This is a genomic window from Croceitalea sp. W27, from assembly GCF_055693185.1.
In genome coordinates this window covers 1,592,672-1,650,342 of the sequence record NZ_CM146327.1, presented here as the reverse complement: position 1 = coordinate 1,650,342, position 57,671 = coordinate 1,592,672, and the positions used below count along the sequence as shown (strand labels likewise).

Genomic DNA, 57,671 nt, shown 5'->3' with positions numbered 1-57,671 from the left:
AGAACTCATAGAAAAACTGAAAACTTTTCTAAAATGTGATTTTGAGGTGGTAGAACATGTAGCTGGGATCAGACCTACGGTAGCGGATAGAAGACCACTGGTTGGTAGGCACCCAGAGTACAACAATCTTTATGTTTTGAACGGTTTTGGTTCACGCGGGGTCATAATTGCCCCTTATGCTTCAAAACAACTATTTCAATTTATAGAACTTGGCGATAAGCTTAACATCGAAATGGATATTTCAAGATTTACCGCTAAGCATTATTTTGGTTAATTCACCAAGTCTTTATCGTACTTCATAAAAATATTTATCCAAATATTTCTAGAGAGCCGTATTATCACAGGTAACAAAAAGACCGAAGTGATTACAATGGTTATGTAAGTGTTTTTTAAAGACGTTCCTATAATCAAAAAAGCTATTGCAAAAGCTATTCCGGCAAATATTAGTCCGACACCGTAGCTGACATACATGGCGCCATAAAAGAAAGAAGGTTCTATTTTATATTTTGTTTGACAATGTGAGCACCTTTCGTGCATTTTAAATAGTTGTGAAACAATAAAAGGATTCCTGTTTACATACATACTTTCACTGTGGCACTTTGGGCAACTTCCTGTTAAAATGCTGTAGAGTTTGTTTCCTTTTTTTAACATTTGCAAAACTTTAAACAAAAATAAGTATTCAAGCAGTTTTGCGATGCTTGACCAATACTTAAAGTTGATTTAATAATAATGAAACTGTATAGCACTTATGCTTAATATCCATAACCTTTCCGTCGCTTTTGGTGGAGAATATTTATTTGAAGAAATCGCTTTTCGATTGAATGCCGGAGATAGGGTTGGATTAATTGGAAAAAACGGTGCTGGCAAGTCTACTTTGCTGAAATTGCTAAGTAAGGAGATGGTAGCCGATTCGGGAACTATTGCCTCCGATAAAGAAGTGAAAATTGGTTTTTTAAAACAGGATATTGATTTTGAGGAGGGCAGAACGGTTTTAGACGAAGCTTATCAAGCCTTTGATGAAATAAAAAAGCTAGAAACCAAACTTGAAGACATCAACACCCAACTAGCCGAACGAACCGATTATGAGAGCGAAGGCTACAATCAACTAATGATAGATTTAAATGATATCACGCATCATTACGAGATTTTAGGAGGTTACAACTACCAAGGAGAGACTGAAAAGGTATTACAAGGACTAGGATTTTTAAGAGATGATTTTGATAAAGCTACGGATACTTTTTCGGGTGGTTGGCGCATGCGTATCGAATTGGCAAAGCTATTACTGCAAAGTAATGATGTACTCTTATTAGACGAGCCAACAAACCATTTAGATATAGAATCTATTATTTGGTTAGAACAGTTTTTAAGAAACTACTCGGGCGCAGTGGTAATTGTATCCCACGATAAAATGTTTTTGGATAATGTTACCAATAGAACCATTGAAATTTCTTTGGGCAAGATCTATGATTACAATAAACCATACTCCCAATACCTCATACAACGTTCGGAAATAAAGGAGCAACAACTAAACGCCCAGAAGAACCAAGAAAAGCAGATTCAGCAAACGGAAAAGCTTATTGAAAAGTTTAGGGCAAAAGCCAGTAAGGCATCTATGGCGCAATCTCTGATCAAGAAATTAGACAAGATCGATAGAATAGAAGTTGATGCTGACGACAACAGCGTAATGAACGTGCGTTTTCCTATTTCCGTAACCCCAGGTAAAGTGGTCGCCGAAATTGAGCAGCTTTCTAAAAGTTACGGACCCAAAGAAGTTTTAAAGAATATCCAGCTGATGGTCGAGCGAGGGAGCAAAACAGCATTCGTAGGGCAAAACGGGCAGGGCAAAACGACACTGGCCAAAATAGTTGTCGGAGAGTTAGATTACCATGGACATTTAAAGTTGGGGCACAATGTGCAAATAGGGTACTTTGCCCAAAACCAAGCAGAATATTTAGATGGTAGCAAAACTATTTTAGATACCATGATCGATGCGGCAAATGAAAAAAACCGTAGTAAAGTGCGTGATATTCTAGGTTCATTTCTTTTTCAAGGTGATGAGGTCGAAAAATATGTTCGCGTGTTATCTGGTGGCGAAAGAAATAGATTGGCCTTGGCAAAAATGCTATTGCAACCATTTAATGTTTTGGTGATGGATGAGCCCACCAATCATTTAGATATTAAGTCAAAAAATGTATTAAAGCAAGCTTTACAAAGTTTTGAAGGTACTTTGATATTGGTTTCTCATGATCGTGATTTTCTGCAAGGGCTCACCGATAGGGTCTATGAATTTAAGAACGGAAGTATAAAAGAGTATTTGGGCGATATTGATTTTTACCTTGAACAACGTAAAGCAGAAGATTTTAGAAAGATTGAGAAAGGCGAGAAAAAATCAAAAGAGGCAAATAATAAGCCTAATCAGCAAAACGATTACAAGGTTCAAAAAAAAATAAAGTCCTTAAAGAATAAACTTAGTAGTGTTGAAAGTAAGATAGGTGAATTGGAAAAGGCAATCGCCGAGTTAGACCACCAACTTTTGATCAATTACGATGAAACTGCTAAGATTCCTAACTTCTTTGATGGCTATCATGGTAAGAAAGAAGATTTAGAGAAATTAATGAAGGAATGGGAGCGGATATCTTTAGAAATAGATTCAAAATAGAAGTAAATTCCTACAATAAAACAACCGTTTCACCACACTTTTTAGCACTTTCACAACAATATTTCAATTATTCACTGCATTTACTTGGCTGTAAACCACAAGTACATTTAATTTGTAGGGAAATTCCTATCAATGTAAATAAGAACATATGAAAAAATTTACCTTTTTAAGCCTTTCTTTTTTCTTTATAAGTACATTCATTTTCGCTTCCGTCGAGGAAATACCCTCAACCGAAAAAGCGGTATTGTTAGACTTATATAATAGTACACAGGGCGAAAAATGGAATACAGGGTGGGACCTTAATGAACCGGTCTCAACATGGAGAGGTATTGAAATCAAGGAAAATCATATTGTAAGTATCAATTTATTCCATAATAATTTAAATGGCTATTTACCAGAGAGTATAGGCAAACTTAAAAAGTTGGAACATCTTAATCTGGCATTTAATAGTATAACGGGGGTATTACCAAAAGATATTGTCGAATTAAAATGCTTAAAAGTGCTTAAGCTTGAAATGAATAGAATTAAAGGCAGTTTACCAGAAGGCATTGGCAGTATGCAAAATCTGGAAGAATTCTCGATGTTCAATAATTTTTTGAACGGACCAATACCAGAAAGCTTCGGTAGTATTTTAAACCTTAAAGTACTTAATCTATCAAGCAATAACCTTAAAGGAGCAATACCTAGGAGCCTTGGTAATCTTAAAAAACTTCAAACACTTGGTCTTTTTGAAAATGCCTTAGAAGGTGAGATTCCTAAAGAAATGGGCAACCTTCAAAATCTTGAAGAACTGGTACTGGCCAACAATCAACTAGGTGGTGAAATACCTGAAGAGTTAGATCAATTGGCGAGCCTAAAAGTGTTACAGATACAGAATAACAGAATCAAATCTTTCAGGGGAATACAAAAAATGAAATCAAAATCACTATTAGTTTTTGATACAGATGAAGAAAAATACAATTCAATATATAACGATAATGCCATAATCAATTCTAGAATGGCAGATACAAAATTTGAAGATGTAGACGATAATGAGTAGTTAGTTATACTTTAGTTTGTTTGGTTCGGGGATGCAGTGGTGCATCCCCTTTTTTTGTTTTGTAGTTTGTGCAAAACCTTAAACATTTATGAAATCTTTAACCAATAAGCTAGTATCTTGACACTAGTTTTGCAAACACTAATCAACTGCTTTAATGCGAAAAATTCTTATCTCTGTCTTGGCAGGAATCCTGATTATCGGGGGATCTATTTTTGCCGCTAAATACATCATTAACAGTAAGGAAAACAGAAGGCCAAGACCTAAGAAGGTTATAAAAACGGTATTTGTCGACACTGTCGAAAATGGTATGGTACCAATAGTGGTATCCGCAAATGGCAATCTAGTCGCCAAAAACAGGGTAGAGCTCTATGCTGAGGTTCAGGGCGTATTTAAAACTGGTAGCAAGCTCTTTAAACCAGGTCAAGAATACAAACAAGGACAAACCCTGATTCGAATAGATGCTTCGGAGTACTATGCAAGTGTTCAATCGGCAAAAAGCAATCTGTACAATTTGGTAACTTCAATTATGCCAGATCTACAACTTGATTATCCAGAGTATTTTCCAAAGTGGCAGAAGTATTTAGCTAATTTTGATTTAGAAAGAACCACACCGAAACTTCCAGAAATAAGTTCAGATAAAGAAAAATATTTTATTACAGGTCGCGGCATCTTTAGCAGTTACTATAATGTTAAAAATCTGGAGCAGCGACTTTCTAAATATAGTATTTCAGCTCCTTTTTCGGGCATCCTCACCGAGGCCTTGGTAACCGAAGGAACATTGGTAAGGGCAGGGCAAAAACTTGGGGAATTTATCAAAACAGGTGCCTACGAACTTGAGGTTGCGGTAAGTAAGACCTATGCTGATTTTTTAAAGGTCGGTGCAGAGGTTAAATTGGCCAACCTTAACAACACCCAATCATATACCGGAAAGGTCGTAAGACTGAACGGTAGGGTAGATCAGGCGTCACAGACGATAACCGCTTTTATCGAAGTAAATGGTGAGAATTTAAAAGCAGGGCAATATTTAGAGGCAAGACTCAATGCCAAAAGCGAGAAAGAAGCTATAGAGATCGACCGTTCACTCTTGGTCGATAATAGCAAAGTTTATGTAGTTAGAGATTCTATATTAGATTTAATAGACGTTTCCCCTGTTTACTTCACTGACAAAAAAGTGGTCTTAAAAGATGTGCCAAACGGTGAAATGATAATTTCTAAGCCAGTAGTTGGTGCCTATGCGGGAATGCTAGTGAAAGTCTATGGTGCGGAGACCGCTGAAAAAACCGAGAAATGAGAAAGATAATAGAATACTTTATCAAGTATCATGTTGCCGTTAATGTCATCATCATTGCCTTCTTTATATTTGGGATTGTCGGTGCATATTCTTTAAAATCCTCATTTTTTCCACTTACTGAGTCCCAAAATGTTTTAATAAGTATTACCTATCCCGGTGCTTCGCCCCAAGAAATCGAAGAGGGCATCGTGCTCAAGATTGAAGACAATTTAAAAGGACTTCAAGGTGTTGACAGGGTTACATCTACTTCAAGAGAGAATTCTGGTTCCATCAATGTAGAGATTGAAAAAGGACAGGATATCGATTTCATGTTGTTAGAGGTTAAAAACGCTGTCGATAGGGTACCAACTTTCCCTACAGGTATGGAACCCTTGGTAGTTTCTAAGCTAGAAGCGGTGAGGCAGACGATCAGTTTTGCTATAAGTGGCGATGCCATTTCTCTGGCTACCTTAAAACAAATCGGTAGACAGGTAGAAAATGATCTACGCGCTTTGGATGGTATCTCTCAAATTGCCATTTCTGGATATCCTGAAGAAGAAATAGAAATTGCCGTCAATGAAAATGACCTACTTGCTTTTAACCTATCCTTTAGTGATGTAGCTCAGGCCGTAACAAATGCGAATATTTTGGTAACTGGGGGTAATATCAAAACAAATGCTGAAGAATACTTGATTAGAGCCAATAATCGCTCATATTATGGTGATGAACTTTCTAATATTGTAGTAAGAGGCGATGCTTCAGGGCGTTCCATCAGATTAAAAGATGTTGCTGAAATACGTGACCGGTTTTCTGAAACACCAAATACATCTTACTTCAATGGAGATTTAGCGGTAAATATTTCAATAACCAGCACCAATACGGAAGATTTGATCGGTGCGGCCGAGAAGGTAAAAGAATATGTAAAAGATTTTAACCAAAAATATAATAATGTAAGGTTAAGCATTGTAGATGATCGGTCTATAACACTAACGCAGCGAACGGAATTACTGGCGGAAAATGCCATTGTGGGAATGATATTGGTCCTCATATTTCTATCCCTATTCCTAAATACAAGATTAGCATTTTGGGTGGCTTTTGGGCTTCCCGTAGCTTTTTTAGGGATGTTTGTTTTTGCTGGGTACTTTGATGTTACGATTAACGTGTTATCGTTATTTGGGATGATTATTGTAATAGGTATCTTGGTAGATGATGGTATTGTAATAGCAGAAAATATCTACCAACATTACGAAAAAGGTAAAAGTCCGATACAGGCTGCCGTAGATGGAACAATGGAGGTTATTCCGCCAATAGTTTCTGCAATTATCACCACGATTCTGGCATTTTCTATTTTCCTTTTTCTTGATGGTCGAATAGGTAACTTTTTTGGTGAGGTTTCTGTTATAGTAATTCTTACACTGGTGGTGTCTTTGATCGAGGCGCTTATCATTTTGCCTGCGCATTTGGCTCATTCCAAAGCACTAAAAAAACAGTCTGATGAACCTAAGAAGGGGATTGCAAAACTTTTTGCAAAACTTCGGATAATCAATAAAGCAGGAGACCGATTTATGGTCTGGATGCGCGATAAACTATATAGCCCTGCACTGCGATTTGCCATAAAATACAAGATACTGACCTTTGCCTTATTTCTAATGGCATTGATACTCACTTTTGGTTCGATAGGTGGCGGAATTATTAGAACCGCCTTTTTTCCTCGAATTGCGAGTGATCGAGTAGCCATTGAATTGTTGATGCCTAACGGAACCAACGAGAAAATTACGGATTCTATCATCAGCTTAATCGAAGAAAAAGCAGTTATCGTTAACCAAGAGCTGACAGAAAAATACTTAAAGGGTACTAATAAAATGCTCTTTGAGAATATGATTAAAAATGTAGGTCCTGGTGCATCAAGCGCAACGCTGACAATAAACTTATTACCAGGGGAAGAAAGACCGGATGCTATTAGGGCAGATTTGATTACGACTCGATTAGAAGAACTGGTGGGGCCTGTAATCGGCGTTGAAAGTCTAATTTATGGTTCGGGCGGTAATTTTGGTGGTTCGCCCGTGTCAGTTTCTTTGTTGGGCAACAACATTCAAGAGTTAAAGGCTGCCAAGGGCGAATTAAAATCCGCTTTACTCAATAACTCATTGCTCAAAGATGTAGCAGATAATGATCCGGCAGGTATAAAAGAAATACAATTAGAACTTAAAGAAAATGCCTATGCATTGGGTCTAGATCTCAGAATGGTGATGAGCCAAGTGCGGTCAGGATTCTTTGGTGTTCAGGCACAACGCTTTCAACGCGGACAAGATGAAATTCGGGTTTGGGTACGTTATGATAAAGAAAACAGATCTTCCATTACCGATTTGGATGAGATGCGTGTGGTTACCCCTGCGGGCTCTAGAGTACCCCTAAAAGAAATTGCAAATTATACAATTGCTCGAGGAGATGTGGCCATAAATCATTTGGCCGGGCAAAGAGAAATTCAAATCAATGCAGATTTAAAGAACGCCGAAACTACAAGTGCCCCTGATATCATGAGTTGGATCCAGAATGATATTATGCCAGAGATTCAGTCAAAATACCCTACGGTTACAGCATCTTATGAAGGGCAAAACAGAGAACGATTGAAACTGATGAACTCTTTGAATTTTGTTGGGTTATCAGTATTATTTCTAATCTATATCACTATAGCTTTCACCTTTAGAAGTTTCAGCCAGCCTTTACTTTTATTGCTTCTGGTGCCTTTTAGCCTTACTGCGGTATCTTGGGGGCATTGGATTCATGGTTTTCCGATAAACATTCTTTCGATGTTGGGTATTATTGCACTCATCGGTATTATGGTCAATGACGGATTGGTACTAATTGGCAAATTCAATGGCAACCTTAGAGAAGGTATGCGTTTTGATGATGCTATTTTTGAAGCCGGCCGCTCCAGATTTAGAGCGATTTTTCTAACCTCGATTACCACAATCGCCGGATTGGCACCGCTATTACTTGAGAAAAGTAGGCAGGCCCAATTCTTAAAACCTATGGCTATCTCCATTGCTTATGGAATTGGTTTCGCGACCATTTTAACTTTGTTATTATTACCGTTGTTTCTTTCGTTTAGTAACAGTGCAAAAGTTGGCGTAAAATGGTTGATTACGGGTAATAAAATCAGTAAAGAAGAAGTAGAACGCGCTATAAAGGAGCAGAAAGAAGAAGAACATATGGTGTTGACGGAAAAACCTCAAAATAATTAGAAGAAACGTGATGCGAACAACATACATTTTACTTCCGATATTTTTAATGGTTTTGATACTTCCATTACAAGGTCAAGAGGAAAAACTGACCAAAGAGGAGGCGGTAAAACTCACTTTAGAGAACAATTTTGGTATCGTTATTGCCAAAAACAATGTAAAGGTCGCCGAAAACAATAAAGGGGTATTGAATTCTGGTTTTTTACCTTCCCTAACTGCGAATAGTGGAGCTTCATATGACAATAACGATCAAGAGGCCACATTTCAAGATGGCTCGGTAAGGGCCATTGATGGTGCAGAAACAACCCGATACAATGCCTCCCTTAATCTTAACTATACCTTATTTGATGGTTTAGGTAGGTGGTACAATTACAAACGCCTTAAAGAAGAGTACAATTTAAGTGAGCTACAAGCCCGTGAAACTATCGAAACTACCATGTTGCAACTGTTTACCGTGTATTTTGAGGTAGCAAGAGTTACGGAAAATATAGGGGTTCTCAAAGACACTTACGAGAATACGGAAAATCGTTTAAAAAGAGCGGAGTACAGTTTTGAATATGGGCAGAATAACAAATTAGATGTTTTAAACGCCCAGGTCGATTTGGTAAATGATAGTATCAATTTGATGAACGAAAGACAGGCCTTAATGAATACCCAACGCGATTTGAACGTGTTGTTGAACAGAGATTTGAATGTTAACTTTAAGGTTGATACTACAATAACCTTTACAAATACGATTGTTTTAGAGGAGTTTTTAAATGAGGGTGAGTCAAATAATATTCGAATGTTACAGGCGGAAAAGAACATCATGATCAATGATTATAATTTAAAGGCCGGAAAATCGGTATTACTTCCTACCATAGGTCTTACGGGTTCTTATGGTTGGAACGAAGGTAATTTTCCCGCTACAAATTTCTTGGCCTCTAGTGCTTCAACAGGATTTTCTGCCGGAGTAAATTTATCATGGAATCTTTTTAATGGTGGAACAGGAATAACCCAAATCAAGAATGCGAAAATTTTACTGGATTCTCAAGAAACCTTGCAACAGCAGATAAAACAAGAGATACGTAGGGATATTGCGAATGCTAAAGGTAACTATGAAAATAGACTGCAGATTTATCGTTTGCAAGAACAGAATGTATCTACCGCTACGAATAATTTTGAACGTTCGAACGAGCGTTATAAACTTGGTCAGATCACTTCCGTAGAACTTCGCCAAGCACAGTTGAACCTATTAAATGCCAAGACTAGTAAAAACCTGGCAAAATATAACGCAAAACTCGCCGAACTGCAGCTATTACAGTTAACGGGGCAATTGTTGAATATAGCTTTGTAAGATGTTTGAGCACTTTTTTCAATGCCCATACTGTTGGGAAGAAATATCGATGCTTTTGGATACTTCCATTTCCAATCAAACCTATGTCGAAGATTGTGAGGTATGCTGCAACCCTATTGAAATTAATCCACAGTTTCAAGATAATGAACTGGTAGGTTTTGAGGCCAGGGACATTGAACAATAACTTTCCGGTTTTTATTGGCTCAGAGATTAATCATTTGTGTTAGTCTTTAGAACATGATGCTAAACCTTTGGCAGGTGCATTACCTAATTTTAACATTCATAGTAATTGGCACGCAAAGCCTTTGTTAAAATGGGTAATCAAATTGGTCTCGGTCTATTTTCGATAAAGAAAAAAACAATAGCGTTTGTTTTTCTTCTGTTAGGCATAAGCTTCTTTTTAAAGACCAACCTATACGCGAAAAATGGGGTCGATATAGATTTTGCTAAGCAACGGATAAATAGTGCGGTCGCAAACAATTCTGAAAAATTCACAGGTTATACTTTTCATTTTAAACTAGATTTTATAAATCTGGTTTCCCAGGCATTTAAAATTAGGGTCGATGGCAAACAAGTCAATATCTATGGAGGTGATGGTAAGGGCCTACTTTATGGTGGTTTAGAGGTTGCTGAACAAATAGAAATCTATAAAAGTATAACCGATAAAGAGTGTAAGCCCTTTCTTGAAAAAAGAGGTATCAAATTTAATATTCCACTAGATGCCCGCACACCAAGTTACGATGATTCCGGAGATGCTGCCCAGCGCAATATCTTAGAAATGTGGAGTTGGGAGTTTTGGGAGGAATTTATTGATGATATGGCCATCCACAGGTATAATACTTTATCGCTGTGGAACCCACATCCTTTTCCATCTATGATAAAACTGCCCGATTATCCTGATATCGCTTTAGATGATGTTAGGGTAACTACCCTAAAACCATTGGGTAGGGAAAATGAGTGGGGAGATCCTCAGTTGGTAACAACAAATGTGATGCAAAACCTTAAAACAGTCAAAAAAATAACTATTGATGAAAAGATTGCTTTTTGGAAAAAGGTAATGGCCCACGCAAAAAAGAGAGGTATTGATGTATACTGGATTACATGGAATATTTGCCCGAACAGTGTCGCAAATCCTGTTGAGCCCTATCATAAAACATTTGGCAGAAAGATTTGGGAAGAAAAACCAGGTAAGTACGGTATATCACACCAAATCAACAATAAGAAGACCATCGCTTATTACCGTGAAGCGGTCAAAACATTTTTGCTAACATATCCTGATGTAAAAGGAATAGGAGTAACTGCGGGGGAATACATGTCGCCCAGTTGGGAAGGATACAATAGGGAGCAATGGCTTTGGGAGACTTATGGTCTGGGCATAATAGATGCTAAAGCTATTCAGCCCAAAAGGGAAGTAACCTTTATTCATAGGGTGTGGTATTCCGATATGGACCAAATAATGAAATACTTCAAAAACTATCCAGATCCATTTGAAGTAAGTTTTAAATACGCTAAAGCTCGACTGTTTTCTATCACCAATCCTCCATTCGCAAATTCGCACCTAGAGACCATGAAATCTTATAATTTGAAGTCATGGTGGAACTTACGAAACGATGACATTTTTGTTTATCGTTGGGGAGACTCCGATTATGTGCGTGAATTTTTACGGCACCTTCCAAAAAAGGAAACAGCCGGTTATTATTATGGCTCCGACGGTTATGTATGGGGTAGGGAATTTATAAGTAAGAGCCAAGAACTTTCGGGTGAACTAGAAATAAAAAAACACTGGTACAATTTTATGCTGTGGGGGCGCTTGGGGTATGAGAATGATTTAAGCGATAACTTTTTTGAACTAAAAATAGAACAACATCATAAAGGTCTTACACCAAAAGCGTTAAAGTCTGTTTGGGAATCGGCGTCAAGAATTATTCCCAAGGTTAATAGTTTTCATTGGCGCGATTGGGATCATCTATGGTCTCCTGAAGCATGCCTTGCCAGACCGGTCGAGGGAGGCTTCAGACGGGTTACCGATTTTATGGATAATCCTACAGTTCCAGGTGGGGGTATGCTTAATCCAAATGATTATGTAAAGGCCAAAACGGAAGGTTTGAAAATCTCTGATAAGACCCCTTTAGATGTTTCCGAAGAATTAAGAGCATATGCAAAGGCGGCATTAATGGGTGGCGATAAGCTAGAGGGTACTGAAGGGCTATCTTCTGAAAATAAAACACTTTTAGATGATATAAAGGCTATGGGGCATTTGGGCAACTACTATGCAGATAAAATAGATGCAGCGGTAGCATTGGCCTTTTACATAAAAGAAGATAAGAAGTCATTTCATGAAGAAGCAATTTCGCTACTGGAAACTGCGGTGAAACATTGGAAAAAGTATGCTGAGGTTTCTAGCAAAAATTATAAACCCCAAATGTTGGCGCGCACTAATTTATTGGATTGGAATGCGCTCACCTTAGAAGTTGTAGAAGATCTAAATGAAGTAAAAGCAATGCGATAAGTACTCAGCCAATAGAATTTTAGAGGCATATTGTTTTAGAAAAGAAAGTAAAGAATGAGAAAAAACATCATAAAAATAGTCTTCGGTTGTTGTATTGTTCTGCTTTTTCTGCACTGCAAAAATGAGGGCGAGAAGGATAATTTCTCTAATTCTAATACAGAGAATGAAAAGTCTGATAAGTTTTATCATTATTCCATTTGGCATGCTTTTGTAAATAAGATTTTTGAAGGTGACATTACCGCGGCTGAAGTAAAGGCAAATGGAGACATTGGTTTGGGATCCTATAATTTATTGGATGGAGAACTCATAATGTTGGATGGAGAACTCTACCAGGCAAAAGAAGATGGCACTGTGGTTACCCCCAGTGACACCACAAAGGTGGTTTATGCCAATGCCACATTTTTTGATGTTGACGATTCTTTTGAATTAGAATCGGTCGCCGATTATGAAACTTTACGAAAACATATAAATCGCAAATTAGCTTCTAAGAATATGTTCTACGCTTTTAAAATTCATGGCGAGTTTAAAAGAATGAAATGCGGCGGTCTGCATAAACAGGCAAAACCATTTAATGACGGATTGGATATTTTGATTCCGAATAGACCAATTTTTGAAAGGGAAAATTTTTCAGGTACAATGGTGGGCTTCTTCTGTCCTGAATTTATAGGAGATATCAATGCATCAGGATATCATCTACATTTTATTTCTGACGATAAGGAATTCGCAGGTCATGTTATGGAGTTTGAGGCAAGAAACCTAAAAATCGAAATCGATGAGATTCATGAATATCAATTTGTGTTACCCCAAACAGAAGCATATAAGCAGGTAGGTTTCGAAAAAGAATTTCAATATAAAAAGCAATAAAAATTGAGCCATTAGCTCATAAAAAGAAAACTAAACCAACCAAATGCAAACCAAACCAACTACAAGAAAGCGGTATAATATTTTAGCAATGATTTTTTTTACCGTGGTAATTAATTATTTGGATAGAACCAATATGTCAGTGGCGGCCGCTGCCCTAAAAGAAGAATTAGGACTAAATGCGGTTCAGATGGGCTATATATTTTCGGCTTTTGGTTGGACATATTCTTTACTGCAAATTCCCGGCGGCATAGTCGCCGATAAGGTAAGGTCTAGAATTCTGTACCCCATTATCATGGCACTTTGGTCTATTGTAACCCTTCTTCAGGGGGTGGTCAATTCTTTTGCTTCATTAATAGGTTTAAGGGCAGGTATAGGTCTTTTTGAATCACCATCATACCCTATTAACAATCTGGTGGTTACAAGATGGTTTCCTGAAAATGAAAGGGCCTCTGCAATAGCCACATATACTTCAGGTCAGTTTTTAGGGCTGGCCGCATTGTTACCTATATTAACCTTCATACAAGATTCACTAGGGTGGAGGGGACTCTTTATAGTGTCTGGAGTTATTGGTATAGTTTGGGCGGGTGTTTGGTATATTTTTTATAGGGATCCACAGAATCATAAAACCATAGATCAATCAGAGCTTGACCATATTGAAGAAGGAGGAGGTATTGTTGGCAAGAAAGGTGAGTCTTCTACAAAACAAAACTTTGAATGGTCGGACCTGAAACAGGCATTTGTTTATAAGAAACTATGGGGTCTTTATATCGGTCAATTTTGTTTAGGAGGTACTACCGCATTCTTTTTAACGTGGTTTCCAACTTATTTGGTAGAGTACAGAGGGCTTGATTTTATTAAATCGGGGTTTTATGCCTCAATTCCTTATATAGCTGCCTTTTTTGGTGTTTTGTTGGCTGGTTTTACCTCAGATTATTTAATCAAAAAGGGGTATACCCCTGAGATAGCGCGAAAAGCCCCGATTATTACAGGCATGCTATTATCCATTACCATAATAGGTGCCAATTATACAGATGATACTTTCTTTATCATTCTGTTTTTGTCAATAGCATTCTTTGGTAATGGTTTGGCAAGTATCGCATGGGTATTTATATCACTTATTGCCCCAAAAAATAATATGGGGTTAATAGGTGGGGCTTTCAATTTCATTGGTGGTTTGGCCTATGTTATTGTTCCCGTGGTTATAGGCTATCTGGTTCAAGGTGGTGATTTTAGCCCTGCATTATTTTTTATTGGCGCTGTCGCTTTATTGGGCTTCTTTTCCTATACCCTTATAGTTGGTAAAGTAGAACGTATTGTTCCTAAAGAGAATTAAAAAAAATGATGCTATGGAGTTCGCCGGATTTAGAATAAAATATGGTCTATGAAAATTACTGATATAAAGTCTTATCCCATAAATATTAAAGGAGGTGGTGTGCAGTTGGTGGTAAAGGTCGAGACCAACTCGGGTATATATGGCTGGGGTTGTTCCGGGCTTTCGGGCAGGGAGATGGCGGTTGTTGGTCTTATAGAGCACTTTAAAGCCATTTTAATAGGAAAAGATCCAAAACAAATAGGTGCTATATGGCAAATTTTGTATCGAGGTCAGTATTTTGAAGGAGGCCGTGTTTTTACGGCGGCCATTTCAGCAATAGATATTGCTTTGTACGATATTAAGGGAAAAATATTTGAAGTACCCGTTTACGAATTATTGGGTGGCAAACAACGAGACTTTGTAGAGTGCTTTGCTTCGGTAAGATTTACTACAAAAGAAGAACTATTAGACTATTCTAAAATATGTATTAAGGAAGGATGGACGGTTTTACGTCTGGCTCCCGCAGAGTTCGAGTCACAAGAAGATAAAAGTAGGTTCGAACCCCGCGAATCTATCAATAAACTATCAAAATGGATAACCGAGCTGCGACATGAAGTAGGCCCAGATATCGTTATTGGCTTAGATTATCACACAAGGCTGAGCGCTGCAGAAACCTATTCCTTTATGAAGCGAATGCCGGCGGGAACCATTGATTTTTTAGAAGAACCTATTCGTGATGAAAACCCTGGAGCGTATAAAGCTTTGCGAAACATGATAGACGTGCCTTTTGCGATTGGGGAAGAATTTTCAAGCAAGTGGCAGTTTATGCCTTTTTTAGAGAATAACATTGCCCAATATGCCCGTATTGATGTTTGTAATGTAGGTGGTATAACAGAATCTATGAAAGTGGCTTCTATGGCAGAAACGCATTATGTTGAGCTTATGCCGCACAACCCTTTAGGGCCTATATGCACTGCTGCATCTATTCATGTGGCTGCAGCTTGTCCGAACTTTAGCTATTTGGAAGAAGTGAACACACCCGCCCAGTATATGGGAACAAATGCTCCTGATTTTTATCCGGTGCAACCCAAATTGGAAGGGCCGCGCTATAAAGTTCCGGATACCCCAGGACTTGGAGTTGATTTTAATGAAGAATTGGCAATAGCTCAAGATTTTAAATTGGTAGACATACCACGACTTTACAAAGATGATGGTTCATTAACTAACTGGTAATTCAATGGCTTTTGTAACTTTTGGTGAAATAATGCTCCGTTTAACCCCTGGTGATCATGCCACTAGAATAAACACGGCACAGAGTTTTGGAGTAAACTATGCTGGCTCAGAATCTAATGTGGCAAGTTCCCTTGCCATTTTAGGCAATGAGGTGCAGTTTGTGACCAAGCTGCCTTTGAATGCCCTTGGTGATGCTTGTTTAATGTCTTTGCAAGGTTTTGGTGTTAGAACAGAAGATATATTGAGAGGTGGAAAAAGAATAGGCGCTTATTTTATTGAAATCGGTTCATCAATAAGACCTTCTAGCGTGGTCTATGATAGAGCTGATTCTGCCATAAGCACCATAACATCCGATGAATTTGACTGGCAAAGTATTCTAAAGGGAAAACAATGGCTTTTTATTTCAGGCATTACTCCTGCTTTATCTAAAAATTGCGCCGAGGAAACCGTTAAAGCAGCCAGAATAGCTAAAGAAATAGGTGTAAAAGTCAGTTTTGATATGAATTTTAGGCGTACGCTTTGGAAGGATAAAAATGAAGCAAGAAATATTTTCGACTCTATTTTAGAACATACAGATTTACTTTTTGGAAATTCTGGGGTACTTCAAGATGTATATAATATGTCTTTTGAAGGTGAAAATGCTTATAGTAGAACGGAAAGAGCATTAGAAAAAGCCAAGGAAAAATTTGGCGTTAAAAATCTTGCGTTTACAGTTAGAGAACATAGTTCTGCCAGTGAGAATGGACTTTCTGGTATAAGTATGATAAATGGAAACCTAACCAAATCAACGGCCTACAAAGTAAATATTTTAGACCGCTTTGGAACAGGTGATGCCTTTGCTGCAGGGTTTTTGCATGGTTTGGGCAAGAAGTGGAGTTCACAGAAGTGTGTCGATTTTGCTACGGCCGCTTTTGCTTTAAAACATACTATTAAGGGAGACCAGCATACAAGTACCGAAAACGAAATACTTTCTATAATGGATGGTAACACATCAGGACACGTTTTAAGATGACAAGAAATGAGATAGTACAAATTATAAATAGCCAGAAACTGGTCGTTGTTATTCGATTGAATAAACAAGAATATATTCCTAGGGTGGTTGATGCCCTAATTACTGGGGGAATTAAGGTTTTAGAAATAACATCAAATACTCCTGGTTTTCTTGAAGAAATCGCTAAGGCCAGAACTAAATATCCAAATGTTTTGGTGGGTGCCGGAACGGTCATTAATTCAGAAATAGCAAATACAGCCATTACCGCAGGAGCTCAATTTTTAGTGACACCCAATACAAATACGAATGTTGTCGAAGTGGCCCATAAGAATAATGTCGCTGTATTAATGGGTGCACTGACCCCAACGGAAATTTGTCAGGCTATCGAGATTGGTGCCGATATCATAAAACTATTTCCTATTGCGAGTATGGGCGTGAAATATTTTAAAGCCGTAAAGGGACCATTGAGTGAAGTAAAATTTTTCGCCGTTGGCGGAATGACTCTTGATACCATTCCAGAATGGAAAGAGGCTGGTGTTGAAGGTTTCGGTCTCGGCGGAAACTTGGTAAAACCTATTCATAACCAATCAGATTTTGATAGCATTGTATTATTGGCAAAAGATGTGATAAAAACGATACACGAATGAGTGATGCATTAATAATTGAAAAAATAGACCTATTTAGGGTGCCTCCAAGATGGTTGTTCCTTAAAATAACTACTAAAGAGGGTATTATTGGTTGGGGAGAACCAGTAGTAGAAGGTAAGGCGGCTACAGTTGAGGCCTGTGTAAAAGAAATGGAGAAATATCTGATCGGTAAATCGGCTAAAAATATTGAAGACATTTGGCAGGTATTATACCGTGGTGGATTTTATCGAGGGGGCCCAGTGCTAATGAGCGCAATTTCGGGTATAGATCAAGCCCTTTGGGATATTAAAGGAAAAGCACTGGGCGTTCCGGTTCATGAACTTTTAGGCGGTGCTGTGAGGCATCAGATGAAAATGTACTGCTGGATCGGGGGCGATAACCCTGATGTTGTGCTAGAGCAAGCACATGAGAAGGTGAAGATGGGTTTTAAAGCGGTCAAAATGAATGCTACCGGAGGAATGGATTGGATTTCCTCCATGAAAGAGGTGAAAACGGTTTCTAATAACATAAAACTGCTCAGAGAAGAATTTGGATATGATTTAGACGTGGGGTTAGATTTTCATGGAAGAATTCACAAGGGTATGGTGAAACGTTTAATAGATGAACTAGCTCCCTTTGAGCCTTTGTTTATTGAAGAACCTGTATTAAGTGAAAATAATGAAGCGCTAGAGCATATTTACAATTATACGAGTATTCCCATAGCCACTGGCGAACGTATGTTTTCCCGTTGGGATTTTAAGCCCTTATTTGAACAAGGGACTGTAGATATTGTTCAGCCCGATTTAAGCCACGCCGGTGGAATTTCAGAAGTACGACGCATTGCTACTATGGCTGAAGCCTATGACGTAACCTTGGCACCGCATTGTCCTTTAGGGCCAATTTCATTGGCTTCTGCATTACATGTAGATTTTGTATCGGCAAATGCCATAATACAAGAGAACAGTATAGGTATCCATTACAATCAGGGCTTTGATTTGTTAGACTACGTTTTGAATCCCGAGGTTTTTGATATTGAAGATGGTCATGTCAAACTTTTTGATAAACCCGGTCTTGGGATAGTTGTAAATGAAGAAAAATTGATTGAAGGGGCTAAAATAGGCCATGATTGGAGCAATCCTATTTGGCGCGGTAAAGATGGAAATTTTAACGAATGGTAGATTATAGATTTAAAACAATGAAACAATTTTTAGGATTACTATTTTTTTGTTCAATACTTCTTTGCTCCTGTAAAGAAACTAAAAAACAAGAGGTCAAAACAGAAAATGATGAAGGCTATTCAATTACAGAATTAAAAACACAGAGAGCATTATGGGAGCCTAGATCGAGGGAAGAAATGGAGTCAATGTTTGGTGTAGAGATTTTTGATGATGAAGCATTAGGAATAATAAGCGCCGATACCAAAATTAATATTTTGGCTAGTGGTTTCACGTGGACGGAAGGTCCTCTATGGGTCAACGAAGGTGAATTTTTATTGTTTTCAGATATTCCTAACAATAAGGTCTATAAGTTGGATAAAGCTTTGGATACACTTACCTATCTGCACCCGTCAGGAATGTCGGGTGATGATTTTACGGGGGCAGAACCGGGATCTAACGGATTACTCTTAAATAACAAAGGAGAATTGATCTTAATGCAACACGGTAATAGGGCTGTGGGCAAAATGAAAGCACCTATAGAGCCCCCTAGAGCAGACTATGAGTTTTTAGCGGATAACTACAAGGGTCTAAGATTGAACAGCCCTAATGATGGTGCTTTTGATTCACAAGGAAACCTTTATTTTACAGATCCGCCTTATGGGCTACCTGGATTATTAGAGGACCCTAAAAAAGAGTTGGATTTTCAAGGGGTGTACTGCTTACTTGCAACCGGAGAGCTGATATTGTTGGATAAAGAACTGAAATACCCGAATGGCTTATGCCTTTCCCCTGATGGAAAAAAACTTATGGTCGCCGTTTCTAATATAGAGAAACCGGCGTATTATAGTTATGATATTGAATCACCTGGCAAAGTATCCAACAAAAAAACATTTTATACTGTGGGCCATATGTTGGCCAAAGAAGGTTACCAAGGTCTTCCGGATGGTATAAAGATTACAAAATCAGGTTATGTACTTGCAACTGGCCCACGGGGCTTATTGATTTTTAATATAGAAGGTAAATTGTTGGCAAGGGTATATACTGGTCAATTAACTGCAAATTGTGCTTTAAGAAGCGATGAGAAAAAGCTTTTTATGACTACCCACAATTACATTACGGCTATAGATCTTAAATAGATGTATTTATAGACCACATTATAAAGAAAAAAGCCTTTCATTTTTTAAAAGGCTTTTTTCTTTTGTAGCGGGGACTGGACTCGAACCAGCGACCTTCGGGTTATGAGCCCGACGAGCTACCTACTGCTCTACCCCGCGATGTATGTTTAAAAGTGCATCGCTACACTAAATCCCATTTTAAGTTCTCAGGTTGAGTAGGTGCCCTGTCCTGAGCGAAGTCGAAGAGTACTGCTCTACCCTAGATGAGATTTCTTTTCACTTGTTTTTAAAACTTCAGCTCATAACACCGACGAAAAGAACGCTACTATTTGTAACGGGCGTCAAATATACAACGCTTTTTTACTTAAATCAAAAAAGTAATGACTTTCCTTTTAAAATAGCTTCAATCTTTAACAATAGTTAAGAGTTTTCATTGAAATAAGTACCTTCGAAACCATGGAGCAACTCAATGACTTTTTAATCAAAGCGATTTCGGGAACGGAATGGCCCATGTTTATTTTGTTAATAGGCGGCGGGCTATTTCTCGTGGTTTATTCAAAATTCAAGCCTTATCGGTTTTTTAGGCATGCTATTGCCATTACTAGAGGAAAGTACGATGATGTAACTGCTAAGGGCGAAGTAAGTTCGTTACAGGCTTTGTCAGCTGCTGTTGCTGCCACTGTTGGTTTAGGAAATATTTCTGGTGTGGCAATCGCAATACATGACGGTGGACCTGGTGTAGTTTTCTGGATTTGGATGACGGCCATTATAGGTATGTGTATCAAGTTTTATTCCTGCAGTTTATCCATTATGTATCGGGGAGAAGATTCAGAAGGAAAGTTACAAGGCGGCCCCATGTTCTATATTACCAAAGGGCTCGGCGAAAAATATAGACCTTTGGCCATATTCTTTTGTGTAGCCGGTATCTTCGGTTTTTTAGGAGTGTTTACCGCGAACCAGTTTACAGAGACCTTTATGAGCGTTATTCAACCAGCCGAAACACTGTTTGAAATGAGTGACTACAATTGGAAACTGACAGTAGGTTTTGTTTTGGCAATCGCTACCTCATTTGTCATTTTTGGTGGACTTACAAAGATTGCGAAGGTTGCTACTACCATCGTGCCATTTATGGTAATGGTATACCTTATTGCCGTTATCGGTGTGATGATAATGAATGCTTCTCAGGTGTTACCATCATTAAGATTGATCATTGTGGAAGCTTGGAATTTTAAAACCGTTGTCACCGGGGGCTTTTGGGGTCTGGTCATTATAGGTGTTCGCAGGGCCATGTTTTCCAACGAAGCTGGTTTAGGTTCGGCCCCGATGTACCATGGGCAGTCTAAAAATGATGAGCCCATACGTGAAGGTTTAGTGGCTATGTTAGGTCCATTTATAGATACGATTCTCGTTTGTACGTTTACTGCAGTAGTTATCATATTGAGTGGGGCTTATCTTGAAGAGGGTAGTGGTATTGTAATGACCCTAAATGCATTTAATACCTCATTGGGCAGCTGGGGAGGTATTCTTTTAATGATAATAGTTGCCGCGTTTGCCATGTCTACTCTGTTCACCTATTCGTATTATGGGGTCAAATGCCTTTCTTTTTTAACCAATGCAAAAATTGGAAGATTCTACAATTGGTATTTTGTGATTATGATTGTTTTTGCGGCTGTCGCTTCTTTAGAGGTAGTTAAAAATTTAATCGATTTATCGTATGCCTTAATGGTAATTCCTAATATGATAGCAGTACTTTTATTGGCACCTAAAGTTAATAAGGCAGCTAAGGTGTATTTTGAAAAGATGAAGAATGAAAGAGCAAAAGCATAAATCAGGTTTTGTAAATATTATTGGTAACCCCAATGTGGGCAAGTCCACCTTGATGAATGCTTTTATAGGTGAGAAGTTGTCTATTATTACCTCAAAAGCACAGACAACACGCCATCGTATTTTAGGGATTGTAAATGGTGATGATTTTCAGGTAATTCTCTCTGATACTCCAGGAATCATAAAACCCGCCTATGAAATGCAAAATGCTATGATGGATTTTGTGAAATCGGCTTTTGAAGATGCTGATGTGCTTTTGTACATGGTAGAGATTGGCGAAAAGGCTTTAAAAGATGAGGCTTTCTTTAAGAAAATTGAAAATAGCCAAATTCCTGTTCTTTTATTATTGAATAAAATTGATACTACTGAACAAGAGGTTTTAGAAGAACAGATACAACATTGGCAACAAGTATTGCCAAAAGCAGAAATACATCCCATTTCGGCCTTGGAAAATTTTAACGTCAAAGAAGTTTTTAATAGAATTTTGGAATTATTGCCAGATGCACCGCCGTATTACCCAAAAGACCAACTGACGGATAAACCGGAGCGTTTCTTTGTAAACGAAACCATTCGCGAGAAAATCTTGATGCATTATAAAAAAGAAATTCCGTATTCGGTTGAGGTAGAAACGGAAGAATTTATAGAGGATGATGATATCATAAGAATCCGTTCAGTAATTATGGTTGAACGTGATACGCAAAAAGGCATCATCATAGGGCATAAGGGGAGTGCCCTAAAAAGGGTGGGGGTAGAATCACGAAGAGATTTAGAAAAATTCTTTGATAAGCAAGTGCATATAGAACTCTATGTAAAAGTGAATAAGAATTGGCGCAGTAATTCGAATCAACTGAAACGTTTTGGGTACCAATAAAAAGGGCCGGCAATACCGACCCTAAATAACTAACTAACTCAAAACTAACTTAAACTTATTGTGGAATAGGGTTGAACTTAAATTTTTGCCCTCCTACTGATGCGTCTGCCATTAAGCCTGCTTTGGGCAGTGCGAAAACGGCGACTCCATCTTTATATTTTGCATTGAACGCTATTCCTGATTTTACGGCAACTGCCGAAGCTTCGGCCCCGAATTGAAAATCACTTTGCTTAAAAGCATCCAAATCTGCTGCTGTTTCAAAAAAGATGACTTCTATAATAGCTTGTCCACCAGCTTGCAGTCCAATATTTAATTTTTTTAAATCTGCCATTCCGATAAGATTTCCATCTTCATAAACAACACCATTACCCGAAGCCCCACCAATAATAAATCCACCTTTGCCCACATTGGGGAAAATTACATAACCCGCAGAGTTTTCAAAGAAATTCTCCAGCCCGTTATCTTGTTTTAAAAGTGCTTGTTTGGCTTTCTTAGCGTCTGAAATAATCTTTTTTTGTTTGGCGTTTTGTCCGTAAGCAATTGACCCTAAAAGAAGGCTTAACACTAATGGAATAATTTTTATCGTTTTCATTTAGTTTATTTTTTATGAATTTACGTCTTAGAATGCTTGCTTAGTCGTTAAGGCCTTGTTATAAAAACTTAAAGTTTTGTTATAACTCAAATTTGACAATTATAAGGTCTCTTTATTTTTAATGTTCCAGAAGTACCTTGAGCTTTTTAGATTGTACTACCTTTGCCTATTAATTTATTGATATGGGCGCAATTGTAGCCATCGTAGGAAGACCGAATGTTGGAAAATCAACCTTTTTTAATCGACTGATTCAAAGAAGGGAAGCCATCGTGGATGCCGTAAGTGGTGTTACCCGTGACCGCCACTATGGAAAAAGTGATTGGAACGGAAGAGAGTTTTCACTTATCGATACAGGCGGTTATGTTGTTGGTAGCGATGATATTTTTGAAAAAGAAATTGACAAACAAGTAGAGCTTGCCATTGATGAGGCCGATGCCATCATATTTATGGTAGATGTAGAATCTGGCGTTACAGGAATGGACGAAGATGTGGCCAAATTACTCCGCAGAGTGGACAAGCCTGTTTTTCTGGCCATAAACAAGGTAGATAACGCCCAACGTGAGGCAGATGCTGTTGAGTTCTATTCTTTAGGATTAGGCGAATATTATACTTTGTCAAGCATTAATGGAAGCGGAACAGGGGAGCTTTTGGACGCATTGGTAAAAGTGTTGCCCGAAACCGTTGAAGACGATAGTGAATTACCTCGGTTCGCTGTTGTGGGCAGACCAAACGCAGGTAAATCTTCATTTATCAATGCCTTGATTGGCGAAGAAAGATATATCGTAACTGATATTGCAGGTACTACACGAGATAGTATAGATACGAAATACAACCGTTTCGGTTTTGAATTTAATTTGGTAGACACGGCAGGTATTCGTCGTAAAGCCAAAGTAAAGGAAGATTTAGAGTTTTATTCGGTTATGCGTTCCGTTAGGGCTATTGAACACGCCGATGTTTGTATTTTATTGTTGGATGCTACTAGAGGTTTTGATGGGCAAGTACAAAATATCTTTTGGTTGGCACAACGCAATAATAAAGGCATTGTTATTCTGGTGAATAAATGGGATTTGGTTGAGAAAGAAACCAATACGGTTCGCGATTTTGAGAAAAAAATAAGAGAAGCTATGGAACCTTTTGTTGATGTTCCTATTCTCTTTATTTCGGTATTGAACAAACAACGTATTTTTAAAGCCATAGAAACCGCTGTTGAGGTTTATAAAAATCGCTCTAAAAAAATAGTGACGCGTAAGTTGAACGATATTATGCTGCCCATTATTGAAAATAGACCACCACCAGCATATAAAGGAAAATTTGTTAAAATCAAGTTTTGCACGCAATTGCCAACACCTTATCCGCAGTTTGCATTTTTCTGTAATCTGCCTCAATATGTAAGAGAACCTTATAAACGATTTTTAGAAAATAAACTCCGTGAAAACTATGATTTCTCTGGGGTGCCGATAACAGTTTTTCTAAGGAAGAAGTAAAACTTATAACTTGTTTTTGTTGTAATTTTAAAACAAAACAAGTTTTATGAAGAAGATCCTTCTGTTTCTTTTTTTAACTCTCTGTGCATTACATTTTTGTCATTCACAAGTAAAAGATACGCTTGCAGACCCTCTTGAAAATATACATTTACATCTTAACAAAACTATTTTTATTGAAGGGGAGAGACTTTGGTTTAAGGCTTATGTTCAAAACCAAAAAACTCAATTACCTTCATTTAACACCAAAAACCTTCATGTAGCTATCTATGATGAAGATGGTAAGGAAATCAAACAGAAATTGCTGTATACTGAGAACGGAATGGCGAATGGTGATTTTGCCATAGACTCCACATTTACAGAAGAGAATTATAAGGTTCTTGCATGGACTAATTATCAGAGAAACTTTAAACAGCTCACACCTTTTCAACAACATATAAGAATAGTACAAGTAGCTACCCAGGTAGATGATGATATTGATGAAGAACTCAAAATTGAGGTCTATCCTGGAGGAGGACATTTAATAGAAGGTGCTTTTAACCAAATCGGTATTGTGCTTTCAAATAAAGAGGAGGAAAGGGTTTCTGTAAATAACTTAGAGCTTGTAGATGGCCTGGGTAATTTGGTTCGTTCCAATATTGCGACCAATTCGCTTGGATTAGGTAAGGCCGGTTTTATGGTTGAAGAAGGGAAGAAATATTTTTTGCAATGGGAAAATGCAACTAAAGGGTATTCAAAAAAGTTACTTCCGACGGCTAAACCTGATAGAATTGGGCTGAATATTGACAATAAAGGAAAGGATGATATTCTGGTAAAGCTGGTAGCCTCTAAAAGTACTTTTAAAGAGAAAGATGGCGAAAATTATTCCATCGCTTTTTATCAAGATGAATCTATTCTTTTTGAGGCTATTGAAATTATTGAAGAAGAATCTGTTATTGCCGTTCAAAGAAAATCTATGCCCTATGGTGTCAATACGGCTGTTCTTTTTGATGAGGAACTAAAACCGGTTTCTTATCGAATGTTCTTTAACCACCGAAAGGATAAAGAACGTCTAAAATCTGTAGCTATTGAATATTGCCTAAGCGATTTTGGTGATAGTATTCAAGTAGATATTATAGGTGGAAAAATTGATTTGGTGGATGCAAGTGTGAGTGTTTCTGTATTACCAAGTTCAACGAAAGCTTACGAGCCAGAAAATTCTATCGCATCTTCTTTTTTAGTGCGACCCTATTTAAATGGAACTTTAAAAGGCTTCTATTATTTTGATGATATAGATAGAAAAAAGCGTTTTGAGCTAGACAAAAGATTGTTAATTGAGGGATGGGGGAAATATGATTGGGATTCAAGAAAACTAGAGGAGTTGAAATTGAATTTTGCCTTGGAATCAGGAATTTCTTTGTCTGGAAAAGTATTAGATGCAGATTTAGCAGAAGAAAAACAAGTGTCCTTGGTTACAGATTTTTCTGGGGGGTACGCTTTTGAAGAATTAGCGAGTGATAAAAGCTTTAATAGTAAATTAAACTTATTTGCAGATGATTCTATAGGTATTTCATTAATTGGAAAAAAAGGAAAGCTAAGAAAACCAAAAGTCGAAATACAATTTCCTAAGCCAACTATTTTGTATTCAGAGATTAACAGGTGGTTAGAATTTGAAGAAGTTAGTGCTAAGGAGAAAGATGAAGAGCTTGTAGAAATTGACCAATTCTTGAGCCTTGGTAAAAGGACAATTGCTTTAGATGAGGTTGTAGTTACTGAGAAAGTAGCTCCCAAGAATAATAAGTTTCAGATTACAGCAGAAATAGAAGGAAGACTGATTTCAGATTTGGATATTAAACGAACTCCTGCAGTAGCCTCATATATAAGGAGGTTAGGTTTTTCCGTTTTAATAAGAGATGGAAAAGTAAGGGCGTTTTCAATGAGGCACCCATATCCTGAGGCGCCAATCATTATAGAAGGGATGTTAGCTTTACGCGGTGAGATTATTGGAATGCCTTTATCAAGTGTAAGAAACCTTACTTATAATAAAAGTGGGAATGGACCATTTATTTCAATTCAGCTAAATCGTAATTATGTCGCTCCAGAAAACCGAAATAAATTTATAAAGTTTGCTATAAAGAATGGCTACGTACGTCCGCAAACATATTTTACGGCAAATTACCCAGATTATACTACTTCGGTATTTAAAAATTTTGGTGCTTTAGACTGGCATGCCAATCTAAAAATAGGTTCAGAAATCCCAACTTCAATTATGATTCCTATTAAAGGGCAACGAACCATAAATTTATTTGTTGAAGGCATGAACAGTTATGGAGGTTTGTTTATGCAAAATGAAACTATAACGACCACTGAAGATTACTAATTTTCAGAAGCCATTTGAAGTTCTAAAGCCTGCTGAATTCTGTTGCCATTTTCATCAACCGCGGTTAAAAGATATTCGCCTGGTTTTGTAGTATAAATTAATTCATGAATGTTAGATGTAGAGCCGATATAGGTTTCATCTAAATACCAATGAACAGCAGTTTCTGGCCTTTGATGGGCCAATTTAAAAATAACTTCTGAAGATAAATTTCCTAAATCTCTAGGCAGCAAAACAGTTTCATTTTTTTTGGGATAAACAAATTCCATTAGGCTATTTTCTAGAGTAGAACAACCCTGTAAATAAGGAGGTAAACTTTTGTAAGTCGTGTTAGAAGAAGTATAATAGTATTCGATGCCGGTTGGCAAACTGAACCAATTTTTATAGACCATATTTTCTAAAGGATAACAAGAGGAATTTACCCTAAAGCGCTCAGATTTATCTAAAACTATCTGTTGGTGATATGGACACTGCTGCGTTTTTGAACCATTGATAGGCTGAAGTTTTTGTTCCGTTTCATCGCAAAATGAAGAAGCCAAGTAGCCACTTTTTTTACAGGTTTTTAAAGCTACCAAATCATCAAAGGGTTTTTGAAAAGAACCGCTTTTAGGTAGCGCATCCAGCATGTCGAATAATATGGGGGCGGCAGCGGTAATTCCCGTTAGGCCGGGTCGACCTTCGCCATCGGCATTACCGGCCCAAATACCGATAGCATATTTAGGAGTTACCCCCACTGCCCATGCATCTTTAAATCCAAAACTTGTTCCCGTTTTCCAAGCGATAGGTTGAGATTCGTTAAAAAACTGCCAGTTTTCACCACCTTCGGGGCGGTTAACTTCCTGTAGCGCTTTCGTCATATGGTAAATAGCGCCGGCATTAAAAACAGGGGCTTCAAATTGTTCTTTTCCAAAGGCTGGTTTATATCCCTTGATATAACTTGGTTCTACAAATTCATTTGAACGGTACGTACTGGAATTTTCCACAAAATAATTTAAAACCGAGGCACTTGACGCGTACGTTTTAGTGAGGTCCCAAAGTGAACTCTCCGCGCCTCCTAATATTAAAGCAAGGCCATAATGATTGGCAGATTTGTCGATGGATCTTAAATTGGCTTTTTGTAGTTTGTTATAGAATTTTTGAAGTCCGTAAGACCTTAATAAACGAACTGCAGGAACATTTAGAGAGCGCGATAAAGCCCTACTTGCGGGAACAACACCCGAATATTTTTTGTTGAAATTTTTCGGGTTGTAGCCGTTAATTATTGTTGGAATGTCCTTTACCAATGCATCTGGCAATAGCTGCCCCTCGTGCAGTAAAGAAGCAAAAAGAAAAGGTTTCAATGTGCTTCCGGTGCTCCGATTTTTGGTAATGATGTCCACGTAGTTGCCATGTGATTCGTCCGTTGGGGCGTTGCCCACATAAGTCAACACCTGCCGTGTTTCTACATCTAGAACTAAAATGGCAAGATTATGTATTTCATTGCTTTTTAATCGATTATGATGAATAGTGGCAATACTATTCGCTCGTAGTTGCAATGTTCTATTTATAGATGTTATAATGCGTTCTCCGGGATGTTCTTTTTTTATACGTTCGGTCAGATGCGGGGTATGGTTTGGAAGTTTAAGAGGTTTTTTAGGCAAGGGTTCTAAAAGAGCTAATTCGTGCGATGTCCGATCCAATATACCATTTACCAATAATTTATCTAGCAATCGATTACGCTTTTTTAATAACAGACCTTCATTACGTCCGGGAAATATAAGTGAAGGGGCATTAGGCAATACTGCCAGGGTTGCGGCTTGTCCCCAGCTTAGTTCATGTGCCGGAATGCCAAAGTACCGCCAAGAAGCGGTTTCCAGACCGACTACATTACCACCATAGGGTGTATGGGTTGCATATAGCTTTAAGATTTCATCTTTAGAATACTTGAATTCAAGTCGCGTAGCCATAAAAATTTCAATGGCCTTTTCTAAATAAGTCCGATTTTTATTCTTTCTGCTTAAACGAATTACCTGCTGGGTAATGGTGCTTCCACCACGTCGTGTTTTTTTACTGACATTATGTTTAACAGCGTTAAATATTGAAATTGGATTGAAGCCCGGATGTTCGTAAAAGTATTCATCTTCAAAAAGCAAAATACTTTGCTTAAATCGTTCTGGGACTGAATCCATTTTAGGGAAGCGCCATTGGCCATCATCGGCAATACGAGCTCCAAGCAAAACATTATCCGAACTAGTGACTACCGTTGAGGTAGGTGCTGTAAATAGCTTTTTAGGTAGGCAAAAAAGCCAAACCAGAAATACAACAGCAAAAACTGAAAATTTTATGCGATGTTTTTTATAGATTTTAATCAATAGCATCATACAAATTAACTGTCTGGTCGAGCGGAGCCGAGACCTAATTTCTAATGTAACATAAGCTCATATTTGGTATGTGTACATTCAAACGAACGACTTTGTTTTATCGAACCACCTTAATCCATTGTCCTTTATTTCTTGCGTAACTCGTATTATCATACATAGCCTCTACTTGGGTTCCAGGTAAATAGTAATTGCCTAAGAAGGAAGCGTTCAATTTTACAACAAATGTTTTGCTCTTTTTTGCTCCTAATCCGAAATAAAAATTGGTGCGGTCATCTCGAGTATCAATATAATCTGCCTTGCCAGAGTTGTTGCCGGAACCATCAACATAAGAGGTGTTTACAATTTCCCAACCGCTAGGTACAATTTGAGTCAATGCCAGATTTTCATAACTATCATTGGTAGTATTAAAAACGCTTACTTGCGCCTGCAGTTCCGTGCCTTGACGTAACTCGGTGACGTCAATCGGCTTACCGGTTGCATCTAAGTAACTTACCTTGATATTAAGTTTAGCTTGTTGCGCTAATTCTTGACCAACAGGAAGTTTTCCACTTTGGGTCAAGGTGGCATAAATCACATTATTTTGATTGTTTTTTACCGATAGCTGCCCTTCTTTAGAAGAAATGACGATTGAACGTTGGGCAATTGCCCTATCGGTCTTGACCGTGTTTTCTTTTCCGTTGCTGGTAAACGTGATATCAATAGCTTTTCCGCCGTTCTTGCCTACCATTTTAGCCATTGTCAGCAATGCATAAGAAGTTTCTTGGGTGCTGTACCATCTTTGCGATGAAAGGTTTTTGGCCAAAGAAATTGCTAAATCGCGCTGTTGGCTATCTCCAAGAATAACCATGGTCTCCAATGCCATGGCACGATTTCTGAATACTGACCCGTAAGTTCTATAATCATAGTTATTGGGTTTAAAATTAATGTTGGCTACCTTGGTCAATTGTTGGGCAACTTCTTTTTTGCCCACGAGGGCATAAGCGGCTGCCAAACGCCATTTAGCCTCGTTACTCAGGCTTTTGGTTTCGCGTAATCTATTCATAGCGGCGAGTTCGGGCTGTTTGGCCAAGGCTAAGGTATAAAGGCGATACGCTTGGGAAATATCGTCATTATAACTTGAGGTTTTGTTGCTCCATTGCTTAGAGGCATTTTTTTGATGCCGTAACCAATTGCTCAAGAAAGTCAATGGCAATTGATATCCTTTTTGTTTTGCCTCCAATAAAAAATGCCCGGCATATGAACTTCCCCAATCATCTGCATAGCCATATCCTGGCCAGTAGCTAAGTCCACCGTTCGGGGCTTGAAAATCACTTAATCTTTTAATGGCACTTTTTATATTTTTCTCAATTTCTTTTTTCTTGTCAAAAGTAATATCCATGACATCTGCTAAAAACAACTGCGGGAATGCGGCCGAAGTAGTCTGTTCTACGCAACCATGCGGGTAACGAACCAAATATTCCATTCGTTTCGAAAAATCCATTGGAGGTAGGGTCGAAAATTCGATAAAAGCCGAATTGGTGCCCGATGTTCCAAAAGTGGAAAAATCCATAGTTTGAGATTGATTTTCTGTTATCGTATACAACGAACTTTTTGTAGTTATCGGATTAGGGTTTTCAACATCGATTTCCGTTTCACTTGAAGCATTTTCGCCAGCACCCGAAGCGGTCACATTTATGGTCTGAAAAGATTTTGTCGGATTTACTTTAAATTCAAAATTTACAATTTGCTCACCGACAGTATTAAAAGTGATGCTCTTTGAAGTAGCACCGATAGGCTCTAATGCTTTGCCCGCATCAATATTGACCTTTACATTTTTTACTTTTTTCTCCATAGCAAAAACGGTAACGGGTATGGTGACGGTTTCTCCGGGAGATAGTTTTCTAGGAATTGAAGTCAAGACCATTAACGGTTTACGAACTGGAGTGGTTTTATCTGTTTTACCATAAGCACTCTTTTCATTACCGGCAATGAGCATGGTACGCACAGAGCCTACGTAATTTGGCATTTGTATTTCATGCGTTGCTTTATTACCTGCTTTTAAGGTAAAAGGCCCCAAATAAGAAACAACAGGCTTAAAACGCTGCGCTTTTCTATTTTTAGCACCTTCGGCAATACCGCCACCACCGATAGCGTAAATATTAGTTACACTTATTGAATAAGCGCCCATAACATCGTCAAAAATATCAAAGGTTTTTACCCCCAAAGCTTGTCGCGCATAGAAAGAGGAATGAATATCAGGTGTTTTAAACCTGGTCAAATCCAACAGTCCATCATCAACAACAGCAATGGAATAGGTCATCGGTTTTTTATTGGCTTCAGAGACCGAAATTTTAAAGCTTTTCTCTGGTTCCAGCACATCTGGCATTTGTAGTTGAGGTTCTAAGAACGTAACCTTGTCTTTTACTAAAATGGGTACTACACCATATAAACGAATAGGTAGGTCGTTGGCTACCTGACCGTGTGGCTGTAGCAGTGATATATTGATATAGGCATTTGGTGCCATTTCAGCGGTAATGGGAATGGTAGCCTTGGTTTCCTTTGCCGAAGTTTCTATCCATTGGGTGGATAGTACTTCCGAGCCGTTTTCAATACTTAATAAGGCTCTCCCTCCTACATCTGAAGGAAACGTTACTACCGCAGTTTCTCCAAGTTCATAGTTTTCTTTATCTGAAGCGAATACTAAAATCTTTGAACTTTCGGTGTCGCCAGAAGCAGGTCTTCTCCACCAGTTTCTGTAAAAATAAGCTGTTCTACCAGTGGCATGACCAGAAACTTCATCGATTACCCGAATAAGGTAGCGCCCCCCATCATCATCGGGTACATTAATATTGAATTTCCCTTTTCCATCTGCTCCTGTCGTAACCGTCATTTCTTTAAATGGCCTGTGTACGGTTGCATTCTCATATCGTGAAAGATTATCATAACCCCTGTTCCACCACCAGCGCCATTCAATCTTAAACACTTTTACTTTTAGGTTTCTATTTGCGGCAGGTTTTCCATCAGCGTTAACCGATGCCATGTCAAAGGTGGTATTCTCATCCGTTAGAAAAGAACCGTAGCGTTTTGCTTCTGGTGAACGTAACCCTACAAAATGTGAAAAGGGAGCCAGTTTTTTAGAAAATACGTCTATCGAAAAATCGCCACCACCCTCAAACACTTTAGTAGTAAAAGTGGCCTGCAGCATACCCGGGGCATTTTTATTGGCACTGATCTTTTTATCAATTGTTACCAAGCCATTTTCATCGAGCGTCGTATTCAGAAACTGTAGTTCAGTTTCGTTAAAAGTGCGAACCGGGTCTTGAAAAATATAACCTTTATAGTTTTCGAAGCCGGTGGATGTAGGCTGCAACTTTGCATTGATATCTATTTTTAGGTTTCGAGCCGGGGCACCATGCAACCATTGTACTTCCACTTTGCCCTTATTATTTTCGTTTGCTTTTAAAATATCATCCTCAAAAGCAAAGTTCACTTTTAAACGGTTAGGTTTTACAGTGGCGATTTTTAGGCTTTTATTGAATTGAGCACCACCAACAATTATTTTGGCATTCCAATTTCCGGTAGGGGCGGTTGCTTTTGTTGGGATGGGGAAGTAGTAAAAGGCCCCTTCTTTTTTTGCATAAAGTCCTTCAGAGATTTTCAAACTTTCCTCTTTGAGCACATTACGTTGTACCAATTTTCCTCTGGCATCATTGACCTCTAAAACGACCGGATGGTTTTTTGGGAGAGGATTTCCTTTATCGTCTAAAACAAAGGTCAGGTGGGCAGTATCTCCCGGGCGGTGAACCCCTCTTTCCGTATATAGAAACCCTTGAAGTCCGCTTTGTAGTTCTTGTCCTGAAACATCGAACTTGCTTAACGAAAGCGCGTGGCCATCGGCTAATTTGGCGTAGGCATAATTTCTATCTTTTTCGGCTACGGCGAAGGCCACATTTTTATTGCCGTCATAAATGGCAAAACCGTTCGCATCTGTACTGACTTCGGTCAGCAATTGCTGCTGATAATTATATAGTTTTATTTTAGTGTTGGCCTCTGGTTGTGTGCTCAAAAGATTTGTAGCAGCAAAATGATAAGAGCGATTTTTTCCTTTCTTGACGATCAAACCAAGGTTACTACCTAAAAGATTGGTGGTGACGACTCTATCGGGGTTATAATAGGCCTGACTGCATGGATTATCTTGTTCCTCCCAATTGTAATTATAGTTTCTCCAGTAATAAATTTCATTATCCCAATAACGCTCCTCTAAAAGTTGTTCCGTAGCATTTTGGCCTTCTTCTGTAACGACATAATCTTCATCATCATCGGAAGCCGTTTCACAGGTATAGTTAGCGTGTTCTTTTTTGAAACTAAATTCTATGCGATATAAAGAACCTGGATTTACCTTGATCAATTTAGATAAATCCAATGCATGTGCTTTCCAATAGCTCTGGTTTTCAGAATCGTTTTCCGTTAGCGGAATAACTTTGTATGCCACTCTTCGCCCTACCGTTCTTACATCTGAATTGTACTGCTGCGTGATATTGTTGTTTTGCAGGTATTGAAGCATGTTATCTTCAAAAACCTGAATTACCCGTACTTCGACAGCCTTCAGATTTACGGTTTCAAAATAAATTGGGGTAGCGGCCGCGTCGGGTAGAATGGTCCCCCTTGAAATTAAACGAACATTAGGTTTTAACTGTTCAAAAGAAATCCATTCCGAAAATGTGCCTTTTAAAGCATAGCCATAGGCGCTCTTAATACCTTCAAAAACGTTCACCCTAACTTGCCCTGTAATCCGATTAGAGGGATAAACTTTTAAAATATTGCCATCTGTTTCAAAACGTAGGTTTTCTGCATTTTCAATGGTTATTAAACCATTTAAATTTTGGTTTTCCTTTAGGGGTTCCGAAAAATTTAAGGTCAATGCTGCATTGGGTGAAGTTGAGGTTTTGGCATCGACCACAACAAATTTATTTAGGCCGGGAATAGTGAAGTTTTCGCTTCCTGTATTATTGGCACCTAGCTTTTCGCCGTTCCAGCTGATTTGCAATTCAGAATCGTCAACTTTTCGCTGTATACTATCAATTTTAAAGTTAAAATAACGTGCATTTTCTTCGGTGTTTTCCCATTTTACGGCAAGGGATTTGCCTTCTTGACTTACGGATACTGTCGATTTTATTTGATTGGCATCTAAAATGTCGGATGCTTCTAAAGTACCTGTTAGGTACTGTAAATCTTTGCTGTACGATTGCAGATTGCCCAGGTTGATTTTAAAATTGGGCGCAATGGTCTTAAAGCTAAAGGTGTATTTTATGAATTCACTATCTAAACCTTCGAACAGTTTGCCTAAAGCAAGGGTAGCAGTATATTCTGTATCCGGATTTAGGTATTCCGTTGGTTGAAAGGTAAGCTCCCTGCCGTTTTCGATAGCAAGCTTACCCTCAACCTCGGGCACTATCTTTAAATATTCATTGGGCAGTTCTTGGGTTAGTTCAAATTGCTCCAACTGTTTTGCCAAAACAATTTTAATTGGTGTGGCGATACTTTGTTGCCCATTGGTATGATAACTCACATAATCTTTAAACTTAAAAAGATTATCGGTACTACTGCTCTCGCTCTTTTTTTTGCAAGAGCCTAGTACAAGTAGAAAAGCGATTAGAATAACTTTTAGAAAACGACCCATGTTTACGGTGATTAAAGATTAAACGGTTTCTTCTGCCACGGCAAGATAGCCCAAAATGAGGGCAGACAGTTCACTGAAAATGGGGTTTTTGAGTTTAAAACTCTAAGTAGTTACGGACATAGCTTTACCGCTGGATGTTCTTTTAAGAATATTTTGTGATGCGCTACAAACTTGGCTTTTCAAGATGAATACTTATGAAGGTAAAAGTATTTTACACAGATAATCTACTTTTACTAGTATTGTTTTGCCCATAAATACAATGCTATTCTTATATTTCATATAAAATGGAAATAAACAAACTAGTTTGTTTATCCTTACGTTGTGCTTCATTATAACCAACCACTAACCAATGATAAAATTCTTTAGAAAAATTAGACAAAAACTACTCTCTGAAAATAAATTCAGTAAATATCTGATTTATGCGATTGGAGAAATTATACTTGTAGTTATTGGAATTTTGATAGCATTGGGAATCAACAATGCGAATGAAAATCGAAAAGAAAACAAGCTGGAACAGAATACTCTCTTAAATCTAAAAAAGGATTTTCAATTAAATAAAGAAAACCTTGAAAGTGTTCTTTCTGACAACGAAAAATATATTAGATCTGATTTAAAAATTTTAAACTTTGGGAGAGATAAATCATCCATTAAAACAGAATCTGAATTTGGCATACTGCTTGATGACTTAACCGCTCTATCAGAATTTTTTCCAACCAATAATTCATTGGATAACTTACAAAATTCAAGTAGTTTAAGTTTGATTAAAAGCCAAGAATTGAGGAATAAATTATCTTCCTGGAAACCATATGTTGAATCAATAAAAGACAAAGAAAATAATACATTGGAATTAGAACGTAAAGCAATAGATTTTATAATAAAAAATGGAAGTTGGCTAAATGTAGATGAAGCATCGAATTTTAAAGCCTTGGATAAATACACTTTACCAAAATCGAGATTTGAAGTCGATAATAGAACTTTACTAAACACTATTGAATTCGAAAATATAGTAGAGAATTTGATTATGCATAAGAATGGTTTAATTCGGACAGAAGAAAAAACATTACTATTAGTAAAAGAAATTCTCGATTTAATTGATAAAGAGATTAAAAAATAACGAAAACACAACAAAACCTATAAACAATACGGGCTTAGGTTTTAAACGCCAAAGTCTGTGTATATCTAGAATGTCGCAAAATCTTTGGGATTTCGCTTTGGACAAGAAAAAATTAAAACCAAACCAAAAGATTTCGCTATGTGCGTGGCGGAAAGCAATTTTTAAGCCGTAGCCATATTTCAGGTCAAGACATTTGAGAAAATCGAAGTTTACGATAAAAAAAGTAATTGTTGGAATTCTAATAATCGGAGTATTTGGTTGTAATTCTAACCAAAAGGAGAACAACTCGACTAAAACCTATCCAGATATTAATATTGTAGGTGCAATGAAAAATGTTATGTGGAAAGGAGAATTAAGTGAAACTATTAAACTTGATACTATTTCTAATAAAAAAGGTCTTTATGGACTTGGACCAGAGAGTTATCTGACAGGAGAATTACTTATAAACGATGGACAAAGTTATGTTTCAAAAGTCACATCAGATTCAACTATGACGGTTGAAAAAACATTTGATGTCTCAGCACCTTTTTTAGTGTATGCCAACGTGACGGAATGGGATGAAATAAAATTAGACTCAAATATTAAGTCAATTCAAGATATTGAAAGCTTAGTAGATGAGAAAACGACTAGTTTTAAAAGACCATTCGTCTTCAAACTAACAGGCGAAATATCAAAAGCAATTATTCACATTCAAAATTTACCTAAAGGAACAAAAGTTTCGTCACCAAGAGAAGCTCATCAAGGACAAACCAATTACGAACTGAAAGATGAAGAAGCAACGATAATTGGATTTTTCTCAAAAGAACACAAAGGAGTTTTCACACATCACGACTCAAATGTTCATTTACACTTAATAACGAAAGACGAAAGTAAAATGGGACACTTGGACGAAATGGAAATTGAGAATATGAAATTGTATTTACCGAAAAAATAAAGACTATGGGTAACAATAGCTAAAATTAATTGCTTCCGTCCCGATAGCTATCGGGACTAAGCGGAAATCACGCACAAAAAGTTATCTTTAGGTTCGGCTGGATTGTCCTTCGAACGAATTACAACAATGAACTTTAGCTGAGACCGTTTCACTTTAAAAAACGCGAACAGATGAAAAATTTTGAAGACCTTTTAAAAGGTGGAAATCAAAATTCATTGGTGAACACATTGGAGACGATTCTAGAAGAAACCCTACCTTAAACTAACGGAATACGACCCATTATTTAGTTCTGTGACTCTGCCATTACTAGAAAAGCTTCTGAGTTGTTCTATGCCACCACAGCAACCGTCATTTTCGGAAAGTGTGATGTCTATGGATAAATCTGCCGAAGCTTGGCCGCCAAAAGTTAGGGTGTAATTATTTTCACCTAATTGCCATGGAAAATTTTCTAGAATTAAAAGTGGTGTCCCGTCTTGGGTCTCAAAAATATTCGAAGAAATTTCACTGCTATTTTCACCAGTGATAACAAGGTCTTCTAAAGTATAAGTTTCATTTGCAAAAACATTGCCGCCATTTTCAAGTATTCTTAGTGCAAGTGATGGAGGACCTGCGCACAAAACTGTCGAACAGTCATCGATATCTTCATCACATTGAAAACACAACAGCAATAAAAAGAGAACAGGAAAAAATCTTTTAATCATCATAATTAGTGCTTTAGTTTTAAGATATAGTTTTTATGAAAAAGTTGCTTTTTACAATGAACAATTAACAATTGTAATGTAGGCTTTAACTATGGACAATGGCATACTTTACTTTTTTAATCTATTATCTAAAAGCGAAGCGGTCTAATTTCTTAATTCTACGAGCAAAGCGAGTGTTACCATCCACCTGAAGCACCGCCACCGCCGAAGCCTCCACCACCGAAACCACCACCAAAGCCGCCACTACCAAAACCACCACCCGATGAGCCCGAACGATAGCCACCGCGTCCCATATTGCTGAGAATAATAATATCCAATAAATCACCACCAATACCTCCTCTTCCGCCACGATTATTTCCTTTTCCGCCACGACCCTTTCTATTCATAAGAATAAAGAAAATGACCAAAAAGATGATAAAAGGTAAAAGAGAGTCCAGAGGAAAATCTTGGTTCGTATTAAAAGTGCGGTCTTCTTTAAATGTTCCGGATAGTACTTGAAATATAGCATCTGCCCCTTTGTCTAGGCCTCGATAATAACTTCCCGCCTTAAATTCGGGAATAATAACGGATTCTATGATGCGTTTGCTCATGGCATCGGTGAGCAGGCCTTCTACGCCATAACCCGTATTTATTGCAATTCTACGGTCGTTCTTGGCCAATAAAATTAATACGCCATTATCCTTTTTAGCTTGACCGATTCCCCATTTTTGCCCCCATTGTGCTCCTAGAAAGTTAATGTTTTCACCTTCAGTAGAGTTGATTATGGCAACAACTATCTGCGATGAAGTGCTATCGGCATATCGAATTAACTTCTGCTCCAAACGAGATTTTTCCGATGCCGAAAGTAGGTTTACATAGTCGTAAACACTGGTCTGTTTTTTAGGTTTTTCAGGTATGGTGAACTGCCCCCATGCTAAGGCGGTAAAAAATAAAGCCAGTAAAATACTAACCTTTCGAAATTGCATCGCTCAGTTCATTGGTGTCATTATGATTCCATGGAAAATGTGCCTCCAGTTCTTTGCCTGCCTTTAAAACACCTTCAACGATACCTTGTTTAAAATTACCTTTTTTAAAATGTTTTGAGATTATATTTTTGGTATCGTCCCAAAAACCCCTTGGTACCGCTTTGTCAATTCCTTTATCGCCGTAAATAACAAACTTTTTATCTACAACGGCGACATAAAGCAATACGCCGTTTTCGTCTTTTGTGTTATCCATTTTTAAAAAATGAAAAACTTGCTGTGCACGGCTAAAATGGTCGATTTTGGCCGAAGCTTCTATATGAACCCTAATCTCACCCGAAGTGTTTTTTTCGGCTTCAAGAATGGCGTTTACAATCTCTTGCTCTTCATCTAAGCTTAGAAAAGCTTCAACTTTAGACATACTTAATCAAAATTAAAATCTACATCAGGTGCATCTTCTGCCCCTGGTTTTGAACTGAATAAGGCCATGGCATCAAATCCCGCGATATTCGCTATAATGTTAGTTGGTATTTTTTCGATTTTGATATTGTATTCTCCGGCTAGGTCATTAAAACGGTTTCGTTCGACATTAATCCTGTTCTCGGTACCTTCTAACTGCGATTGCAATTCTAAAAAGTTTTGGTTAGACTTTAGGTCCGGATACCGTTCCACAGTGACCAAGAGTCTTGACAATGCCGAAGACAAGCCCGATTGTGCCTGTTGAAACGCGGCTAATTTTTCTGGAGTCAAGTTATTGGCATCAATAGTAGTTGAAGTGGCTTTAGAACGTGCTTCGATAACATCTTTAAGTGTACCACGTTCAAAATCTGCTGCCCCTTGAACCGTTTTCACCAGATTGCCGATTAAATCACTTCTTCGTTGGTAAGAGCTTTCAACATTTGCCCATTGCTTAGTAGCTTGGCCTTTCATCTCTACCAAATTGTTATTGGTATTTACGTACCACATACCGGCTACCAAGAGTAGACCAATAATTATGATTACAGGAATTAGTTTTTTCATTTTCGTAAGTGTTTAGTGTTTATTTAGAGTTGTTCTTTGATCTTTAGAAGCTCTGCCCGTATTTTTTGAAGTTTTTCGATGACTTCAAAATTAGATAGAGTTTTGTGTTTTTCTTCTTTTAAATGGATTTTGGCACCTTCTAAAGTAAACCCACGCTCTTTTACCAAATGATAAATAAGCTGAAGGTTTTTAATGTCTTGTGGTGTAAACTTTCTGTTTCCCTTTGCGTTCTTTTTAGGTTTGATGGCATCAAATTCTTTTTCCCAAAAACGAATAAGTGAGGTATTTACTCCAAATGCTTTGGCCACTTCACCAATACCGTAATATCTTTTTTCGGGGAGTTCTACGTGCATTAATCTAGAGATTGGTTTTCTTGATTAGCGTATTTGAGCATATTCTCGAACTCTATTGGTGATAAACTGCCGTAGTAGAAGTTAATAGGGTTAATCTTTTCTTTGTCTTTCCATACTTCGTAATGAAGATGAGGTGCTTCAGAACGGCCTGTACTGCCGACAAAACCAATTAAATCACCACGTTTAACCTTTTGGCCTTTGCTCACGTTATACTTGCTCATGTGCGCATAGAGACTTAAATAGCCATGGCCGTGGTCAATACGTATGTGTTTGCCGTACCCGGATGAATTGCTATCGGCCCTTGTAACAACGCCATTGCCAGATGCATAGATAGGTGTTCCACGCGGTGCGGTAAAGTCCATACCCTTATGCATTTTTCTAGCCTTTGTAAATGGGTCCGTACGCCACCCAAAACCTGATGCCATACGTTTTAAATCTTCATTTCTTACGGGTTGTATGGCAGGTATAGCTTCTAAGAATTTTTCTTTTTCCGCTGCTAATATGGCAATCTCATCTAAAGACTTTGATTGTATCACCATTTGTTTCTGAATGATGTCCAATCTTTTGGTGGCATCTGTAATAATCTTTGAATTGTTGAACCCTTCTAGGGACTTATAACGATTTATACCACCAAAACCGGCTCTTCGTTGTTCTTCGGGTATGGGGTTGGCCTCAAAATACAATCTATAAATATTGTTGTCGCGGTCTTCAATATTGGCCAAGACCTGCTCCATATTCTCCATTTTTTTATTCAAAATGTCAAACTGGAGCTCATAGTTTTCTACCTCTCTGGCCAGGGAAAGTTCTCTGGGTGTATTTAAAATATCGGTATTTAAAAGGATCAATAATCCTATAAAACCAAAAAGTGCAGAGCCCAAAAGAAAAAAGAATAGATTACGGTACCTTTTTGATTTTTTAGGTTCAATCTTTCTATAAGAAAGCGTATCGGGATCGTAATAGTATTTTACTTTAGACATGAGTGGATTTTATCCTATTTTTGGTCATTCATTTTTTTGATAACAAACAAATATAAAAATTGTTTTGTTGTATCTGTTAAAATTAATTAAAGCTTAGCTCTTAAGATGACATCGCAAAAGGTTAGAGAACAGTTTTTAAACTTTTTTAAATCGAAAGAACACACTATTGTTCCTTCCGCCCCAATGGTCATGAAAAATGACCCGACATTGTTGTTTACGAATGCGGGAATGAACCAGTTTAAAGAATTCTTTTTAGGGAATACCGTTTCAAAATCAAAACGGATTACCGATACCCAAAAGTGTTTACGTGTAAGTGGAAAGCACAATGACCTTGAAGAAGTGGGTAAAGACACCTACCACCATACGATGTTCGAAATGCTGGGGAACTGGAGTTTCGGCGATTATTTTAAAAAAGAAGCTATTCAATGGGCATGGGAACTTTTAACCGAAGTATACAAAATTGATAAGGATAGTTTATACGTTTCTGTTTTTGAAGGAAGCAATGATGCCGATAATTTAAAAATGGACCAAGAAGCTTTGGACTTGTGGAGTGCAATCGTGCCCAAAGACCGCATAATAATGGGCAATAAGAAAGATAATTTTTGGGAAATGGGCGACCAAGGTCCCTGTGGACCCTGTTCAGAGATCCATGTGGATATTCGTTCAGAAGAAGAAAAAGCCAAAGTGCCCGGTGCTTCTTTGGTAAATCAAGACCATCCATTGGTTGTAGAAATTTGGAACTTGGTTTTTATGCAGTACAATCGCAAGGCCAATGGTGAATTGGAAAATTTACCGGAAAAACATGTAGATACAGGCATGGGCTTTGAGCGTTTGTGCATGGTTTTACAAGGCGTACAATCGAACTATGATACCGATGTTTTTACGCCGCTTATTAGGGAAATAGAAACGATAACCAACCATAAATACGGTAAAGACGAACAAACGGACATCGCTATACGGGTTATAGCCGACCATATTAGGGCCGTGGCTTTTTCTATTGCCGATGGGCAATTGCCAAGTAATACCGGTGCGGGTTATGTAATACGAAGAATTTTAAGAAGGGCCATCCGTTACGGATTTACATTTTTAGATACCAAAAAGCCTTTTATGTACCGACTGGTAAAGGTGTTAGGAGAATCTATGGGCAAGGCCTTTCCAGAATTGAAAGAGCAATACCAATTAATAGAGAATGTGGTCAAAGAGGAAGAGAATTCTTTTTTAAGCACCCTAGAACAAGGTTTAGTTTTACTGGATTCTGTAATAAAATCTTCAAAGCATAACACAATCGATGGTCACAAGGCCTTTGAATTGTACGATACTTTTGGTTTTCCCATTGATTTGACCGCATTAATACTTGAAGAAAAAGGATATGGTTTAGATGTTGAAGGTTTTGAAAAGGCACTTCAGGCTCAAAAAGACCGTTCCAGATCGGCATCGGAGACATCTAAAGAAGATTGGACGATTCTTTTAGAAGATGCTGAGCAAGAATTTATAGGCTATGATAGCCTAGAGGCTAAGGTGAAATTGGTTAAATACCGAAAGGTCAGTAGTAAAAAAGATGGAGATCAATATCAATCGGTATTCAATCTTACGCCATTTTATGCTGAAGGTGGCGGCCAAGTTGGAGATAAAGGTTATTTAGAAGCTTCTAATGGAGATGTCACCTATATCATAGATACCAAAAGAGAGAATAACGAAATTATTCATTTTTCTGAGAACCTTCCAAAAGATATTTCAGGAACTTTTAAGGCAGTCGTAGATGAAAAACAACGTCGAAGAACAGAAAGCAACCATACGGCAACACACCTGCTTCACCAAGCATTGCGTGAGATTTTAGGTGAGCATGTTGAACAAAAAGGTTCTGCGGTGCACTCAAAATACCTAAGATTTGATTTCTCACACTTTTCCAAAGTGACAACAGAAGAGCTACGTGAAGTGGAAAATTTTGTAAATGCGCGCATTGAGGGGCACTTGCCTTTTGAAGAAAATAGAAACGTTCCGGTGAAAGAAGCCTTGGCCCAAGGTGCCATGGCCTTATTTGGTGAAAAATATGGTGATACGGTGCGCACAGTTCGTTTTGGGCAATCTATAGAACTTTGCGGAGGTACGCATGTGAAGAATACTGGAGATATCTGGCACTTCAAAATCACCTCAGAAGGTGCTGTGGCATCAGGTATTAGAAGAATTGAAGCAATTACCTCAGATGCTGTAAAAGACTTTTATTTTAAGAACAACAGGACGCTTTTTGAGGTTAAGGATTTGTTGAACAATTCACAAGATCCCGTAAAGGCGGTTACCGCTTTACAAGAAGAAAATGCCCAATTAAAGAAACAGGTCGAAGCCTTGTTAAAGGATAAGGCCAAAAATTTAAAATCGGAGTTGTTAAATGAACTAACCGATTTAAATGAGGTAAAGTTCTTGGCAAAAAAGGTGGATTTAGATGCTGCAAGCATTAAGGACCTGTCTTTTGAAATGGGTCAGAATAAAGAAAACCTTTTCTTGTTGTTAGCATCCGAAAAGGACGGCAAAGCCATTCTGTCCTGCTACATTTCTAAAGAATTGGCCTTTGAACGCAATCTTAACGCTGGTACTATTGTTCGTGAGTTAGGCAAGTATATTCAAGGTGGTGGTGGGGGTCAACCTTTCTTTGCCACTGCGGGCGGTAAGAATCCAGCGGGAATTCCGGAAGCATTGGAGAAGGTACAAGTGTATTTAAAGTAAATAGAAAGTAAAATTGACATGAAAAAGTTTAGGATGTTATTTTTGACCCTTGTGTTTGGTATAGCCTTACTTAACTGCTCATCATCCGATGATGGTTCTGGTGATGGTGAATTTATTAGGGCAACGGTAGAAACGCTTTCTTTTGAATCTTCTAACAGTGCAAATGGGGCCACAGCTTCGAAAATAGACGGGGGAGAATTCGTAACGTTTATTGTTCAAGGTTTTGATGAAGCAGGAAATAGTATAGTAATCGTAGTACCTGAATACGAAGGTCCTGGAACGTACGGCCTAGGAAATAACAATGGTAGTTTTTCTGGGTCTGGATTGTTTGCAGATTTGTCTTCTGCTTGGAGTTCGACGAACGAAGGAGGCACAGGTTCCATTACGATACTGACCGATAATGAGGAGACAACCGGTAGTTTTGAATTTCTTGGGGTAGATGCCAATGCACCGAATTCTACGAAAAATGTAACTAGCGGTAGTTTTAGGGTCAGGTTTTAATAATTGCCGAAAACATGAAAAAGGTACTTGCAGGGGTCGTTATTACATTAACCGTTATTCTAGTGTATCGTTCTTGCGTTAATGATGCCAATGACGAGACTATTCTGCAAGAAAACTCCATGCTCATCGAGCAACAAATCAAAAATGTTTCAAAATTGATTGTTACCGAGGGGCATTTTGCTGAGGTCTATACCTATGCAGATTCTAAAGAACTATTTGGGCCCTTATTAACTGCCGATAAAAAAGCTTTGGTCGTTGTCAATGCAGATGTCACAATAGCCTATGATTTAAGTAAGATTGATTTTGAAATAGAAAAGGAAACCAAAACGCTTAGAATTAAGAATATCCCGGAGCCTGAAATAAAAATCAGTCCAGACTTTGAGTATTATGATGTAAGTGCCGATTATTTAAACCAGTTTGAGGCATCGGATTACAACAAAATCAAAAGAAATGTCAATGCTTCATTACTAAAAAAAATTGATGCTTCTTCCTTAAAAAGTAATGCTCAAAATAGACTGCTTAGCGAACTTTCTAAGTTGTTGGTGTTGACCAATACTATGGAGTGGACCTTGGTTTATAATGATACTCCCGTAGAAGATTTAAGTATTTTTAACCAAAATTTGGTCAATTAATTCCAGTCCGTCATCAATCAAATGACCCACTTTTGGGTTTTCTAATTTCACTGTTTCCAAGTGCTGTAAAATTGCTGCAGCGAAATCAGTGTCATTACCGATTTTTGCCAACTCATATAATTCTACAGAAAGCAACCAATCTTTTGGGTAGTGCTCTTTCAGTTCTTTGAAGACTTTATTTCTAGAAATAGTAGTGTTGGTGCCTTCTCTAAACTCCCTTATTTGCTGGTAGTATTGTTGTAATTGTAATCGCTCTAGGTCTATTTTCGATTTGTCTTTTCCACCGGGAGTCAACTCATGCGAAACCAAATCAAAGCTATTTAAATCTGCTGGGCCGTTAAAGGCCGAAACAATCTTTTCACCGACCGCCATATGATAGAGCCCCCATTCAGGAAGAAACAAAATTGTGCCATCATGGGTGACTTTGCAATCTTTAAAGGTGATTAAAATGATTTCTCCTCTCAAGTTTCTTGTACCGGTCACAATTTCTCCACTGACGATGACACCACCTTCGAATTCTAAGGAAACCCGTTCTCCTTCATAAATCTTGTAGGCTTTTAAATCGCGAGGGCCCATATCTTCAATAGGAAGATTGATGCCCCTTAATTTTCCAATAGGGCATCCAAAACCATCGGAGTGATTTTTGGTACTATGGCCGACCAATTCCTTTTCTCGGTAAGAAAGGGCGGTTTCCCCTTTTGTTCTAAGGTAGATAGGTTTTCCGTCGTGTTCGAGAAATGTATCAAAAATACCGGATATCTGTATTCCTGTGCTCAGCTCAACGGTTCCTAACGCTCTTGAATGCACTAATTTCTTTAATCCTTTGAGTCCCCCGGTGCGCAGCGCCATGGTATTTGCAAAATCTTCCAGCACCTGATTTAAAAATGCAAAATCAGGAGTAACAAAAAGTTGTGGTTGAGGTTTGGTAATATCAAATTCTTTATAAGTAGCTTCAATGGAATAAGGTAGTTTTTTCACATCATCGGTCATGCACCAAGCACTTTCTCCGATGCTGGAAAGCAATCCTGCACCATATATTTTAGGGTTTTCTACCTTTCCGATAAGTCCGTATTCAACAGTCCACCAGTGAAGATTTCGTATGAGTGCCATTTCACTGGGTGTGCCCATATTCTCTTGAAGGTATTCGATATGTTTTTCCGCCTTTTCAATTTCTTCAAGCGGAGTGCCTTCAGCTTCTTTGATTATTGATAAATGCCGAACCGCCTCATAGAGTTCGTAATCTTTTGCACTTGAAATAGCCTTACACCCAATTTCTCCAAAACGTCGCAAATACTCTGCATATTCAGGATTAGCAATAATAGGGGCATGACCGGCACCTTCATGAATAATGTCCGGGGCAGGAGTGTATTCAATGTTCTCCAATTGTCGAATATCAGAAGCGATAACCAAAACATTATATGCCTGAAATTCCATAAATGCGGAAGGAGGAATAAAGCCATCGACGGCAACAGCTGCCCAGCCAATTTCTTTAAGAATACGGTTCATGCCATACATATTCGGAATATGGTCTATGGAGATTCCGGTTTTCTGTAATCCTTCGACATAAGACTTATGGGCCACTCGGCTTAAGTAATCTACATTTTTGCGCATAACATAGCGCCAAACAGCTTGGTCTATGGCAGTATAATCCTCATAGTTCTGGGGTTTTATATATTGCCTTAAATGTTTGGGCAGTTTATCTAAAATGGGATTGCTTTCGTACGTGCTTTCCATGGCCTATTTAGTTAAAAAGAGGGTTAGCATAAATAATAACAAACCAATTTTTACTTCGTGTAAAAAGCGTTTATTTCTAATAAAGATAGGTTTAAAGGATTAATTATATTCATAAAGAAAATTTAAAGGTAAAAATTCCTTTTTTAAGATATATTTTTAGGAATTAGTGTTAATTTTAGAAAAAGAATTAACAGAATACAGGAAAAATTGAAGTACGATGTTGGATAAAGTCGATAGAGCTATCTTAAAAATTTTGGAAAAAGACTCAAAAACAGTGGCAAAAGCCATAGCTGAGCAGCTTAATCTCACGAAAACCCCGGTGTATGAAAGAATAAAGAGGTTAGAGAATGAGGGATATATTAAAAAATACACTGCAATTATCAGTAAGGAAAAGATAGAACAAAGTATTACCGTTTTTAGTTTTGTTTCTCTTGAAGCGCAAAAAGGAAGCCTTATGGATGATTTTCTGCAGAAAGTGTATGAATTCAGCGAAGTGACCGAATGCTTTGTGGTCGGTGGGGAGTTTGATTTTTTGCTAAAGGTGGTCGTTAAGGATTTGGATGCCTATTATGATTTTGCAAAAACAAAAATTGCCTCCTTAGAAAATATTGGTGCTGTAAAAAGTGCTTTTGTTCTAAACGAAGTAAAGAATACTAATTCGTTTCCTTTATTGTAGTAAAAAGGTAAATAATGAGGCGAAGTCGTTGTATTAATTTGCTTTAAAACACTCAAACTATCTAATACAACTACTTCGCTTCAACTTAACTAAGTCTTAATTCGCAGCTAACGCCGGCGGATATGCTTCAAGAATTTGAGATACAAATTCTTTAATACGTTCTTCTTTCTTTTCAATATTTGTGGTATTGTTCAAAGTGCCGATACCACGCCCTTGCCACACCAATTCTTTGTTTTTAGAATCGATGAGGTCTATGTAAAGTGAACCTTCGGTTCTTGTGCTAACATTGCTGCCGCCCCAGCCAAAACCAGGACCCCAGCCCCAGCCTCCCCAGCCGAAACCGCCCCAACCAAAGCCACCCCAACCCCAGCCACCCCAGCCGAAATTGTTGTTGTAAACATCAACTTGTTCACGCTCTTTTGTAAAGATGCTCACTAAAATATCAGGATTTTGAGATTTGGTAAAACCACGAGAAGCCATCTCGGTATCAATAGCCCTTAAGATTCGTTTTTTGTCAAGATCTGAAATCTGGGCCTTGTCGATACCTGTTTTGTAAAACGCATAGGTTTTATACTCTTTAAAGTCAGTTTCACGATCATAATCTGAAGCTACACGCACCGAAACGCATGAACTTAAAAAAACTAGGACCAATAACGGTAGGGCAAGAAATTTAATTTTTTTCATATCAATTTTTTTTAAGTTAAACCAAAATCCACATCCAAATAACCACAAAGACTATGCCGAAAATACCGGGTTTTTATCTTGAATTGGTTTTTTTGTCATATCCATAGGGGCAATGTCTGCAGCCACTTTCACAACAATATCCGCGTTTAAGATGAAACTGTTCAGTAAATACTTTGTATCCTTCCGGAGAAAGGTAAAAGTCACCCTCTTCAAGGGGTATTAGTTCTTTCATTTTTCACAGCTAAACAATACGATAAAGTTACATTTTTTGGGCGTAAGAAGTAGAATGGGCAAAGTGAGCAATAGGTTATCCACCGATATTGTTAGTAACAACAACGAATATTCTTACAATTGAACGAATTGAACTAATATATTTGAATATCCCTCGTTTCAAAGAAATAGCAAATGGTTTTAGTATTTAAACATTTTTTTCGCAGAAACTACGTAGGCCTTACCCTTTGGCCCTTCATCTTTGTAAAAGAGGATGGTCTTAAAGAAGATGTGGTTTTAATAAATCACGAAAAGATTCACTTAAAACAACAATTGGAACTTTTTATAGTGCCGTTTTACATTTGGTACGTTGGGGAATGGCTTTTTAGAACGGTATTGTACCTAAATACCTACCGCGCTTACCAAAACATCTCTTTTGAACGCGAAGCTTATGCCAATGAAAAGGATCTGGGGTATGCGCAACGCAGAAAACCCTACAGTTTTTTAAACTATATTTTTCGGCCATAACTTTTGAAGGTAGAAAATCAAAAAATTGATTTAGCACTGCTACGTGAAAAAGAAATCACACTTTTCGTGAAGCGTGAAGACGCCATTCATCCACTTATTTCTGGAAATAAATACCGTAAGCTTAAGTACAATATTAAAGAGGCCAAGTTATTGGGCAACGATACCCTCTTGACTTTTGGAGGGGCCTATTCCAACCATATTGCGGCCACGGCCTGTGTTGGCAAAGAATACGGATTTAAGACTATTGGTATTATTCGAGGAGAAGAACTTTCGGGTAAATGGGAATCAAATCCAACCTTGGCCTTAGCAAAAGAACAGGGCATGCATTTTCATTTTGTTTCTAGAGAGAACTACCGTGAAAAAGAGGAACCTTATTTTCGTAATGAACTTCAAAAGCAATACGGAAGCTTCTATACCATTCCTGAAGGTGGCACGAATGATTTGGCCGTAAAAGGCTGTGAAGAAATTCTAAATGATAAAGACAAAGGGTTTAATGTAATTTGCAGCTGCGTAGGCACCGGAGGAACTTTGGCCGGCTTGAGCAATAGCGCAGCACAAAATCAGACGGTTTTAGGTTTTCCTGCCTTAAAGGGTGATTTTCTAAAAAACGATATTCGTAAATTTGCCAAGAATGAGAATTGGAAATTGATTTCTGACTATCATTTCGGTGGTTATGCCAAGATTAATGCCAATTTAGTGGCCTTTATCAATAATTTTAAGAGGGAAGCTAAAATTCAATTAGACCCTATTTATACGGGTAAAATGGTTTACGGTCTTTTTGATTTAATTGCTAAGGATTACTTTGAAAAGGGTACAAAGATTTTGCTAATCCACAGTGGAGGGCTACAAGGCATTCATGGCATGAATATGGTATTGAAAAAGAAAAATTTACCGCTATTACAATGATAAAACGTTTAGGATATCTCCTTTTGGCTTTCACTTTGTTGGTTGGGTGCAAGGCAAAAAAGCGAACTACTTCAGGCACTAAAGTCGCTACAACAGAACAAAGCAGAGGAGTTTATAAACCGAATAATGGAATTGAGGGGACTAAATTCAATAAGTCAGAATTGTATCCACTACCGGCAGACTCAGGTAAGTTTGTAAAATTTCCTATCGCTTCTACAAGAGAATATATCGAAGAATTTGCCGAGATGGCCCAATATGAGATGCGGGCTTTTGGGATACCTGCAAGTATTACACTTGCGCAAGGTATTTTAGAAAGCGGTTCTGGTAAAGGGGCACTAACCCAAAAAACAAATAACCATTTCGGAATTAAGTGCCACACAGGTTGGCAGGGGGAGTATGATTTTCATGATGATGATGCTAAAGGGGAGTGCTTTAGAAAGTACAACCACCCTATGTTTTCGTTTCGAGACCACAGTATTTTTTTGGCTTCACGTTCTCGCTATCGGTTTTTATTCAATTATCGCAGAGACGACTATAAAAAATGGGCCTATGGTTTGCGCAAGGCAGGCTACGCTACTGACAAACAATATCCACAAAAGCTTATTGCACTTATAGATAGGTATGATTTAGATGCCTATGACGAAGAAGTAGTGCGCAATGGCCTTGATGCCGTAAGGCAACCTAAACAATACGAAGTGTTTACCCATGTAGTAGAAAAAGGTGATACGCTCTATGGTATTTCAAGAAAATATACCATTTCGGTAGAAGAGATAAAACAATTGAATAGTCTTACCGATAATAACATTTCCATTGGTCAGGTTATTAATTTAAGAAAGGCGAAAAAGAAATAAAACTTAAAAACCCGTCAATTCGAGTGCTTCAATATTAGTTGAAGCGTATCGAGAATAAGATTTTAAACAAAAGCGTGGTTCTCGATACAAAATTCTTTTAGAATTTCACTCGAACTGACATACAACAAATAAACTTACATGCGATACCAAAGGAGCAGTGCACTATTTGCAGAAGCTAAAAAATATATTCCTGGTGGGGTAAACTCACCGGTTAGGGCATTTAAAGCTGTTGGGGGCGACCCTATTTTTATAAAAGAGGCGAAAGGTGCGTATTTGTTTGATGAAGATGATAACCGGTACATAGATTATATTGCTTCATGGGGTCCGCTAATTTTAGGGCATGCGCACCGACCTGTTTTGGATGCCGTTATTGAAAAAGCCAAAAAAGGCACCTCTTTTGGAATACCCACCCAGATTGAAACCGAACTTGCCAAATTAGCGGTAAGTATGGTGCCCAACATTGATAAGATTCGATTTGTAAATTCAGGCACCGAGGCTTGTATGAGCGCTGTGCGCTTGGCCCGTGGTTATACTGGAAAGGATAAAATCATCAAGTTTGCAGGTTGTTATCATGGCCATTCTGATTCGTTTCTGATTCAAGCGGGCAGTGGTGCGGTAACTTTTGGTAGTCCAAATAGTCCCGGTGTAACACAGGGAACGGCAAAAGATACTTTATTGGCGAATTATAATGATTTAGAAGGCGTGAAAACCTTGGTCGGGGCCAATAAGGGGGAAATCGCTGCTATTATTATCGAGCCTGTAGCTGGTAATATGGGTTGTATTATTCCTTCGGATGAGTTTATTAAAGGACTAAGGGAACTTTGTACGCAAGAAGGAATTTTATTGCTTTTTGATGAAGTGATGACGGGCTTTAGACTTGGTAAAGGCGGAGCGCAAGAAGCTTTGGGTATAGATGCTGATATTGTTATGTTCGGTAAAGTTATTGGTGGTGGTTTACCCGTTGGTGCTTTTGCAGCTAGAGCAGAAATTATGGGTCATTTAGCTCCTGAAGGCCCAGTATATCAGGCAGGCACCTTAAGTGGAAATCCACTTGCTATGAGTGCCGGCTTAGCCATGTTGACCGAGCTGAATACCAAACCCGAAACGTTTACGAGTCTTGCAGAAAAAACAGAATATTTACATAAAGGCATTGCAGCGGTTTTGACCGAAAAAGGAATTACGCACCAAATCAACCGTTTTGGCAGTATGATTTCAGTACATTTTTGTGATGAACCGGTAGTAGATTTTAAATCTTCTGCAAAGGGAAGCAATGATACCTTTAAAAAATACTTTCATGGGATGTTGGATCAAGGTATTTATTTGCCTCCCTCAGCTTTTGAGAGTTATTTTTTGAACGACGCAATCAGCTATGCCGATTTGGATAAGACTATTGAGGCGGTAGGAAAAGTATTTTAGCCTTTTCTAAAGCTCTTTCATTCTACCATCATCGAATAAACGAAACAATTTATCCTTTTCGATAAGCAAGCCTTCTGAGGATTTATTAGGCCAATTTTTATGATAATCTTTAGGATGCGATACATCAATGGCAATTATTTTACCATTGAAAAGAGTCCTTACCTTAGACTGTATAGTATGCCCCACTATTACTCTTTTTGACTTAAACGTATTTAGTCCGGTTTCTATTTGTTCTTGGCTCAAATTATCTTTAAAATACCCTCTGTACCAGTTAGGTCCTTTATTTGAGGAGGTTACCAAGGTCTCAAGATTCTCCTTTGTTTTGGGATATGGAGCCTTATAGTAGTTTTTTCTAATAAGGTTATTGATTTCTTCAAGATTGGTATTGCTTTTTGCCAAATCAGGATGAATACCTCCATGGACAAATAAGTTTCCATTAATACGCTCTAGGCTATTTTTACTCGATAACCATCTTCCCAGTACAGAATTCATACTATATAAATCTGCTTGTGTTTTACCCAATATGCCAGCAACATATGTATATTTAGGTGAAGCGGCACCGTAATCACCGTACATGTTTTTTAACTCATGGTTGCCAATAATAAAATGAACCTTTCCACCTTGTTTGACAGCTTCTTGTTCCAGTTTAAAGATAAACCAAAGCACCTGCGTAGCAGAAAATCCGCGATCGATAAAATCGCCAACCAAGACTAAATGTCCTTTGCCAAATGTCCAATTCAGATTTTTATCTATAACAGCGTTGTTGATCAAAAAATCTCTAAACGTTTTGTAACCACTTTCGATATCAGATATAGCTAGTATTTTTTGCTTATCGTTATAGCTTGATGGCGGTATTTTAAAATCGGAATTAATTGTAAAGCTAAATGAAGTAGAATCAAGTGAAAAATGCGATTGGGCAAGAATAGGAGTATTTATAGCATACTTTTTCTCATCTAGATAAAAACCGTCGTCTTGATTTCCTTTAACATATTTCACATGAATTATGGAATCATTTTCATAGAAAGCATAAGGTCCTTCATTATTCCAATTTAATTTTGATTCATTATCATCATAATGTAATCCACCTCCGTTGGCAACTAGCCCTATTCCAAAAAGTATAGGAACAATTATAAAAAAGGTGAAGGCGATATGTTTTAAATAACGTAATACTCGTTTTCTCATGATGCTCGTTTTTTGATTGAATTATTTTGAAACAAACCTAGGGGCTAAATTGCTGATAGCGAAACAAGTGTGACCAAACTACCTAGTTGGGGGATACACAGTGCATACAGCGTACCCAATAACCTTTAAAGTAGCAAATGTTACGTTCATCACGGTAATTCAACTGTTTGTCAACTTCGTTGGTTACCACGTATTATTCTCTTAATATTGAACTATGTTTCAATCAAAAACCATCAAATGGGTAGTGCTAATTGTCGCTGGCGTTGCAATTTGCGTTTTTGCTTTGTATGATTATGAGTTAGAAGCCAGCTTATTGACTTTTGCCTTTGTAACTATTCTAGTTATTTATGGGATAAGATGGATGATCAAAGAAATTAGATTGATAAGCGAGTTAAAAAATGAAAGAGCAAAAGCGGAACTGTTACATTTAAAAAGTCAGGTAAACCCTCATTTTTTCTTCAACATTCTAAATAATTTATACGGTTTAGTAGATAAAGATGCCAAAAAGGCGCAAGCGCTAATATTACGGCTTTCAGATATGATGCGTTATGGAATCTATGAAGGTGAAAAGGAGAGTGTCATGCTTAAAGATGAAATAGACTATCTAAAAAATTACATTGAGCTTCATAAAATGCGTTACCATAAAAACATTGACGTACGTTTTGAACTTGAGATTAAAGATGAGGCCCTATTGGTAATGCCTTTATTGTTTATAATTCTGCTAGAAAATGCTTTTAAACATGGTGTAGAGAATTTGACCGAAGGAGCGTACGTATATTTAGAATTGGGTTCTGATGAGAAAGAAGTAGTGTTTAAAGTAAGTAACAATTTTGATAAAGATGCTCCAAAGACTACATCTGGCATAGGTTTAAAGAATTTAAAAAGACGATTAGAACTGTCTTATCCAAACATGCATTCACTAACTTTTAATGTCACTAAAGATGTGTATACAACACAATTAAGACTGCGACTAAAATGATAAAATATATAATTGTTGATGACGAGCATATAGCCCATGATATCATAAAGGGTTATTGTGATATGTTGCCAAATATGCAATTGGTAAAAAATTGTTATGATGCATTTGAAGCTATTTTTTGTTTAAACGAACAACACGTAGACTTAGTTTTTTTGGATTTAAATATGCCAAAGTTAAAAGGGTTCGAATTTCTAAAAACACTACAGAAACCGCTAAAAATAATAGTTACTACAGCTTACAAAGAATATGCTTTAGAGGGCTATGAGCTTAATATCGCAGACTATCTACTAAAACCCTACAGCTTTGAACGTTTTATAAAGGCAGTAAATAAAGCGATGTATATTCCCGAACAAAAAATCGTTTCAGTTGACCCATCTTCTAATACAATAAAGAGCAGTATTTTTTTAAGAAGTAATAAAAAATATGTTCAAGTAGTAATCGATGAAATTCAATATATCGAAGCAGCAGGAAATTACACGCAGGTAATACTGTCGAATGAAAAGATTTCAATTCGTGAGAAAATATCATCTTTACTACTAAAGCTAGATAGTACAGCTTTTATTCAAGTACATAAATCTTTTGCGGTAGCCATAAAACATGTTAAAAGTATTGAAGGGAATAGGATAACAATGGGGAAAGATATTGTACCAATCGGAAAGTCATTTAAACTAAATATTAATCAATTATTGAAGTAATTCATCGGTTAGACTTTTTTATTTGATTTGAATAAAATCAAACCAAAAACAACTCCGCAGAGAATAAAGGTTCCAAGCATAACATAATGAAACCAAAAAGGTTCTGCGCCTTCAAAATCACCTTTGGCCCTGGCTAAATAGGTAATAAACATCACTAAGCTTACGTAGTAAAAATAAACCAACTGCCAGCCTAATTTTAGTTTGTGCAATACCAAAGGAGCTAAAACTATCATCAAATACGCCAAGGCACCACCAGTCAATTTCACTGGCACAATGGGAATATTATTTAAAATTACATTGGTAGCTAAAAATCCAAAATGGATAACATGCACAACAGCAAAGAGTAGCAGCCAATTTTTTAATTGTGTATTCTCTTTTATCGGTTTAGGATGCCCAAAAGCAAACAGATAAAAAGCGATTAGAAAAACAAAAGCGGATAATCTGCCGGAATATCGTGCGGCATGCCTAAAGGTTTCTTGTAAAGAGGGCTGCATTAGATAGCAGACCAAAAAAAGTGTAAGTTCAGCTAAAACCCCAATAAGGAGTAGTTTTTTAACTGGATTTTTCATTTTCAGGTTTGGTTGGTTAATTAAAGATAACAGATTAAATATTGTTTTAAAACCTAGTTTTAAATAAGCTCAGCAAACCGAAAACGGGCCCTATTGCCAATACCATATAAAGATAGGGTAGCGCAATAACCGCTTGTAAAGCACCCAAGAGCTGTAAGCTTGCAATGGTAATAGCAAAACCAATACAATTAACAATGGTCAAGGCCGTGCCTTTAAGGTCTGTCGGGGCATTTTGTGCCACAAGGGTCGAAAATAAGGGCGAATCTGCAATCACCACCATACCCCAAAATAAGAGAAATACTATAAAAATCGGTGTAGGAGCATGGAGCAATAGCAAGGGAGAAATTAAACAGCAACAACCGGATAAAAACAAAGAAATGGAGGCAATGCGTTTTACGCCTTTACGCTGCGAAATATAGCCCCCAAGCACGCATCCCAATCCACCAATGGCCATCACCCAAAACGACCAGAATGAAACAGGAAAGGTGTTAGTGCCCTGTAATTCGGCGTGGAAGCCAAGCAACAAGGGAACAAAGGCCCAGAAGGTATAGAGCTCCCACATGTGTCCAAAGTAGCCAAAGGCCGCAGCTCGAAAATCTTTCTTTTTGAAAACGAAAAAACAGGCGCTTAGGTCAATTCGTTGCCCTTGTTTTCGATATGGACCATTAGGAACGAACAGTATCATAAGAATACCGCCCAAAACGGCAAGGGCCGAGGTGGCATAGATTACATATTGCCATTTAAATACAGCGGCAAGCCATTTTAGCAAATGCGGAAACGCGGTTCCTAAAACCAATGCGCCGACCAAAAAACCAAGGGCCTTCCCCAGTCCTTTTTCATAATAATCTGCGGCTATTTTCATACCTACGGGATAAATACCTGCCAAGAAAAAGCCGGTAAAAAAGCGGAATAAAAGTATGCTGGTCGAACTATTGCCTTCCCAAACAATACCCAGATTAAATATCGCTCCCAAAATGGAGCTGACCAAAAATACTTTTGAAGGTGAAAAACGGTCTGTCAAAGTAAATAAGGCAAAGAGTAAGGTACCCACGATAAAGCCAAATTGTACGGCAGCGGTAATATTACCTAGTCCATTTTCCCCAAAATCAAAATGGGCGATGAGTGAAACCATAACCCCATTCCCCGCAAACCATAAGGAAGTGCATAAAAATTGGGCGATTACAATGATGGGTAAAATGTGTTTTGGTATGTTCAAAATAACCTAACTATGCTTAATGCGTTGAATTTACAAGGAATTCAAAAAATGGATATCTAAACATGCCTAAATTTTTGTTCGGTATTACCGTTTTAACTGGTATACAAAGCATGCAACATCATTAAAAATACGTTCTTCAACAAATGTAAAACCTAACCTTTCATAAAACCTATGGGCTTTGGTATTTGTTTTTAAAGGGTCGATTATTATTTTGGTCACCTTTGGGTCGGCAAAACATTTTTCGATGGCCAAGTTCATCATTTGCGTACCATACCCTTTGCTTAGGTTAGCTTCTTCGCCAATCCAGATATCCAAGGCGCGTAGGTTTTTAGGAACCTTGCCCCAATACTGCGTTTCTTCTTCATAAGGGTCTATGATAACGATGCAGCCAATAGGCTCGCCGTTGCGTTCTGCGATTAACTGTTCACGCCAAGATGGGTCAAAGTTTAATTCTTTTTCCCAGTCCCAATCGTCATCTGGGTCCGCGTCTTTAACATGTTGTTTTGTATCCCAATATTGCAGTAATTCTAAATCTTTAGGGGATGCAGGTCGCAGCGAAATCATTAGTATTTTTTTAGGGATTATATCCGCCAAGGCGGATTAATTCTGTTCTCACCTGCAAAATATAAAATAAGTTGATTGCCATCTGGGTCTTTTAAACGTGCTTCGCGCCATAACCACGATTTGTCGTTGGGCAATTCGTCAAAAAGAATTCCTTTTGCTTTTAAGTCGTTAACACGATCATCTAAATCATCACACTCAAAATACACGTAGATACCATCACCTTTCGGAAGTTCTTCCACCAAATGCACGGAGAAGGTAGCCTTGCCATTGGGGCAAACAAAACGTGCATAATGGGGTAGTGCTTCCACAATGAGCTCTAAACCTAAGGTCTTATAAAAAGCAATAGCTTTAGGGATGTCAACCGATGGAACTGTAATTTGGTTCAGATTCATAATATCTCGTGTGAAACACTAAGATAAACAGAATCTACCCATTGGTTCATTTAGTTACATTCAGGAACATCGCCTTTAAGGGTCATAAGGGTATAGGCTGTTTCATAGCCAAGTTTATGCGCTCTCCATGTTTTCCATTCTCCTGAAGATTGGTCCATGGGTTCCATGCCTAAATCACACCTGCCCGTTAATAAGGTGCACATATAAGCACCGGCGGCCTTATCAAGGTCTCTGCTCATGTGCCAGCTGTCACGGTAAGCAGATGTTGCAATGTTCAATTCTTTCATTTGGGCATATAATGCTCGAATTGGTATCGCCCTGCCCGTAGGCAATTCGTTTTGGCGAACCATATACAAGGCTACGCCTAAATCTGTACCGTTTTCATTTTGTGAACCTCTTTTGTCAATACCGTAGCGCATAGTTGTATTTCCTGTAGCGGAACCATCTTGCATCGGAAATCCGAATGAAAAATCGAACTTAGAAGCGTCTATTTTATAGCGTTTGTTAGCTTCAAAATTGGTATTGGCCCTCCCCATATTAAAATCTACTAGGGGTGCACCATCTCTCTCTAATTGGGTCTGGTCATCTTTGTTGATGACCCAGTTAAGCCCGCCCATTATCCCATTTTCTGAACTTGTACCTGTGTGGTTATATCGCA

At 37.9% G+C, this 57,671-nt stretch carries 50 protein-coding genes and 1 tRNA gene (2 of these 51 running past the window's edge); 31 read left to right on the top strand and 20 right to left on the bottom strand.

Annotation, left to right across the window (positions count from 1 at the left end; genetic code table 11):
• Window positions 1-274, top strand: the 3' portion of a protein-coding gene (locus ACZ1GR_RS07480; RefSeq protein WP_472611529.1) for an NAD(P)/FAD-dependent oxidoreductase. It extends 782 nt beyond the left edge of the window; 274 of the gene's 1,056 nt are visible here — the last part of the coding sequence; its start codon lies off the left edge, out of view; it ends in the stop codon at window positions 272-274.
• Here ACZ1GR_RS07480 and ACZ1GR_RS07475 read toward each other — a convergent pair.
• The gene (locus tag ACZ1GR_RS07475) at window positions 271-651 is read right to left on the bottom strand and encodes a DUF983 domain-containing protein (protein WP_377765907.1); all 381 of its coding nucleotides are present in this window, start codon (window positions 649-651) and stop codon (window positions 271-273) included. The two genes, ACZ1GR_RS07480 and ACZ1GR_RS07475, sit on opposite strands and share 4 nt — an antisense overlap.
• 97 nt (window positions 652-748) lie before the next feature.
• On the opposite strand from ACZ1GR_RS07475, the gene ACZ1GR_RS07470 reads away from it, so the two are divergent.
• From ACZ1GR_RS07470 to ACZ1GR_RS07405, 14 genes are all read left to right on the top strand, one after another.
• Window positions 749-2,659 (top strand): ABC-F family ATP-binding cassette domain-containing protein, encoded by a 1,911-nt coding sequence (locus ACZ1GR_RS07470; RefSeq protein ID WP_472611528.1) that lies wholly within the window; start codon window positions 749-751, stop codon window positions 2,657-2,659.
• Between the two features lie 148 nt (window positions 2,660-2,807).
• Entirely contained in the window at window positions 2,808-3,698 is an 891-nt protein-coding gene (locus tag ACZ1GR_RS07465; protein ID WP_472611527.1) for a leucine-rich repeat domain-containing protein, read from the top strand.
• Window positions 3,699-3,852: 154 nt separating this feature from the next.
• Window positions 3,853-4,989: an efflux RND transporter periplasmic adaptor subunit gene (locus tag ACZ1GR_RS07460; protein ID WP_472611526.1), complete on the top strand. Its 1,137-nt coding sequence runs from the start codon at window positions 3,853-3,855 to the stop codon at window positions 4,987-4,989.
• Entirely contained in the window at window positions 4,986-8,213 is a 3,228-nt protein-coding gene (locus ACZ1GR_RS07455) for an efflux RND transporter permease subunit (protein WP_472611525.1), read from the top strand. The genes ACZ1GR_RS07460 and ACZ1GR_RS07455 overlap by 4 nt, the downstream gene beginning before the upstream one ends.
• Window positions 8,214-8,223: 10 nt before the next feature.
• Window positions 8,224-9,546, top strand: a complete 1,323-nt coding sequence (locus tag ACZ1GR_RS07450; protein ID WP_472611524.1) for a TolC family protein — start codon at window positions 8,224-8,226, stop codon at window positions 9,544-9,546.
• 1 nt (window position 9,547) lies between these two features.
• Window positions 9,548-9,730 (top strand): CPXCG motif-containing cysteine-rich protein, encoded by a 183-nt coding sequence (locus ACZ1GR_RS07445; protein WP_472611523.1) that lies wholly within the window; start codon window positions 9,548-9,550, stop codon window positions 9,728-9,730.
• A gap of 129 nt (window positions 9,731-9,859) precedes the next feature.
• A complete protein-coding gene (locus ACZ1GR_RS07440; RefSeq protein WP_472611522.1) occupies window positions 9,860-12,055 on the top strand; it encodes a hypothetical protein in 2,196 nt (731 codons plus the stop codon).
• Between the two features lie 54 nt (window positions 12,056-12,109).
• Entirely contained in the window at window positions 12,110-12,919 is an 810-nt protein-coding gene (budA, locus tag ACZ1GR_RS07435; protein ID WP_472611521.1) for an acetolactate decarboxylase, read from the top strand.
• Window positions 12,920-12,962: 43 nt separating this feature from the next.
• Window positions 12,963-14,252: an MFS transporter gene (locus ACZ1GR_RS07430; RefSeq protein WP_472611520.1), complete on the top strand. Its 1,290-nt coding sequence runs from the start codon at window positions 12,963-12,965 to the stop codon at window positions 14,250-14,252.
• Between the two features lie 48 nt (window positions 14,253-14,300).
• Window positions 14,301-15,464, top strand: a complete 1,164-nt coding sequence (locus ACZ1GR_RS07425) for a mandelate racemase/muconate lactonizing enzyme family protein (RefSeq protein WP_472611519.1) — start codon at window positions 14,301-14,303, stop codon at window positions 15,462-15,464.
• Window positions 15,465-15,468: 4 nt separating this feature from the next.
• Entirely contained in the window at window positions 15,469-16,476 is a 1,008-nt protein-coding gene (locus ACZ1GR_RS07420) for a PfkB family carbohydrate kinase (protein ID WP_472611518.1), read from the top strand.
• Window positions 16,473-17,102, top strand: coding sequence for a bifunctional 4-hydroxy-2-oxoglutarate aldolase/2-dehydro-3-deoxy-phosphogluconate aldolase (locus ACZ1GR_RS07415; RefSeq protein WP_472611517.1), 630 nt, complete (start codon window positions 16,473-16,475; stop codon window positions 17,100-17,102). The genes ACZ1GR_RS07420 and ACZ1GR_RS07415 overlap by 4 nt, the downstream gene beginning before the upstream one ends.
• A complete protein-coding gene (gene dgoD, locus ACZ1GR_RS07410; protein WP_472611516.1) occupies window positions 17,099-18,259 on the top strand; it encodes a galactonate dehydratase in 1,161 nt (386 codons plus the stop codon). The genes ACZ1GR_RS07415 and dgoD overlap by 4 nt, the downstream gene beginning before the upstream one ends.
• 17 nt (window positions 18,260-18,276) lie before the next feature.
• Window positions 18,277-19,374: an SMP-30/gluconolactonase/LRE family protein gene (locus ACZ1GR_RS07405; protein ID WP_472611515.1), complete on the top strand. Its 1,098-nt coding sequence runs from the start codon at window positions 18,277-18,279 to the stop codon at window positions 19,372-19,374.
• Between the two features lie 65 nt (window positions 19,375-19,439).
• Here ACZ1GR_RS07405 and ACZ1GR_RS07400 read toward each other — a convergent pair.
• A tRNA-Met gene (locus tag ACZ1GR_RS07400) sits at window positions 19,440-19,512 on the bottom strand.
• A 297-nt stretch (window positions 19,513-19,809) separates the two neighbouring features.
• Between ACZ1GR_RS07400 and ACZ1GR_RS07395 the strand changes: the two genes are divergently transcribed.
• Window positions 19,810-21,180, top strand: a complete 1,371-nt coding sequence (locus ACZ1GR_RS07395; RefSeq protein ID WP_472611514.1) for an alanine/glycine:cation symporter family protein — start codon at window positions 19,810-19,812, stop codon at window positions 21,178-21,180.
• Entirely contained in the window at window positions 21,161-22,048 is an 888-nt protein-coding gene (gene era / locus ACZ1GR_RS07390) for a GTPase Era (protein ID WP_472611513.1), read from the top strand. Before ACZ1GR_RS07395 ends, era begins: the two co-directional genes overlap by 20 nt.
• Before the next feature lie 55 nt (window positions 22,049-22,103).
• Here the strand turns inward: era and ACZ1GR_RS07385 are convergent, their stop codons facing one another.
• Window positions 22,104-22,640, bottom strand: coding sequence for a lipid-binding SYLF domain-containing protein (locus tag ACZ1GR_RS07385; protein WP_472611512.1), 537 nt, complete (start codon window positions 22,638-22,640; stop codon window positions 22,104-22,106).
• A 182-nt stretch (window positions 22,641-22,822) separates the two neighbouring features.
• On the opposite strand from ACZ1GR_RS07385, the gene der reads away from it, so the two are divergent.
• Together der and ACZ1GR_RS07375 are read left to right on the top strand one after the other, a co-directional pair.
• The gene (der, locus tag ACZ1GR_RS07380) at window positions 22,823-24,124 is read left to right on the top strand and encodes a ribosome biogenesis GTPase Der (protein WP_472611511.1); all 1,302 of its coding nucleotides are present in this window, start codon (window positions 22,823-22,825) and stop codon (window positions 24,122-24,124) included.
• A gap of 46 nt (window positions 24,125-24,170) precedes the next feature.
• Window positions 24,171-26,480: a hypothetical protein gene (locus ACZ1GR_RS07375; RefSeq protein WP_472611510.1), complete on the top strand. Its 2,310-nt coding sequence runs from the start codon at window positions 24,171-24,173 to the stop codon at window positions 26,478-26,480.
• On the opposite strand, the gene pbpC is transcribed toward ACZ1GR_RS07375, so the two are convergent.
• Window positions 26,477-28,837: a penicillin-binding protein 1C gene (gene pbpC, locus ACZ1GR_RS07370; RefSeq protein WP_472611509.1), complete on the bottom strand. Its 2,361-nt coding sequence runs from the start codon at window positions 28,835-28,837 to the stop codon at window positions 26,477-26,479. The genes ACZ1GR_RS07375 and pbpC overlap by 4 nt on opposite strands.
• Window positions 28,838-28,934: 97 nt before the next feature.
• A complete protein-coding gene (locus tag ACZ1GR_RS07365) occupies window positions 28,935-34,496 on the bottom strand; it encodes an alpha-2-macroglobulin family protein (RefSeq protein ID WP_472611508.1) in 5,562 nt (1,853 codons plus the stop codon).
• Window positions 34,497-34,845: 349 nt separating this feature from the next.
• Between ACZ1GR_RS07365 and ACZ1GR_RS07360 the strand changes: the two genes are divergently transcribed.
• A complete protein-coding gene (locus tag ACZ1GR_RS07360; protein ID WP_472611507.1) occupies window positions 34,846-35,610 on the top strand; it encodes a hypothetical protein in 765 nt (254 codons plus the stop codon).
• A 193-nt stretch (window positions 35,611-35,803) separates the two neighbouring features.
• Window positions 35,804-36,544 carry an acetolactate decarboxylase gene (locus ACZ1GR_RS07355; protein WP_472611506.1) on the top strand — a complete coding sequence of 247 codons (741 nt, stop codon included), beginning with the start codon at window positions 35,804-35,806 and terminating at the stop codon, window positions 36,542-36,544.
• A gap of 251 nt (window positions 36,545-36,795) precedes the next feature.
• Here the strand turns inward: ACZ1GR_RS07355 and ACZ1GR_RS07350 are convergent, their stop codons facing one another.
• The 6 genes from ACZ1GR_RS07350 to ACZ1GR_RS07325 form a co-directional block, all read right to left on the bottom strand.
• A complete protein-coding gene (locus ACZ1GR_RS07350; RefSeq protein ID WP_472611505.1) occupies window positions 36,796-37,248 on the bottom strand; it encodes a hypothetical protein in 453 nt (150 codons plus the stop codon).
• A 173-nt stretch (window positions 37,249-37,421) separates the two neighbouring features.
• Entirely contained in the window at window positions 37,422-38,210 is a 789-nt protein-coding gene (locus ACZ1GR_RS07345; protein WP_472611504.1) for a TPM domain-containing protein, read from the bottom strand.
• Window positions 38,191-38,628 carry a TPM domain-containing protein gene (locus ACZ1GR_RS07340; protein WP_472611503.1) on the bottom strand — a complete coding sequence of 146 codons (438 nt, stop codon included), beginning with the start codon at window positions 38,626-38,628 and terminating at the stop codon, window positions 38,191-38,193. Before ACZ1GR_RS07340 ends, ACZ1GR_RS07345 begins: the two co-directional genes overlap by 20 nt.
• Window positions 38,629-38,630: 2 nt before the next feature.
• Window positions 38,631-39,227, bottom strand: a complete 597-nt coding sequence (locus tag ACZ1GR_RS07335) for a LemA family protein (RefSeq protein WP_472611502.1) — start codon at window positions 39,225-39,227, stop codon at window positions 38,631-38,633.
• Between the two features lie 23 nt (window positions 39,228-39,250).
• Window positions 39,251-39,580 (bottom strand): MerR family transcriptional regulator, encoded by a 330-nt coding sequence (locus ACZ1GR_RS07330; protein WP_350290068.1) that lies wholly within the window; start codon window positions 39,578-39,580, stop codon window positions 39,251-39,253.
• Window positions 39,580-40,557, bottom strand: coding sequence for a M23 family metallopeptidase (locus tag ACZ1GR_RS07325; RefSeq protein WP_472611501.1), 978 nt, complete (start codon window positions 40,555-40,557; stop codon window positions 39,580-39,582). The genes ACZ1GR_RS07330 and ACZ1GR_RS07325 overlap by 1 nt, the downstream gene beginning before the upstream one ends.
• 105 nt (window positions 40,558-40,662) lie before the next feature.
• Between ACZ1GR_RS07325 and alaS the strand changes: the two genes are divergently transcribed.
• Genes alaS through ACZ1GR_RS07310 form a run of 3 tightly spaced genes read left to right on the top strand, consistent with a single transcriptional unit; the run spans window position 40,663 to window position 44,411 of the window.
• Window positions 40,663-43,278 (top strand): alanine--tRNA ligase, encoded by a 2,616-nt coding sequence (alaS, locus tag ACZ1GR_RS07320; RefSeq protein WP_472611500.1) that lies wholly within the window; start codon window positions 40,663-40,665, stop codon window positions 43,276-43,278.
• An 18-nt stretch (window positions 43,279-43,296) separates the two neighbouring features.
• Window positions 43,297-43,779: a hypothetical protein gene (locus ACZ1GR_RS07315; protein WP_472611499.1), complete on the top strand. Its 483-nt coding sequence runs from the start codon at window positions 43,297-43,299 to the stop codon at window positions 43,777-43,779.
• 14 nt (window positions 43,780-43,793) lie between these two features.
• A complete protein-coding gene (locus tag ACZ1GR_RS07310) occupies window positions 43,794-44,411 on the top strand; it encodes a DUF4230 domain-containing protein (RefSeq protein WP_472611498.1) in 618 nt (205 codons plus the stop codon).
• On the opposite strand, the gene ACZ1GR_RS07305 is transcribed toward ACZ1GR_RS07310, so the two are convergent.
• Entirely contained in the window at window positions 44,379-46,145 is a 1,767-nt protein-coding gene (locus tag ACZ1GR_RS07305) for an aromatic amino acid hydroxylase (RefSeq protein ID WP_472611497.1), read from the bottom strand. The genes ACZ1GR_RS07310 and ACZ1GR_RS07305 overlap by 33 nt on opposite strands.
• Window positions 46,146-46,362: 217 nt before the next feature.
• Between ACZ1GR_RS07305 and ACZ1GR_RS07300 the strand changes: the two genes are divergently transcribed.
• Window positions 46,363-46,821, top strand: a complete 459-nt coding sequence (locus tag ACZ1GR_RS07300) for an Lrp/AsnC family transcriptional regulator (RefSeq protein WP_472611496.1) — start codon at window positions 46,363-46,365, stop codon at window positions 46,819-46,821.
• A gap of 96 nt (window positions 46,822-46,917) precedes the next feature.
• Here ACZ1GR_RS07300 and ACZ1GR_RS07295 read toward each other — a convergent pair whose 3' ends face one another.
• Together ACZ1GR_RS07295 and ACZ1GR_RS07290 are read right to left on the bottom strand one after the other, a co-directional pair.
• On the bottom strand, window positions 46,918-47,505 hold the full coding sequence (locus ACZ1GR_RS07295; RefSeq protein WP_472611495.1) for a DUF4136 domain-containing protein: 588 nt from the start codon (window positions 47,503-47,505) through the stop codon (window positions 46,918-46,920).
• Between the two features lie 73 nt (window positions 47,506-47,578).
• Window positions 47,579-47,737 carry a DUF5522 domain-containing protein gene (locus tag ACZ1GR_RS07290; RefSeq protein WP_472611494.1) on the bottom strand — a complete coding sequence of 53 codons (159 nt, stop codon included), beginning with the start codon at window positions 47,735-47,737 and terminating at the stop codon, window positions 47,579-47,581.
• 173 nt (window positions 47,738-47,910) lie between these two features.
• On the opposite strand from ACZ1GR_RS07290, the gene ACZ1GR_RS07285 reads away from it, so the two are divergent.
• From ACZ1GR_RS07285 to hemL, 4 genes are all read left to right on the top strand, one after another.
• Window positions 47,911-48,243, top strand: coding sequence for a hypothetical protein (locus ACZ1GR_RS07285; RefSeq protein ID WP_377767903.1), 333 nt, complete (start codon window positions 47,911-47,913; stop codon window positions 48,241-48,243).
• A 3-nt stretch (window positions 48,244-48,246) separates the two neighbouring features.
• The gene (locus ACZ1GR_RS07280) at window positions 48,247-49,149 is read left to right on the top strand and encodes a 1-aminocyclopropane-1-carboxylate deaminase/D-cysteine desulfhydrase (RefSeq protein WP_472611493.1); all 903 of its coding nucleotides are present in this window, start codon (window positions 48,247-48,249) and stop codon (window positions 49,147-49,149) included.
• Window positions 49,146-50,000: a glucosaminidase domain-containing protein gene (locus ACZ1GR_RS07275; RefSeq protein WP_472611492.1), complete on the top strand. Its 855-nt coding sequence runs from the start codon at window positions 49,146-49,148 to the stop codon at window positions 49,998-50,000. Before ACZ1GR_RS07280 ends, ACZ1GR_RS07275 begins: the two co-directional genes overlap by 4 nt.
• Before the next feature lie 138 nt (window positions 50,001-50,138).
• On the top strand, window positions 50,139-51,416 hold the full coding sequence (hemL, locus tag ACZ1GR_RS07270; protein WP_472611491.1) for a glutamate-1-semialdehyde 2,1-aminomutase: 1,278 nt from the start codon (window positions 50,139-50,141) through the stop codon (window positions 51,414-51,416).
• A 6-nt stretch (window positions 51,417-51,422) separates the two neighbouring features.
• Here the strand turns inward: hemL and ACZ1GR_RS07265 are convergent, their stop codons facing one another.
• On the bottom strand, window positions 51,423-52,598 hold the full coding sequence (locus ACZ1GR_RS07265; RefSeq protein ID WP_472611490.1) for a metallophosphoesterase: 1,176 nt from the start codon (window positions 52,596-52,598) through the stop codon (window positions 51,423-51,425).
• Between the two features lie 214 nt (window positions 52,599-52,812).
• Between ACZ1GR_RS07265 and ACZ1GR_RS07260 the strand changes: the two genes are divergently transcribed.
• Complete coding sequence (locus tag ACZ1GR_RS07260; protein WP_472611489.1) at window positions 52,813-53,577, top strand: sensor histidine kinase; 765 nt, start codon at window positions 52,813-52,815, stop codon at window positions 53,575-53,577.
• On the top strand, window positions 53,574-54,272 hold the full coding sequence (locus ACZ1GR_RS07255) for a LytR/AlgR family response regulator transcription factor (protein WP_472611488.1): 699 nt from the start codon (window positions 53,574-53,576) through the stop codon (window positions 54,270-54,272). The genes ACZ1GR_RS07260 and ACZ1GR_RS07255 overlap by 4 nt, the downstream gene beginning before the upstream one ends.
• An 8-nt stretch (window positions 54,273-54,280) precedes the next feature.
• On the opposite strand, the gene ACZ1GR_RS07250 is transcribed toward ACZ1GR_RS07255, so the two are convergent.
• From ACZ1GR_RS07250 to ACZ1GR_RS07230, 5 genes are all read right to left on the bottom strand, one after another.
• Entirely contained in the window at window positions 54,281-54,841 is a 561-nt protein-coding gene (locus tag ACZ1GR_RS07250; RefSeq protein WP_472611487.1) for a hypothetical protein, read from the bottom strand.
• 46 nt (window positions 54,842-54,887) lie between these two features.
• Entirely contained in the window at window positions 54,888-56,057 is a 1,170-nt protein-coding gene (locus tag ACZ1GR_RS07245) for an MFS transporter (RefSeq protein WP_472611486.1), read from the bottom strand.
• Window positions 56,058-56,141: 84 nt separating this feature from the next.
• Window positions 56,142-56,621, bottom strand: a complete 480-nt coding sequence (locus ACZ1GR_RS07240; protein ID WP_472611485.1) for a GNAT family N-acetyltransferase — start codon at window positions 56,619-56,621, stop codon at window positions 56,142-56,144.
• 17 nt (window positions 56,622-56,638) lie between these two features.
• Complete coding sequence (locus ACZ1GR_RS07235) at window positions 56,639-57,013, bottom strand: VOC family protein (protein ID WP_472611484.1); 375 nt, start codon at window positions 57,011-57,013, stop codon at window positions 56,639-56,641.
• 50 nt (window positions 57,014-57,063) lie between these two features.
• Window positions 57,064-57,671, bottom strand: the end of a protein-coding gene (locus ACZ1GR_RS07230; RefSeq protein WP_472611483.1) for a hypothetical protein. Its footprint extends 1,000 nt past the window's final position; only the last 608 of its 1,608 coding nucleotides appear in the window; its start codon lies beyond the right edge, outside the window; its stop codon occupies window positions 57,064-57,066.

Excerpts from the sequence above, each read along its gene's own strand:
- ACZ1GR_RS07475 (WP_377765907.1), bottom strand. The coding sequence starts at position 651 with ATGTTAAAAAAAGGAAACAAACTCTACAGCATTTTAACAGGAAGTTGC.
- ACZ1GR_RS07470 (WP_472611528.1), top strand. The coding sequence starts at position 749 with ATGCTTAATATCCATAACCTTTCCGTCGCTTTTGGTGGAGAATATTTA.
- ACZ1GR_RS07465 (WP_472611527.1), top strand. The coding sequence starts at position 2,808 with ATGAAAAAATTTACCTTTTTAAGCCTTTCTTTTTTCTTTATAAGTACA.
- ACZ1GR_RS07460 (WP_472611526.1), top strand. The coding sequence starts at position 3,853 with ATGCGAAAAATTCTTATCTCTGTCTTGGCAGGAATCCTGATTATCGGG.
- ACZ1GR_RS07455 (WP_472611525.1), top strand. The coding sequence starts at position 4,986 with ATGAGAAAGATAATAGAATACTTTATCAAGTATCATGTTGCCGTTAAT.
- ACZ1GR_RS07450 (WP_472611524.1), top strand. The coding sequence starts at position 8,224 with ATGCGAACAACATACATTTTACTTCCGATATTTTTAATGGTTTTGATA.
- ACZ1GR_RS07445 (WP_472611523.1), top strand. The coding sequence starts at position 9,548 with ATGTTTGAGCACTTTTTTCAATGCCCATACTGTTGGGAAGAAATATCG.
- ACZ1GR_RS07440 (WP_472611522.1), top strand. The coding sequence starts at position 9,860 with ATGGGTAATCAAATTGGTCTCGGTCTATTTTCGATAAAGAAAAAAACA.
- budA (WP_472611521.1), top strand. The coding sequence starts at position 12,110 with ATGAGAAAAAACATCATAAAAATAGTCTTCGGTTGTTGTATTGTTCTG.
- ACZ1GR_RS07430 (WP_472611520.1), top strand. The coding sequence starts at position 12,963 with ATGCAAACCAAACCAACTACAAGAAAGCGGTATAATATTTTAGCAATG.
- ACZ1GR_RS07425 (WP_472611519.1), top strand. The coding sequence starts at position 14,301 with ATGAAAATTACTGATATAAAGTCTTATCCCATAAATATTAAAGGAGGT.
- ACZ1GR_RS07420 (WP_472611518.1), top strand. The coding sequence starts at position 15,469 with ATGGCTTTTGTAACTTTTGGTGAAATAATGCTCCGTTTAACCCCTGGT.
- ACZ1GR_RS07415 (WP_472611517.1), top strand. The coding sequence starts at position 16,473 with ATGACAAGAAATGAGATAGTACAAATTATAAATAGCCAGAAACTGGTC.
- dgoD (WP_472611516.1), top strand. The coding sequence starts at position 17,099 with ATGAGTGATGCATTAATAATTGAAAAAATAGACCTATTTAGGGTGCCT.
- ACZ1GR_RS07405 (WP_472611515.1), top strand. The coding sequence starts at position 18,277 with ATGAAACAATTTTTAGGATTACTATTTTTTTGTTCAATACTTCTTTGC.
- ACZ1GR_RS07395 (WP_472611514.1), top strand. The coding sequence starts at position 19,810 with ATGGAGCAACTCAATGACTTTTTAATCAAAGCGATTTCGGGAACGGAA.
- era (WP_472611513.1), top strand. The coding sequence starts at position 21,161 with ATGAAAGAGCAAAAGCATAAATCAGGTTTTGTAAATATTATTGGTAAC.
- ACZ1GR_RS07385 (WP_472611512.1), bottom strand. The coding sequence starts at position 22,640 with ATGAAAACGATAAAAATTATTCCATTAGTGTTAAGCCTTCTTTTAGGG.
- der (WP_472611511.1), top strand. The coding sequence starts at position 22,823 with ATGGGCGCAATTGTAGCCATCGTAGGAAGACCGAATGTTGGAAAATCA.
- ACZ1GR_RS07375 (WP_472611510.1), top strand. The coding sequence starts at position 24,171 with ATGAAGAAGATCCTTCTGTTTCTTTTTTTAACTCTCTGTGCATTACAT.
- pbpC (WP_472611509.1), bottom strand. The coding sequence starts at position 28,837 with ATGATGCTATTGATTAAAATCTATAAAAAACATCGCATAAAATTTTCA.
- ACZ1GR_RS07365 (WP_472611508.1), bottom strand. The coding sequence starts at position 34,496 with ATGGGTCGTTTTCTAAAAGTTATTCTAATCGCTTTTCTACTTGTACTA.
- ACZ1GR_RS07360 (WP_472611507.1), top strand. The coding sequence starts at position 34,846 with ATGATAAAATTCTTTAGAAAAATTAGACAAAAACTACTCTCTGAAAAT.
- ACZ1GR_RS07350 (WP_472611505.1), bottom strand. The coding sequence starts at position 37,248 with ATGATGATTAAAAGATTTTTTCCTGTTCTCTTTTTATTGCTGTTGTGT.
- ACZ1GR_RS07345 (WP_472611504.1), bottom strand. The coding sequence starts at position 38,210 with ATGCAATTTCGAAAGGTTAGTATTTTACTGGCTTTATTTTTTACCGCC.
- ACZ1GR_RS07340 (WP_472611503.1), bottom strand. The coding sequence starts at position 38,628 with ATGTCTAAAGTTGAAGCTTTTCTAAGCTTAGATGAAGAGCAAGAGATT.
- ACZ1GR_RS07335 (WP_472611502.1), bottom strand. The coding sequence starts at position 39,227 with ATGAAAAAACTAATTCCTGTAATCATAATTATTGGTCTACTCTTGGTA.
- ACZ1GR_RS07330 (WP_350290068.1), bottom strand. The coding sequence starts at position 39,580 with ATGCACGTAGAACTCCCCGAAAAAAGATATTACGGTATTGGTGAAGTG.
- ACZ1GR_RS07325 (WP_472611501.1), bottom strand. The coding sequence starts at position 40,557 with ATGTCTAAAGTAAAATACTATTACGATCCCGATACGCTTTCTTATAGA.
- alaS (WP_472611500.1), top strand. The coding sequence starts at position 40,663 with ATGACATCGCAAAAGGTTAGAGAACAGTTTTTAAACTTTTTTAAATCG.
- ACZ1GR_RS07315 (WP_472611499.1), top strand. The coding sequence starts at position 43,297 with ATGAAAAAGTTTAGGATGTTATTTTTGACCCTTGTGTTTGGTATAGCC.
- ACZ1GR_RS07310 (WP_472611498.1), top strand. The coding sequence starts at position 43,794 with ATGAAAAAGGTACTTGCAGGGGTCGTTATTACATTAACCGTTATTCTA.
- ACZ1GR_RS07305 (WP_472611497.1), bottom strand. The coding sequence starts at position 46,145 with ATGGAAAGCACGTACGAAAGCAATCCCATTTTAGATAAACTGCCCAAA.
- ACZ1GR_RS07300 (WP_472611496.1), top strand. The coding sequence starts at position 46,363 with ATGTTGGATAAAGTCGATAGAGCTATCTTAAAAATTTTGGAAAAAGAC.
- ACZ1GR_RS07295 (WP_472611495.1), bottom strand. The coding sequence starts at position 47,505 with ATGAAAAAAATTAAATTTCTTGCCCTACCGTTATTGGTCCTAGTTTTT.
- ACZ1GR_RS07290 (WP_472611494.1), bottom strand. The coding sequence starts at position 47,737 with ATGAAAGAACTAATACCCCTTGAAGAGGGTGACTTTTACCTTTCTCCG.
- ACZ1GR_RS07285 (WP_377767903.1), top strand. The coding sequence starts at position 47,911 with ATGGTTTTAGTATTTAAACATTTTTTTCGCAGAAACTACGTAGGCCTT.
- ACZ1GR_RS07275 (WP_472611492.1), top strand. The coding sequence starts at position 49,146 with ATGATAAAACGTTTAGGATATCTCCTTTTGGCTTTCACTTTGTTGGTT.
- hemL (WP_472611491.1), top strand. The coding sequence starts at position 50,139 with ATGCGATACCAAAGGAGCAGTGCACTATTTGCAGAAGCTAAAAAATAT.
- ACZ1GR_RS07265 (WP_472611490.1), bottom strand. The coding sequence starts at position 52,598 with ATGAGAAAACGAGTATTACGTTATTTAAAACATATCGCCTTCACCTTT.
- ACZ1GR_RS07260 (WP_472611489.1), top strand. The coding sequence starts at position 52,813 with ATGTTTCAATCAAAAACCATCAAATGGGTAGTGCTAATTGTCGCTGGC.
- ACZ1GR_RS07255 (WP_472611488.1), top strand. The coding sequence starts at position 53,574 with ATGATAAAATATATAATTGTTGATGACGAGCATATAGCCCATGATATC.
- ACZ1GR_RS07250 (WP_472611487.1), bottom strand. The coding sequence starts at position 54,841 with ATGAAAAATCCAGTTAAAAAACTACTCCTTATTGGGGTTTTAGCTGAA.
- ACZ1GR_RS07240 (WP_472611485.1), bottom strand. The coding sequence starts at position 56,621 with ATGATTTCGCTGCGACCTGCATCCCCTAAAGATTTAGAATTACTGCAA.
- ACZ1GR_RS07235 (WP_472611484.1), bottom strand. The coding sequence starts at position 57,013 with ATGAATCTGAACCAAATTACAGTTCCATCGGTTGACATCCCTAAAGCT.